The sequence below is a fragment of the Flavobacterium sp. DG1-102-2 genome (assembly GCF_033042555.1).
Taxonomy (GTDB): domain Bacteria; phylum Bacteroidota; class Bacteroidia; order Flavobacteriales; family Flavobacteriaceae; genus Flavobacterium.
In genome coordinates this window covers 1-57,671 of record NZ_JAWLIK010000003.1, presented here as the reverse complement: position 1 = coordinate 57,671, position 57,671 = coordinate 1, and the positions used below count along the sequence as shown (strand labels likewise).

The 57,671-nt window shown below is 41.9% G+C and carries 33 protein-coding genes (1 of these 33 running past the window's edge); 14 read left to right on the top strand and 19 right to left on the bottom strand.

Annotated elements, in window-relative coordinates; genetic code table 11:
• The 12 genes from R1T16_RS05475 to R1T16_RS05420 all read right to left on the bottom strand — a co-directional run.
• Positions 1 to 1,138 carry the start of a bifunctional aconitate hydratase 2/2-methylisocitrate dehydratase gene (locus R1T16_RS05475; protein WP_317500080.1) on the bottom strand. 1,643 nt of this gene lie to the left of the window's left edge, so the window shows 1,138 of its 2,781 coding nt (coding positions 1-1,138); its start codon is at positions 1,136 to 1,138; the stop codon falls past the left edge of the window.
• 285 nt (positions 1,139 to 1,423) lie between these two features.
• Entirely contained in the window at positions 1,424 to 1,795 is a 372-nt protein-coding gene (locus R1T16_RS05470; protein WP_317500079.1) for a hypothetical protein, read from the bottom strand.
• Positions 1,796 to 1,917: 122 nt separating this feature from the next.
• Positions 1,918 to 2,298: a hypothetical protein gene (locus R1T16_RS05465; RefSeq protein WP_317500078.1), complete on the bottom strand. Its 381-nt coding sequence runs from the start codon at positions 2,296 to 2,298 to the stop codon at positions 1,918 to 1,920.
• 110 nt (positions 2,299 to 2,408) lie between these two features.
• The gene (locus R1T16_RS05460; RefSeq protein WP_317500077.1) at positions 2,409 to 3,362 is read right to left on the bottom strand and encodes a MoxR family ATPase; all 954 of its coding nucleotides are present in this window, start codon (positions 3,360 to 3,362) and stop codon (positions 2,409 to 2,411) included.
• Positions 3,363 to 3,469: 107 nt separating this feature from the next.
• Positions 3,470 to 4,879 (bottom strand): peptidylprolyl isomerase, encoded by a 1,410-nt coding sequence (locus R1T16_RS05455; protein WP_317500076.1) that lies wholly within the window; start codon positions 4,877 to 4,879, stop codon positions 3,470 to 3,472.
• A complete protein-coding gene (locus tag R1T16_RS05450; protein ID WP_317500075.1) occupies positions 4,863 to 5,711 on the bottom strand; it encodes a peptidylprolyl isomerase in 849 nt (282 codons plus the stop codon). The genes R1T16_RS05455 and R1T16_RS05450 overlap by 17 nt, the downstream gene beginning before the upstream one ends.
• Complete coding sequence (locus tag R1T16_RS05445) at positions 5,711 to 7,684, bottom strand: peptidylprolyl isomerase (protein WP_317500074.1); 1,974 nt, start codon at positions 7,682 to 7,684, stop codon at positions 5,711 to 5,713. The genes R1T16_RS05450 and R1T16_RS05445 overlap by 1 nt, the downstream gene beginning before the upstream one ends.
• Positions 7,685 to 7,948: 264 nt before the next feature.
• Entirely contained in the window at positions 7,949 to 9,889 is a 1,941-nt protein-coding gene (locus R1T16_RS05440) for an OmpA family protein (RefSeq protein ID WP_317500073.1), read from the bottom strand.
• A gap of 12 nt (positions 9,890 to 9,901) precedes the next feature.
• Positions 9,902 to 10,831: a type IX secretion system membrane protein PorP/SprF gene (locus R1T16_RS05435; protein WP_317500072.1), complete on the bottom strand. Its 930-nt coding sequence runs from the start codon at positions 10,829 to 10,831 to the stop codon at positions 9,902 to 9,904.
• 66 nt (positions 10,832 to 10,897) lie between these two features.
• Complete coding sequence (locus R1T16_RS05430; protein WP_317500071.1) at positions 10,898 to 18,781, bottom strand: gliding motility-associated C-terminal domain-containing protein; 7,884 nt, start codon at positions 18,779 to 18,781, stop codon at positions 10,898 to 10,900.
• Between the two features lie 60 nt (positions 18,782 to 18,841).
• Entirely contained in the window at positions 18,842 to 21,235 is a 2,394-nt protein-coding gene (locus R1T16_RS05425; RefSeq protein WP_317500070.1) for a hypothetical protein, read from the bottom strand.
• 270 nt (positions 21,236 to 21,505) lie between these two features.
• Entirely contained in the window at positions 21,506 to 23,194 is a 1,689-nt protein-coding gene (locus R1T16_RS05420; protein ID WP_317500069.1) for a hypothetical protein, read from the bottom strand.
• Positions 23,195 to 23,390: 196 nt separating this feature from the next.
• Between R1T16_RS05420 and R1T16_RS05415 the strand changes: the two genes are divergently transcribed.
• The 5 genes from R1T16_RS05415 to R1T16_RS05395 all read left to right on the top strand — a co-directional run bounded on the left by R1T16_RS05415 (position 23,391) and on the right by R1T16_RS05395 (position 29,301).
• Positions 23,391 to 24,980: a peptide chain release factor 3 gene (locus R1T16_RS05415; RefSeq protein WP_317500068.1), complete on the top strand. Its 1,590-nt coding sequence runs from the start codon at positions 23,391 to 23,393 to the stop codon at positions 24,978 to 24,980.
• A 295-nt stretch (positions 24,981 to 25,275) separates the two neighbouring features.
• A complete protein-coding gene (locus tag R1T16_RS05410; protein ID WP_317500067.1) occupies positions 25,276 to 26,997 on the top strand; it encodes a hypothetical protein in 1,722 nt (573 codons plus the stop codon).
• Positions 26,990 to 27,655, top strand: a complete 666-nt coding sequence (locus R1T16_RS05405; protein WP_317500066.1) for a response regulator — start codon at positions 26,990 to 26,992, stop codon at positions 27,653 to 27,655. Before R1T16_RS05410 ends, R1T16_RS05405 begins: the two co-directional genes overlap by 8 nt.
• A gap of 410 nt (positions 27,656 to 28,065) precedes the next feature.
• Entirely contained in the window at positions 28,066 to 28,539 is a 474-nt protein-coding gene (locus R1T16_RS05400; protein WP_317500065.1) for a hypothetical protein, read from the top strand.
• A 288-nt stretch (positions 28,540 to 28,827) separates the two neighbouring features.
• Positions 28,828 to 29,301, top strand: coding sequence for a hypothetical protein (locus R1T16_RS05395; protein ID WP_317500064.1), 474 nt, complete (start codon positions 28,828 to 28,830; stop codon positions 29,299 to 29,301).
• Positions 29,302 to 29,364: 63 nt separating this feature from the next.
• Here the strand turns inward: R1T16_RS05395 and R1T16_RS05390 are convergent, their stop codons facing one another.
• Positions 29,365 to 30,915 (bottom strand): alpha-amylase family glycosyl hydrolase, encoded by a 1,551-nt coding sequence (locus R1T16_RS05390; protein WP_317500063.1) that lies wholly within the window; start codon positions 30,913 to 30,915, stop codon positions 29,365 to 29,367.
• 122 nt (positions 30,916 to 31,037) lie between these two features.
• On the opposite strand from R1T16_RS05390, the gene udk reads away from it, so the two are divergent.
• Entirely contained in the window at positions 31,038 to 31,646 is a 609-nt protein-coding gene (gene udk, locus R1T16_RS05385; protein WP_317500062.1) for a uridine kinase, read from the top strand.
• A gap of 47 nt (positions 31,647 to 31,693) precedes the next feature.
• Here udk and R1T16_RS18395 read toward each other — a convergent pair whose 3' ends face one another.
• Positions 31,694 to 31,945 (bottom strand): four helix bundle protein, encoded by a 252-nt coding sequence (locus R1T16_RS18395; RefSeq protein ID WP_411162021.1) that lies wholly within the window; start codon positions 31,943 to 31,945, stop codon positions 31,694 to 31,696.
• A gap of 283 nt (positions 31,946 to 32,228) precedes the next feature.
• Here R1T16_RS18395 and R1T16_RS05380 point away from each other — a divergent pair, with 283 nt between their 5' ends.
• The 8 genes from R1T16_RS05380 to R1T16_RS05345 all read left to right on the top strand — a co-directional run bounded on the left by R1T16_RS05380 (position 32,229) and on the right by R1T16_RS05345 (position 40,375).
• Positions 32,229 to 32,579, top strand: a complete 351-nt coding sequence (locus R1T16_RS05380) for an FtsB family cell division protein (protein ID WP_317500061.1) — start codon at positions 32,229 to 32,231, stop codon at positions 32,577 to 32,579.
• 11 nt (positions 32,580 to 32,590) lie between these two features.
• Positions 32,591 to 33,970, top strand: coding sequence for a methylmalonyl-CoA mutase subunit beta (locus tag R1T16_RS05375; protein WP_317500060.1), 1,380 nt, complete (start codon positions 32,591 to 32,593; stop codon positions 33,968 to 33,970).
• Between the two features lie 10 nt (positions 33,971 to 33,980).
• Positions 33,981 to 36,116, top strand: coding sequence for a methylmalonyl-CoA mutase (scpA, locus tag R1T16_RS05370; protein ID WP_317500059.1), 2,136 nt, complete (start codon positions 33,981 to 33,983; stop codon positions 36,114 to 36,116).
• Between the two features lie 48 nt (positions 36,117 to 36,164).
• Positions 36,165 to 36,782, top strand: coding sequence for a M949_RS01915 family surface polysaccharide biosynthesis protein (locus tag R1T16_RS05365; protein WP_317500058.1), 618 nt, complete (start codon positions 36,165 to 36,167; stop codon positions 36,780 to 36,782).
• Between the two features lie 66 nt (positions 36,783 to 36,848).
• Complete coding sequence (locus R1T16_RS05360; RefSeq protein WP_317500057.1) at positions 36,849 to 38,096, top strand: hypothetical protein; 1,248 nt, start codon at positions 36,849 to 36,851, stop codon at positions 38,094 to 38,096.
• A gap of 60 nt (positions 38,097 to 38,156) precedes the next feature.
• Positions 38,157 to 38,792: a carbonic anhydrase gene (locus R1T16_RS05355; RefSeq protein ID WP_317500056.1), complete on the top strand. Its 636-nt coding sequence runs from the start codon at positions 38,157 to 38,159 to the stop codon at positions 38,790 to 38,792.
• A 123-nt stretch (positions 38,793 to 38,915) separates the two neighbouring features.
• Entirely contained in the window at positions 38,916 to 39,653 is a 738-nt protein-coding gene (locus R1T16_RS05350; RefSeq protein WP_317500055.1) for a DNA-formamidopyrimidine glycosylase family protein, read from the top strand.
• The gene (locus tag R1T16_RS05345) at positions 39,650 to 40,375 is read left to right on the top strand and encodes a DUF72 domain-containing protein (RefSeq protein WP_317500054.1); all 726 of its coding nucleotides are present in this window, start codon (positions 39,650 to 39,652) and stop codon (positions 40,373 to 40,375) included. Before R1T16_RS05350 ends, R1T16_RS05345 begins: the two co-directional genes overlap by 4 nt.
• 40 nt (positions 40,376 to 40,415) lie before the next feature.
• On the opposite strand, the gene R1T16_RS05340 is transcribed toward R1T16_RS05345, so the two are convergent.
• The 5 genes from R1T16_RS05340 to R1T16_RS05320 form a co-directional block, all read right to left on the bottom strand.
• A complete protein-coding gene (locus R1T16_RS05340; RefSeq protein ID WP_317500053.1) occupies positions 40,416 to 42,452 on the bottom strand; it encodes an OmpA family protein in 2,037 nt (678 codons plus the stop codon).
• An 8-nt stretch (positions 42,453 to 42,460) separates the two neighbouring features.
• The gene (locus R1T16_RS05335) at positions 42,461 to 43,384 is read right to left on the bottom strand and encodes a type IX secretion system membrane protein PorP/SprF (protein WP_317500052.1); all 924 of its coding nucleotides are present in this window, start codon (positions 43,382 to 43,384) and stop codon (positions 42,461 to 42,463) included.
• Between the two features lie 14 nt (positions 43,385 to 43,398).
• Positions 43,399 to 44,691 carry a gliding motility-associated C-terminal domain-containing protein gene (locus R1T16_RS05330; RefSeq protein WP_317500051.1) on the bottom strand — a complete coding sequence of 431 codons (1,293 nt, stop codon included), beginning with the start codon at positions 44,689 to 44,691 and terminating at the stop codon, positions 43,399 to 43,401.
• A gap of 35 nt (positions 44,692 to 44,726) precedes the next feature.
• Positions 44,727 to 52,706, bottom strand: coding sequence for a hypothetical protein (locus R1T16_RS05325; RefSeq protein ID WP_317500050.1), 7,980 nt, complete (start codon positions 52,704 to 52,706; stop codon positions 44,727 to 44,729).
• Positions 52,707 to 52,796: 90 nt separating this feature from the next.
• Positions 52,797 to 57,671, bottom strand: a 4,875-nt coding sequence (locus R1T16_RS05320; RefSeq protein ID WP_317500049.1) for a hypothetical protein, incomplete at its 5' end; no start/stop codon positions are given.

The window sequence follows — 57,671 nt, the reverse complement described above, 5'->3', positions numbered from 1 at the left end:
GTATTTTTTTACCAAATACAACCGCATAAGAACCACCGGCTTTAATAAATTCTAACTTTTGCGGCGTGAACGATTTAGAAAGGTCAATCAGTTCCTGGTCGCCGTTATATAATTTTTTCTTCTTTGTATTTATAGTCAAAACTGTTCCGGTAGCAACAGAATAAACTTCTTCCAAAACAGGTTCTCCTTTTTCATTACGAACAAGGTTGCCATCGGCATCCTGTTTTTTAACCCAGTTTTTAAGGTCTACACCTATACCGCCTGTAACGTCAACAGTTGTTAGGAAAATAGGAGAAATACCATTTGTTCCACCTACAATCGGCGCGATATTTACAAATGGAATGTAAGGACTTGCCTGCTTACCTGTCCAAAGTGCTACGTTGTTTACACCAGACATACGGGATGAACCCACGCCCATTGTGCCTTTTTCGGCAATCAGCATTATACTTGCATCAGGAAACTGGACCTGAAAATCTTTAATTTCCTGCTGCTGTTGCGGTGTCATCATACACAAGCCGTGCAATTCACGGTCAGAGCGCGAGTGCGCCTGATTACCCGGCGAAAGCAAATCGGTAGAGATATCACCTTCTGCAGCAATGTATGTAACCACTTTTATTTCTTCGGGCACATCTGGAAGCTGTGTAAAAAACTCAGCCTGCGCATAGCTTTCTAAAATTTCTTTAGCTATTTTATTTCCGCTTTCATACGCTGTTTTTAAACGATCTGTGTCTGCTTCATAAAGGAAAACCTGTGTTTTTAATACTCTTGCCGCATCACTTGCTATAGTCAAATCATCACCAAGCGCTAAATCAAGCAGCACCTCGATTGATTTCCCTCCTTTCATGTGTGACAATAATTCAAAGGCAAATGCAGGTAAAATTTCATTAACCACTGCTTTACCAAGAATAATTTCCTTTAAAAACTCTGCTTTCACAGCCGCAGCCGGAGTTGTACCCGGCAGCGTATTATAAATAAAGAATTTTACAGAATCTGCTCTGTGCGGATTATCTGTATCTTTTATCTGAGCAATTATCGCACTTATTAATTCTGCTCCGTCAATTGGTTTTGGGTGAAGTCCTAAGGCTTTTCTTTCTTCAATTTCTTTGATGTAATCTATATAAATATTATCAAAAGCCATATTTTAAATGTTTATTTTCGTTTATAAAAAAGTCTGTAAATTTACTCATTCCTAAATGAATTAAAAAATTTTTACCTATTCTTTAATTTCAAAGAATTATTATTTATAAACATTCTATTTTACTGAAGAAACATCAATAAATTTAAGGTTTACTACCATTCCTTAACGAATTGACAATATTTTAATTTTAAATTGCAGATTTGAAAACATTCTACTTAAAAAACAAACAAAGCCTTACGCAAACATTTGCGTAAGGCTTTTATTTTTTAATATTTTCTACAACTTTTATAAGGCTGTGGTGATAGTATTTTCAGTTCTATCAGCCTCCGAAACAGCAAATTTATATACCATTGCTGCGGCCATAACTATCGCAATACCAAAAATCCCGCCTGCTGTGACAAGATATTCCACCAGCTTACCGCCTGATCTGTTGTAATCTGAAATCACTGCTAGTATCATATATGATGAAAATGCGCCCAGTACTATACCCGCAATGAGTCCGGGAATACGTTTTTGATAGATGATCTGCAATACTATAATTAGGAATGCAGCTATCGCATAATAATTAACATGGCCTCCGCCAAGGTTATCAATAATCCAGTATACGGAAAGAAGCCCGAAGAAAATTTCTGGAATACGGTTAGTAATTCGTTTCATAATGTATTGGTTTGGTTTACATTATAAAACTAATAAATATCTCTTTTAGTATTGTTACCAAAAAAATATGCCTGTAATAATTTACAGGCATAACTAATGTTTTAATGTGAATTTTGAGGCTGCTAAAAAGTTATCGTAAGCACACTTTCGTCGTAACGAACTTTTGATGTGACATACTTGTAAACCATTACAGATGCCATTACTAAGGCCATGCCATACAAAACAGTACTAAATACTACCGATTGCGTAAACACTTCTGCTTCTGATCCATGGAAATAACCGGAAATAACCGATATGAGTCTGTAAACGGAAAATGAACCTAACCCCAAACCATACACTAGTCCTGCCAGGCGGTTTTTATAAAAAAACTGCAAGAACAGTAACCATGTAATAAGCAGAGCGAAATAATTTACACTTCCCAATGTAAAATATCGTTCAGCAATCCAGAACAAACCCATTCCCATGAAAAAAAGCTCGGGGAGGGCGCCAAATGTTTTTTTCATATTTATTATAGTTGTACTTTAAATATACTACAATTATATGATTGTTTTATTGCATAAACAAATAAAAAAGAAACATTTTACTAACATTGCGATAAAATCAAAAAGTTATCTTAAAATAGCTTCCTTATTATCATTTCCTCAGTAATTCCTTCGGCATCAGCCTTATAATTCTTAATTATCCTATGACGGAGTATACCAGTGGCTACTGCCTGAACATCTTCAATATCAGGAGAAAACTTACCATTTAGCGCGGCATGCGTCTTGGCTGCAAGAATAAGGTTTTGCGAAGCCCTGGGCCCTGCACCCCAGTCAAGATAAGTGTTTACAAATTCGCTTGCCAGCTTATTGCCCGGCCTTGTTTTTCCTACAAGCCCTACAGCATACTCTACCACATTGTCTGCAACGGGTATCCTGCGGATAAGGTGCTGGAATTCTAGTATTTCATCGGCTGTAAACAGCGGGTTTATCGTTACTTTAGCATCAGACGTTGTGCTTTTTACCACCTGAACCTCTTCTTCAAACGTTGGGTACTCCAATTTTATAGCAAACATAAAACGGTCCAGCTGTGCTTCCGGCAGCGGATAGGTCCCCTCCTGCTCAATAGGGTTTTGGGTAGCCAATACAAAGTACGGCAGCGAAAGCTTATGATGATGCCCCGCGATAGTAACCGCTTTTTCCTGCATCGCTTCAAGAAGCGCAGCCTGTGTTTTAGGAGGTGTACGGTTAATCTCATCGGCAAGGATAATATTTGAGAATATTGGGCCTTTTATAAATTTGAACTGGCGGTTCTCATCCAGTATTTCGCTACCTAATATATCACTTGGCATCAAATCGGGTGTAAACTGTATACGTTTAAAATCAAGCCCCAATGCCTGCGATATTGTATTCACCATAAGCGTCTTTGCTAATCCAGGCACACCTACAAGAAGTGCGTGCCCACCTGCAAAAATACTTAGCACTATCTGTGCTACCACCTCATCCTGACCTACGATTATTTTTGCTATCTCCTGCTTTAATTCTTTCTGTCTCTGAACTAAGTTTTGTATGGCTGCTACGTCTGACATATCGTTAATTGGTTGTTGTATTAAAAAATAAGCCACGCAATAGGCGTGGCTTCAAACTTATAAATATTTTTACTCTTTACCTAAAGTTTAGAGACAATAACCTATAATTATTTTACCCATTGGTTGGCAAACTTACACGTGCGGTATTCTCCGTTAACCTTAACATAAGTATCTTTTATTTTCTTACCGCTCCACTTAGCGATTTCTTTGATCTGTTTTTCTTTAATGGCAAGATCCTTAATTTTAGTATAATCTTTTGCATAATCTGCCGGGTGCTCATCAAAACGGTCGGTAACCTTCATGATCTTAAAGATAACATCGTTACGCTGCCCCACAGATTTTATCGGCTGAGACACCTGGTCATCTTTAAGGTCTACAATATCATTGTAGATTTCAGACGGTAATTTAGTAAGTTCAAAACGGTTAGTAAACGTTTTTGGATTTATAAGAAGCCCTCCATTATTACGTGTTTCTTTTTCGTCCGATTCTGATTTTGCTGCATCCGCAAATGTAATCTGGCCGCTTACTATCTTTTCCCTAATATTAATTGCTTTCTCTTTAGCTTTCTGGATATCTTCAGGGCTTGGTTTTGGCGACATCAATATATGCCTCACATCAAGCTGCTGGCCCCTTATCTTTTCTATATAGATAAGGTGAAAACCAAATTCGGTTTCAACAGGCTCAGATATCTCCCCTTCAGGAAGGCTGAATGCTGCCTCTTTAAACTCTTTAACAAACTGCGTCTTCCTGTCCATCTTAAGGAAACCACCACTCTGTCCGGATGCCCTGTCTTCAGAATAAAGCACCGCCTTACTGTAAAAACTGGCGCCATCCTGTATCTCTTTCTTGATCTGCTTCAGCTTATCTATTACCTTTTGTTTTTCTGCCTGGGTAACCTGGGGCTTTATCACAATTTGTGCTACTTCAAGCTCCGCACCAAATACCGGACGGTCTTCAGGCTTAAAGCTGTTGTAAAATTGTTTTACCTCTTCGGGAGTGATCTCTACAGCATCAATGATTTTTTTCTGCATACGTTCTGTAAGCTCCTGGTTTTTTATCATTTCAAAAAGCTCAGTCTTAAAATTTTCAAGGCTTTTCTTTTTAAAATAAGCAACCATCTTGTCTTCGCTGCCTATTTGCTCTACAAAGTAATCAATCTGCCTGTTCATCTTTTCGTTAACATCGGCGTCGCTTACTATAATACTATCCTGTATTGCATGGTGTGCATACAGTTTATCTTCCATAAGCTTACCTAAAAGCTCACATCTCGTAATTTCTTTAATCGGAACATTTTGCGCCTGAAGCTCCCTGTACATAAGGTCTATATCAGAATCCAGCACAACAAAATCTCCCACAACCGCAACAACACCATCTATCTTCGTCCTGCCGGTAAACTTTGGTGCCGGCTTAACACTGTCCTTCTTAATTTCGGGAATAATCTCTTGTGCAAAAGCCATATTCATACCTGCAAAAACTATGGCCAAAAACAGGGCAAGCCTGCTATTTATAAACTTCATATGTATTGTTTTTAATCGCGTCATCCGTAATTTCTTTTTGAAACTTCTTTATTAACTCCAGTTTCCTATTATTTATTATCAATTGCTGTAAAGTAGGCTTAATATATTCAAAAGGCGAGATCTGGTTCTTCTCCAGCACGCGGCTTACTTTTACTATATATACGTCGGTAGAGTCAGGATATTGATACGCCATGCTTCCGCTTACATACTTATCCCTGTTCTCAGGAGTAATAAACGGCAGCTTGGAATATATCTGGTTCATATCCACCCATGTAGTATCGTTAAAGGCATAACTTTTAAACTGTATAGCCATATCATTAAGAGCCTTGATATCTTTTTTATTACCACTCAAAAACCTGCTTTTTACAAGAGCAAGCTTAGGGTGGTCTTTGGCTACCCTTACATATTTTAGCCGTACAAGTGCACCTGTAGTCTTGAAATTTTCTTTATTGGCCTTGTAGTAAGATGCCAGTTCTTCGTTTGTAACCACAGTATCTACACTGCGCTTAACCACCTCTTCAAGATAGGCCCCCGTATACAGGTCTATCTCATACTGGCGTATCAGCTTTGCATATTCTGCCTGCTTGTCTTTACTAAGGTTAACCTGTGCTGCATTATACAATAGCTTTTGCGAAGCCCAGCGGTCTATAAAATTATTAACAATAGCAATACTGTCCTCTTTAGAAGTGCCCTCTGGAACAATACCCTTAAGTTCAGATATATCAAGGTACTCCTCATCTACGCGTGCCACGGCATGGGGCTTTTGTTCCTTCTTAAGATTACAGGAACAAACACATAGTACCAATAAGAACTGTACTGCTTTTTTTATCATTACTGATTAAGCTGTTTCTTAACTTTTGCAAAAACATCTTTGTTTACCTGTACATTAAATTCTTTTTCAAGATCGCTTATCCAGGTACTTTCAAGTTGCTGCTGATAGTCGTTTATAACACGCCCTTTGCTTTCTTCAAGCGATTTAGGACCTGCCGGTGTAACCTTATTAGTCTTGATAACATAGTAGTATCCGCCATCTTTTATAACGTCAGATATTCCTGTTTTCCATTCGTTAACTTTAGGAAGCCCATCGCTGTCTTTTTCAAAAACACCTTTTTTCTCAAGGACCTCTATTTTGCCATCTTTGTTAAGTTCAGCCTTAATATAATCGGCACCTTTGCCTTTCTTAAGGTATTTTTTTGCCTTCTTGATGATATCTTCCTTAGTAGACGAATAGATCTCTGCATCTACCCTCTCTTTCCATTGGTATTTGCTTATGTTGGCTTTATAATATCCGTCAAGGGCAACTGTATCATTTTTAGCTTTTTCCCAAATTTCCTTTTCCATAAGGTCAAACAGTAGAAGGCCGTCACGGTATTCTGTCATAACCATGCCAAATTCAGGGAATTCATCTTCAAGATTATCGTTATAATAGGCATTAAGCTTTGCATTAGAATACTCATTATATAACAACTCAACCTGCTTAGAAAGCGGTTTTACTATAAGCCCTGCTTTTTGCTGCATCTCTACATACGACAGAAAATCTTTAGCCGAATATTTCTTGTCTTTATTAATGGTAAAAAGTGTCTGGGTATAGGTATCTATGTTAGCCGGCAATATCCACCCCTGTGTGTAGATCTTGTCATTAAGCGCTTTTAAAACCTTAGCGTAGGTTGCAGCATCTTTCTTAACAACGTATTTCTTTTTAAGTTTTTCGGTAAGCGAATGCTCTATCAGTTTAGAACGCTCATCTTTTCGTATCCTGTTTTCAAATTCAGGCTTAACCTCATCATACGATTTTATGCCGTTCTTTTCTATAAGCTTGGCAATATGCCATCCGTATTGTGTTTCAAACGGAGCCGAGATATCGCCCGGATTCTTAAGTGCAAATGCCTGGTCTTCAAAAACAGTAGAGCTTAGCTCGCCCGAGTTAAAGCGGTTTAGCTTACCACCACCTGCAGATGTAGATTTGTCCTGAGAGAACTGTTTTGCAAGTGCTGCAAAATCTTCTCCCTGTTTTAATTTTTTATAGATATCCTCAATAGTAGATTTTGCTTTTGCAGCCTCTTCAGGATTGTCTTTTTTAGGCTTCATGATCATGATATGAGCCACTGTAACATCGCCGCGGTTGTCCCTTATATCTGTAACCTTAATTACATGGTAGCCAAAACGGCTTCTAACTATTTTAGATATCTGTCCTACCGGAGTATTGTATGCGCCGCTCTCAAACGGGTATACCATCCTGAAAACGGTAAAATAACCCAGGTCACCCTGATTTTCTTTCGCCGACGGATCCTGAGAATATTGTTGTGCCAATTTTCCAAAGTCTTCACCTGCAAGTGCTTTTTTCCTTGCTTCGGCGGCTTTGTTATACGCCTTAAGTGTATCGGCAGGAGCTGCATTCTCATCTACAGTTATAAGTATGTGAGATGCCTTAAGTTCTTTTTTAGAACGGGCATACGCCTCATCTGTAAGCTCTTTTGTAACCTTAGTGTCTGTAAGGTAGTTTTTAGCCAGCTGGGTACGGTATGTTTTAAGTTCGCTTTGGTATTTCCTATTGTTCTGAAGTCCCAATTTATTGGCCTTACTCACTTTTAGCTTGTAGCCAATGAACAGGTTAAGGTAGTTGTCAAGATCTTTTTGAGAATCGTCTTTTACAAGATCAAGGTTTTTTTTGTAAACCCTTATAAATTCATCTGTATAATATGGTGTGCCATCTACGGTAAACAGCACTTCTTTTTTTACTTCCTGAGAAAAGGACATTGCCGAAACAAACAGGCAAAGACCTAAAAGAACCTTTTTGAATTTCATTATAAAACGTAATTTATGTGCTTTAATCGGTTAAGTAAACGCAGGGAATCTTAAAAAAGTATGACTCCTCATTTTTTGCGACCAACAAAAGTAACAATTCAGAAAGATTATACAAGGATATATTTAATTTATGTATGCACAGAGTAGCAAAGCAGCTGTCTTCTTTTATGTTTTCACAGCGATTGGCGGGATACAAAAAAAGTAGGGAGGCACTCCCCTTCAGAATGCCTCCCCGGTAAAAAAAACTGGTAATCCAAAAAACTATTATTTTTTTACAATGATAAAGTCAGATCGCCTGTTGAGTGCATGCTCTGCATCAGTACATTTCACTCCATTTTTACATTTATTTCTAAGCCTGGTCTCACCATAACCTTTAACACTCTCTATTCTTGAAGCGTCTATGCCCCTTGCCACAATATAATCGTGGGTAGCATTTGCCCTGTTTTGCGATAGCTTAAGGTTATAATCGTCTTTACCTCGTGAGTCAGTATGCGATTCTATCTTGATAACAATAGCAGGGAAGTTTTTCATGACATACACTACCTTGTCAAGCTCTGTTGCAGCCTGCTCAGTAATGGCATATTTATCATAATCAAAATAAATAGGATTAATGTCTACTTTCTCTACGTTATCTTCTTTCTTGATAAGGTCGGCATAGTTGTTAAGCTCAAAGTCAACATTTTTGGTCTCCTCACCATTTTTCTTGTTGATATCAAGTTCCTTATCGGCTTTGGTATGGTTCTCCTTAGATGCCTCTACCTTTATCTTACTGCCGCAGGGCACTTCAACCTTATACGTACCGTCTTCTTTAGTTTTTGCCGATGCAATCACATCGCCAAACTTATCCAGCACCTTTACATCGGCAAGGTTAATTGCCATTTTGTATTTGGCATTGGTAACCTTACCAGATACCCACTGGCTGCAAGGCGGTTCCTGTCTTGTAAAATAATAGATATCATCATCTCCCCTGCCTCCCGGCCTGCACGAAGACAGGTAGCCGTATTTTTTCTCCTTATCTATAATAAAGGAGAAATCGTCACGGCCGCTGTTTACCGGCGCACCCAGGTTTTTAGGTTCAGAAAACTGGAAATCCTTTATTCTTCGGCTCTCAAAAACATCAAGCCCGCCCATTCCGTAATGCCCGTCTGAAGCAAAATACAGTATGGAATCGTTTACAAAAGGAAACATTTCTTTACCGGTAGTATTAATCGTTGGCCCCAGGTTTTGGGGTGTACCCACTTTCCCGTCGCCAAAAACCTCAGCTACATAAATATCGGTTTCACCAAGGCCGCCCGGCATGTCTGACACAAAGTACAGCCATTTACCGTCTGACGATAATGCAGGATGCCCTACAGAATATTCTTTGCTGTTAAACGGCAGCTTCTCTACGTTAGTCAGCTTATCGCCGTCCAGGTTTCCTTTAATGATCTCAAAGTTATTAGTCCCCTCTTTAGCATTGTTAAGCCTGTCGTTTTTCTTTACCACATTGGCGCTGTAAAACATCATCTTATTGTCAGGGCTAAAGGTAACAGTAGCATTGTGATACTGCGTCTGCTCGCCCGATATAAACTTTTTATCATTAAACAAGGATCCGTCAGATGCGTTTCTGTCGGCAACAAAGAGCTCAAGGAAAGGCTGGTCTGTCCAGCTGTAGGTCTTTCCCCCCACTTTTGTAGTATCCTTGCTTGAGGAATACACTACCTGATTGCCGTAAAATGCCGCCCCAAAGTCTGACTTATCCGTGTTAATGGCAAGATTCGTCAGTTTATAGTTAGGCGGAGCAGCATTAAGGCTGTCCAGGTATTTCTTTTGGCTTATCAGCCTTGTAATAGCTGCCTGGTCACCTTTTGCATCGAGCCTCTTTTTTGTAAGGTCATACGCTTTTTGGTGGTTGCCCTCAGCTTTAAGCGACTGGATATAGCGGTTAAAATATTTGTCGTCCATCTCTCCGGCCGTAAAGCCGTCAAGTTTAGAATACCATCGCAGCGCACTTGCCGTGTTACCGGTATAGTAATAGGCATCGCCTGCATTCTTTATCGTTTCTATACCCGGTTCTTTTGCATCGGCCAGGTATTTTTCATACTCTTTAGCCGCATCTACATAAGCATACTCGGCAAACAGCCTGTCGGCTTTCCTCAGTTTAGACTGAGAGAATCCTGCGGTAGCGCATAATAACAGGCTGAGTAAAAATATTTTTCTCTTCATGATGTGTATATTTTAGAAAAACCTTGGCGATTTGATTCGGGTAGCTTTTGGTACAAGCTGAAATCTCAGGATAATTTCGTGAGAACCGTCGTTGTACTTGTTAAGCTCTGTTACAGAATAGTCATACGAGTAGCCTATAAAGAAATTTCTTCCGGCCTGAAAGCCTATCAGCGCGCTTACAGAGTCGTCAAAACGATACGCAGCGCCCAGGGTTACAGTTTCCTGCAACAGGAAGTTAGCCGAAATATCTGCTGTTATAGGTGCTCCCGATACTATTTTTGCCATAAAGGCAGGCTTGAATTTTAAATTATCCGAAAGGTTAAAAACATAACCCCCGATAACATAATAATGAAGCCTGTCTGAAACCGCAGCTTCCTGCACATCATCATAATAATCTGACCGTATAAAATTAGGTACAGATACTCCTGCATACCATTTATCTGTATAATAATATACCCCTGCACCTACCGATGGCGATAACTTATTATTGATATTGGTATTAAGAAGCGGGTCGCCTCCCTGATAGTAAGTACCCTTAGACCAGTCTATATTCAATATCTTGGCACCGGCTTTTAAACCAAATGCTATCTTAGAATTAAAACTTACCGGAATGGTATACGAAAAGTTACCGTCAAGATATACCTCGTTAGACGGACCTATCTTATCGTTTACGGCACTAAATCCAAGTCCTATCTGGTCGTTTACCGGCCCATGCACGGTAAGTGCCTGTGTTTCGGGTGCTCCGTCTATGCCTACCCACTGCGAGCGGTGCTGCAGCGTGGCCTCAAGGAATCCCGGAGATCCTGTGTAACCCGGGTTTACAGTAAGTGTATTATACATATACTGTGTGTACTGAGGTTCCTGTTGTGCCTTAGCGCTTATGGCAGTAAGGACGATACATATCAGGAAATATCTATTTAGAATTTTTGAAGTGATTTTCATACTAAAATATATTTTTGTTGATAATTATGGGGCAGCAGCATGCCGCTGCCCCGTTTATCATCTTAGTTATCTCGCAATATATACCCATCCAGTTTTCTTCGTGCCATCTACTTCAAGCACATAGAAGTAAGTACCTGCCGGCAGCATCTCATCCCTTCTTACAACACCGTCTACATTAGCGGTACCGTCAAAGTCGTTAGCATATGCTGCTTTTTTGTACACAAGCGATCCGTACCTGTTGTATATCTCCAGTTTGTTGTTAGCAAAAGACTCTATACAATCTATCCTAAAGGTATCGTTTATACCGTCTCCATTAGGCGTAAACTCGCTGTATATGTCAAGGCACGAAGGCTCTATTGTTACACTGGCCGAATTGTTGCTCAGTACCCTGTCTGCAGGACTTGAACTTAGTATGGTTACTATATTCTCATAATTTCCTCCAAACAGTACTTTTGCCTCAAGCGTAAGGACTGCATCGGCCTGTGCAAGCAGTTCAGGTATGTTCCAAACTCCTGTTACAACATCATAAGAACCCTGGCTTACCAGCACGTTAACAAACTCGTATCCGCTAGGAAGTACTTCGCTCACAATCACATCAGTAAACGAACTTTGTCCGTCATTACTTACCGTCACGGTAAAAATAACATTTTCATTGATATTTGGACCAGTTATGTTAACAGTTTTCGTAATTGTAATGTCAGAGCAGCTTTCTATAGTGATATCGAGGTCGGCAGACGATATACCTGAACAACCATTAACATCTGTATAAGAAACACTTACAAACCCTTCTCCTACTTCAGCCCAGCTTACAGTCACCGTGTTATCAGTTGGCGTTCCGCCTGCTGTAACCGTTCCGCCTATAACATCCCAGATATAATCTGAATTGCCGGCCTCTGTGGTATAAACCACGGACTGCCCAAAGCAAACTGATGCCGCTCCTGTGAGCGTTGCCGCTGTACCCTGATTAACAACCACTGTTATTGCAAGCCTTACAAGACTTTCGCAGCCATCTACCGTTACAGATGCGTAGTATGTACCATTTACAAGCGGCGTATTTGATGCCAATGGCACACCCCCTGTTGCTGTACTGTACCATACAACACCCGGCTCGTTAACCTGGATGTTTGCTACCGTAGGATTTTCTGACGAACAGAATTCCTGCGTTGCATCTCCCGTTGTAGGAGTAGCGCCGCTGTTTACCGTTACAGTTATGGCAAGCCTCACTGTACTGTCGCAGCCCGTTACAGGGTCAGTGTACGATGCGTAATATGTCGTACCGCTTACAAGTGCAGTGTTAGACGCTATCACAGTTCCACCTGTTGCAGATGTATAATACACCACTCCGGTTTCATTAACCTGTATAGAAGCTACAGTCGGGTTGTTTACCGCACAGAAGTCCTGTGTAGTATCGGTAGTCGTTGGTGTAATACCATTGCTTACCGTTACCGTTACCGCAAGGCGTACAGAACTTTGACAGCCTCCCGGTGTAGTCAGCGAGCCGTAGTATGTAACTCCGGACACTAATGCATCTGTAGCTGCTACCGCTGTACCGCCTGTTGGAGTAGTGTACCAAACCACGCCAGGCTCATTTACCTGGATGTTTGCAACCGTTGGGTTATTTATAGAACAGAAATCCTGTGTCGTATCGCCTGTTGTAGGCGTTGCACCGTCCTGAACAGTTACTGTTACAGCAAGCCTTACTGCACTAGGACATCCGTTTGTATTAGTAACACTTGCATAGTATATCGTGTTGTTTACAAGCGGCGTTGCCGATGGTATCAACGTACCTCCCGTAGGGGCATCATACCATACTATACCTGTGCCTACAACCTGTATGCTTGCAACCGTAGGGTTTGTATCTGCACAGAATGTTTGCGAATTACTAACCGTTCCCGGAGTCGTACCGTTATCTATAGTTACCTGTATTGCCAGCCTTACATTGCTCGCACAGCCCGTTGCAGGATCTGTAAGCGATGCATAGTAAGTCGTGCCGTTTACAAGCGCGGTAGTATTAGCTATCGCAGTACCTCCCGTTGCCGAAGCAAAGAAAGTAACACCACTCTCGTTTACCTGTATATTAGCTACCGTAGGCGCATCTGCACCACAGAATGACTGCGCAGCATTGTTTGTTGTTGGTGTAGCACCATTACTCACAGTTACTGTTACAGCAACCCTTACTGCACTTGTACAGTTCCCTACTGTTAAACTACCGTAGTATGTTGCTCCGTTTACAAGGGCAGTTTCCGGCGCTACAGCCGTGCCGCCTGTTGCAGCCGTGTACCAAACTACTCCTGTCTCATTTGTCTGGATGTTTGCTACTGTAGGTGCATTTACCGTACAGAAATCCTGAGTAGTATCGGTAGTTGTAGGCGTAGGCGCATCGGTTACTGTTACGGTTACTGCAAGGCGCACTGCACTTTCGCATCCTGACATTGTATCTGTAAGCGATGCATAGTAGGTTGCTCCTGATGTTAGTGCGGCAGTCGCCGGAATTACTGTTCCGCCTGTTGCAGCCGTGTACCAAACTACTCCTGTTTCATTAACCTGAAGGTTAACTATCGTAGGGTTTGCTGTTAAACAAAAATCCTGTGTAGTATCTCCTGTAGTTGGTGTTGGCGCATTGCCCACCGTTACGGTAATGGCAAGCCTTACTGAGCTTTGGCATCCTGCAGCATTTGTTAATGCTCCGTAGTATACCGTACCGTTTACAAGGGCAGTAGTAGGCGCAAGAGCCGTACCGCCTGTTGCAGTGGTGTACCACGTTACTCCTGCTTCATTGGTCAGGATGCTGGCTACTGTAGGATTTGTTACCAAACAGAAGTCTTGTGTAGCATCGGTTGTAGTTGGCGTAGGGGCATCGGTTACTGTTACTGTTACCGCAAGGCGCACTGCGCTTTCACACACACCGTTTACAAGTACGCCATAGTAGGTAGCACCGTTTACTAAAGCAAATGTTGCAGGAAGCGCTGTTCCACCCGTAGGGTTTCCGTACCATACAACTCCTGTTTCATTTGTCTGGATATTAGCCAGCGTAGGCGCATTGCTCACACAGAAATCCTGTGTAATATCATTTGTTGTAGGTGTCGGTGCATCGCCTACAGTTACTGTAACTGCAAGCCTTACTGCACTTATACATCCTGAAATATTATCTGTTAACGATGCATAGTAAGTTGTTCCTGATGCAAGAGCGGTTGTGTTTGGCACTATTGTTCCGCCTGTTGCGGCAGTATACCATACCACTCCTGTTTCATTTACCTGAATATTAGCTACAGTAGGCGCTGTTATCAAACAGAAATCCTGGGTAGTATTGTTAGTTGTTGGCGTTGGTGCATTACCCACGGTTACTGTAACCGCAAGTCGCACGGCACTTGGGCATCCTGATGCACCGTCAACAAGTGCTCCATAATACGTAGCACCGTTTACAAGCGCTGTTGTATTAGCCACCGGAGTTCCTCCTGTAGCAGCCGTATACCATAGTACACCTGTTTCGTTTACCTGTATGTTTGCTACCGTAGGATTTGTAAGCAGACAGAAATCCTGTGTCGTATCTGTGGTAGTAGGTGTTGGGGCATTGCCCACTGTTACCGTTACCGCAAGGCGCACTGCACTTGGACATCCCGAAGCTGCGTCTATCAATCCTCCATAGTATATAGTATTATTTACAAGCGCGGTAGTATTAGGAATCACTGTTCCTCCCGTTGCCGCTGTGTACCAAACCACACCTGCTTCATTTACCTGTATGCTGGCAACTGTTGGGCTGTCTGCAACACAAAACGTTTGTGTAGTATTAGCTGTTGTAGGCGTAGGTGCATTGGTAACATTTACCGTTACCGCAAGCCTTACTGAGCTTTGGCATCCTGTAACTGCATCTGTAAGCACACCATAGTAAGTTGTGCCGGATACTAAAGGAGTACCCGCAGCAACCACAACACCTCCTGTAGGAGCAGAGTACCATATTACACCCGGCTCATTTACCTGAATGTTTGCCACTGTAGGCGCATTTACCACACAGAAGAACTGGTTACTATTTAATGTTGTAGGTGTAAGCTCATCGTCTACCGTTACAGTTACTGCAAGGCGTGTTGCGCTCTGGCATCCGCTAATGGTAAGGCTTCCGTAGTAAGTAAGTCCGCTTACAAGCGATTCTGCATTAGGTATTACATTACCTCCTGTTGCAGCGTCATACCACACCACTCCGGCTTCGTTTACCTGAATGCTGGCTACTGTAGGGTTGTTTGCTCGGCAAAAATCCTGCGTAGTATCATTCGATGTAGGTGTAGGCGCATTGGTAACCGTTACAGTTACCGCCAGCCTTACTGAGCTTGCGCAGCCATTAGCAGCCGTTAGCGAGCCGTAATAAGTGGCCCCGCTTACAAGCGCTGTTCCTGCTGGCACTACAGCACCTTGTGTTGCAGCGTCATACCATGTAACACCCGGCTCATTTGCCTGAAGGTTTGCCACAGTTGGGTTATTAGACAAACAGAATGTTTGTGCCGCGTTAAGCGTTGTAGGCGTAGGCGCGTCATTAACTATTACTGCTATTTCCAGCCTTACCGGGCTTTCGCAAAGGTCAGCTGTCCTTACCTGCGCTGCATAGTAAGTAGTACCATTTACAAGAGCAGTAGTAAGCGGCAGTGCTGTTCCGCCTGTAGCGGCAGCATACCAGTTTATATTTGTTTCATTAACCTGAAGGTTTGCCAGTGTAGGCAAGTCTACCCTACAAAATACCTGAGAAGGGTTTGTAGTTGTAGGTGTCGCCACAGGATTAATTAAACATGGATCACATATTGTACCTGCATTATTATAGTTTGCCAGATAATTGTTATCAAGAACAAACACATTTGCAAGGTAGTTATTAAAGTCTCCGTTTGCCATTCCTGCATCTGTAGACTGAGGGTCTGTAGCGTTGTTAAACAACCTTACACCTTCTATACAGCATTGTCCGTTAGGAAGTACAAAGGTAAACAGCAGCAGCTCCTGACCTGCCTGGAAGTTCACGGCAGAACCATTTGTTACAATAGCATGGAAATCGTTCAGCGGCTGTGCTCCCGGAGCATAAACCATTGAGTTATCTGTCCATATTCCTCCGTTTACTGTAGTCACCGCCAGCGCCACATTGTTTAACGCAGCCGGCAGTACTACCGATACCTGGCTACCACCTGCAAAGAAGTAGTTTCCTGCGGTAAAGTTTGGCCTTGCATATACCTCATAGGTACAGGTAGCAGAGTTAAACTTAACAGTAGTTTCTATCGTTGGTGCTGCATTACAGTTAGGGTTACCGGCATTAGGGTCGCAGGCATTAAGCGGATTCGTTCCGTTTGTTACCTCTGTACCGTCGTTTATACCGTCACCATCTGTATCTGCAAGGGTAGGGTTTGTACCTATTGCAGCTTCCTGCGAATTAGTAAGTCCGTCATTGTCCTGGTCGCATGAAGGCGAAGATGGGTTTGGCGAACACGCATTAAGCGGATCACTGCCGGCTGTTACCTCAGCACCGTCATTAACGCCATCACCATCGGTATCAGGATTTACAGGGTTTGTACCCAGCGTTGCTTCCTGTGTATTGCTCAGGCCATCATTATCCTGGTCGCACGCAGGCGAATTTATATTAGGGCTGCACGCACTAAGCGGATCACTGCCGTTAGTAACCTCAGCACCATCATTTATACCGTCACCATCAGTATCAGCAACGGTAGGGTTTGTACCCAGTGTTGCTTCCTGACCGTTAGTAAGGCCGTCGTTATCCTGGTCGCAGGCACCTGATGCTGCATTAGGGCTGCATGGATCAAGCGGATTGCTTAAGCCTATCACCTCTGCACCATCGTTTATACCGTCACCGTCTGTATCAGCAACCGTAGGGTTAGTACCCAGTATAGCTTCCTGTGCATTGGTAAGGCCGTCATTGTCCTGGTCGCAGGTAGCAAAGATGCCATTAGGGCTGCATGCGCTAAGCGGATCGCTGCCGTTTGCCACCTCTGTACCATCATTTATACCATCCTGGTCTGTATCGGCTACAGCAGGGTTTGTGCCAATGGCTGCCTCCTGCTGGTTAGTAAGCCCGTCGTTATCAAGGTCACATGAAGGCGAAGTTGGGTTTGGCGAACACGCATTAAGCGGATCGGTGCCATTGTCTACCTCGTTTCCATCGCTTATTCCGTCACCGTCAGTATCAGGATTGGCCGGGTCTGTACCGTTAGCAGCCTCCTCAACACTTGTAAGTCCGTCGCCATCAGCATCACAATTAGGATGTCCCGGATTAGGGCTGCACGCACTTAATGGATCGCTTGGAATTGCTCCGTTTACCTCAACACCATCGTCTATACCGTCCTGGTCTGTATCGGCAAGGGAAGGATTTGTACCAATTAGGGCTTCCTGCTGATTGGTAAGTCCGTCACCGTCCTTATCACATAGTGCAGAATTATTGTTAGGCACACACGGATCGTTATCGTCAGGATCTGAAGCCGCCGGCGTACCGTCGTTATCATTATCTGTAGGGCATCCTGCTGTTGGCACAGGGCTGCATGGATTTAAAGGATCGCTTGGCGGTATGTTGTTTACCTCTGTACCATCGTTTATACCATCGCCGTCTGTATCAGGGTTAGCAGGATTAGTCCCTAAGGCAGCTTCCTGGGTATTTGTAAGCCCGTCACTATCCTGGTCACAAGGCCCGGCGTTAGCGTTTGGGCTGCATGGGTTTAATGGGTCACTCGGCGTAGTACCGTTAACCTCGGCACCATCAGTTATACCGTCACCGTCTGTATCAGGGTTTGTTGGGTTAGTACCCGCAGTAATTTCCTGCGCATTGGTAAGGCCGTCCCCGTCCTGGTCGCAGGTAGCAAAGTTAGCGTTAGGGCTGCATGGACTAAGCGGATTGCTTCCTGCTGTAACCTCAGCGCCATCATTAAAGCCATCGCCATCTGTATCGGCAACTGTAGGATTTGTACCTATTGCAGCTTCCTGCGCATTAGTAAGACCGTCGTTATCCTGGTCGCACGCAGGCGATGTCGGACTCGGGCTGCACGCATTAAGCGGATCGCTTGCAGGCGTATTATTTACCTCGGCACCATCATTTATACCGTCGCCATCTGTGTCTGCAATAATAGGGTTTGTACCTGCAGCAATCTCCTGCGCATTGGTAAGCCCATCATTATCCTGGTCGCACAGCGGCGAGTTAACGTTTGGGCTGCACGGGTTTAAAGGGTTGCTGCCATTGGTTACCTCGTTTCCATCGGTAAAGCCATCGCCGTCTGTATCTGCAACTGTAGGGTTTGTGCCCAGTGTTGCCTCCTGTGCATTAGTAAGGCCGTCATTGTCCTGGTCGCAGGTAGCAAAATTGGCGTTAGGCACACAAGGATTGTTATCATCAGGATCTGTACCGGCAGACACACCGTCGCCGTCGTTATCTACAACGGCACAGCTTGTACCGGTATTGGCATAGTTAGTACCGTAAAAATCGGTAAGGGTAAATACATTACTAAGGTAGTTCCTAAAATCGGCACCGCTCATTCCTGCCGCGGCCGATTGCGGATCTGTAGTATTGTTGAATAATCGCACACCGTTAAGACAGCCTTCTGCAACAGTAAACCTGAACAGCAGCAATTCTGTATTGGCTGTAAAGTTTACCTGAGAGCCGTTTGTGGCAATACCGTGAAAATCGTGCACTGCATCGGCAGCAGGTGCATATACCTGTGAGTTGTCTACCCACGGGCCGCCATTAACCGACGTTACCGAAACTGCTGCGTTGCTCGCCGCTACCGGAAGCACTACCGTGATCTGGCTTCCTCCCCCAAAGTAGAAGTTGTTTTGGGTAAAGGTGGGCCTGGCATATACTTCGTATGCGTTGCTTGCCGTAACATATTTCAGGGTAATGTCAATTTGCTGCGAAAAGAGGTACTGGACAGGCATGAACAGCCCGGCCAATAATAGTATCTTGAGTATAAAACTTTTCATACGCTAATTGTATATGGTTTAAAAAAAGGATTGATGTAAAATGGGGTTTATGCCTGCATTTTACTGTGGCAGCTGCTCAAACATTCCGTTATAGTTTGCCAGAACATTTGTGTTTAGCGGATAGGTAACAATAATATTAAGCATAAGCTGCCTGTCATTGTTAGCGCCGTCATACAGCACCTTTCCATCCATGTTCACATCTCCGGAGAAATAACCGTTAGCATTTGCGTAGTTTAGGATCTGCGACGCATTGCCCGGAAATGAAAGCACCTGAGATGCATTCACCTGCCTGTCGTTAGACGAACCATCGTATTTTACCTGGGTGTCGTAGTTTGCATTACCAGAATATAATGCCCTTATACCTCCTACTGTTGCCATTGCCTCCTGGCCGTCAAAGCCCGGTAGTACAAAAAGGTCTGTATTGGTAAGCGTGGTAAAATTAAGTGCTGCGGCCCCGTTAGTAACGGTAACCGGCTGGTTGTATAAAGCACCAAAGTGGTTCCTGTGTTTTATGGATACCCTAAAGGTTGAAGGAAGACTAAGTACAAGCGGACCTCCGTTTGCAGCTACGATATCACCATCCCTTTGTATAAGTGCAGCAGCTGTTCTTATAACCGTATTTTGGCTGGCAGCATCCCTGAACTCTACAAAAACCCAGTCTACAATAGCATCGCCTGTGCCGGCATTCGCCTGAAGCACTGCTGTAGTTGTGGTTTCTGTACCGCCACCGCCTACATGTGCAAAGCGTGCTCCAAGCACATTGCTGTAGGGCTGCGTTAACGGTATTGCGCCCGCTTCGCGAAGGTTATCGCGCATCAATCCTCCCGTTGCGTTAAATAACGCACCCTGAAGCATTGCTTTTAGAGTTACTGTTACATCGCAGTTTGCTGCAAGTGTTACAGTAATGGCAAGGCGGGTTGTACTCTGGCAGCCTGTAACAGGATCTGTGAGTGTAGCGTAGTATGTAGTATTATTTGTAAGCAGTGTTGCAGGTGGTATTACCGTACCCGCTGTAGCTGCGGTGTAGAATGTTACCCCTGTTTCGTTTACCTGAAGGTTTGCCACTGTAGCACCTCCAAAACCGCAAAACGACTGCGAGGCATTATTTGTTGTAGGTGTAGGTACAGGTGTAACCGTTACAGGAACTGCAACACGCGAAGATTCTTCAGGACAGCCAATTTTTGCTGCTGCCACATAAAAAGTTGTTGTTGCTGTAAGTAAAGGTGTTACAAAAGGCAGGCCAGATGCAACAGTTGTAGGTGTTCCTCCTGTAGCAGTTGTATACCAGCGCAGCTCATTACCTGCTGCTGTAGTAGCTACTAAAGATGCTGTGCTGTTTACACAGGCAAAGTAATTTCCTGATGCAGGTGGTGTTACCACAGGCGGCGCTACCGTTCTTGTAACCCCAAAAAAGTCAAGATTTTGCGCTACCGATGCTCCTACAAGCGAGCTGAACTGAACCGTTATCCTGTCTATAGGTGCGCCCGGATTTACAGGTACCGTAGTAATCGTACCGCCCTGAAAATTTAAAAGGTTAAGCGCAAGCAGCGTAGAGAGCGTTTGGTTAGAAACTTCTGTTCCGCCGTTTGAGGTAATTACCCTCACGTTGTTTATAAGGTCAAGATTTAGCAGTGTGCCTGTTGTCCTCAAACGCACGCCAAACTGGTCTGTAGCGCCCGAGAGGCCTTCAAAGTAAACCGTCTGGCTTACTGTTGCACCCACGCCAAGTATACCAAGACTCAGTACTGAGAAATTGGTCGTGTTGGCATCAATGGCAAACTGAGGGTTTTGCACCCCTGCCGAGCCTAACTGAAGCGCATCCAGCGTTATACCAGATCCTGTAAAGTTTGTAAATGCCGGAGCACCGCAATTTGCAGGTGCCGATACATAATACGTTTCAAAAACATTAACGATTTTCTGGTTGCCTAAGCCTACTAAGCTTGCACCTACACGGCTGGTAAGCCTTATCCTGTTGTACTGAACAGCAGGAGTAATTGCAATAAGCGTTTCGCCGGCTGCATTGGTTACAATTCGCAGCCTTTCGCCCGAAAAGTTTGCAACATTGTTACTGTTGCCCGTAAGCACAACAGAAGCACCATTTCTTGCATCAACAGTAAATTCCTGATTACCTATCAGCACTGCACCAAGCACTGTAGAGAGTAACCCCCCAAGGTTACCGCCCAATAGTGCAGGCAATAGGTTATCTTCTGTTGTAATTTTCACATAACTCGTAGTGTTCGCAGGAACCATGGCCGGATAGTTAAGCTCAAGATAACCCGAGTAAGCACCTAAGCCGAGAGCCAAACCTGAATTTGCCCTGACCTGAGCAGCGGTAGCCATATTCTGATCATATGACTGTGTAACGTTGTCTGTCTCTAATGAAGTAGCAGACGAAGCATAAACTCTCGTTTGCGCAGATCCCCTGTAAGGATTAAGGAAAAGCGCTCCTGCCATAAGCAGAAAGAGAATTTGGATTTTGGGAGTAGTTTTTAATACCATAAACGTAAAGATTAATTAAATAATTCATTGGTTCACGGGATGAAATTACCTCGCCACCTCCAAAACACCTTTTATAATTGCGAATTTCGCATAAGTATCGACAAAATACATTATTTAATCGATGTATGACGCACATAAATTCTTACTAAATTTTTAATTAAAATTTAACGATTGTTTAGCTATTTTTTGTTAAATTAATGAGGATAATTTTAACCTAATTTAGGCTTAAGCCCCGTTTTTAATCCGTTGCCTTACCATTGGGTTACTCATCACAACGCAGTTCCTTGTCGAAACCTTAACAGCACTTGTAGGAACAGACTCACACGCGATCCCATTTGCCGTTCGAATGGTAATCCTCCTGAAAAAGGTTGCCTGAGTGAGCATAGGAGGCTGATATGAAACTGTATTTGAAGATGCAACTTGTATCCAGTTAGCCTGATCTGTAGATGACTCCCATCTGTAACTTATATCGACTCCGCTTTCCACTGATGATGAGGTTAATAACGTTGGCAGCCTTGTGAGGCAAACGGTCTGCATCCCTTCAATCGTACCCGATGATGGCTTACCAACGACCATTGCCGTGGCCGACTCCAAAAGGCTTGCACACCCTCCTGCTATTTTTTGAACATAATAAGTGGCAGATGCATTTAAAGCTGGAGTTGCAAAAGCCTGCCCCGATATAGTTGTTGCCAAAAGATTTGTTGCCGCAGGCGAATCATACCATTTAAACTGTGCTCCTGACGTTACTGAAGTTGCTGTAAGCGACGCTGCACTGCCCGAACAAACCGGTGCAGCAGCATTCACTAAAGGCAGACCGGGTGTTTTTGTAGCTCCATAAAAATCGAGGCTCTGCAATATACTTACTGCCGTATTGAGCCTAAGCGTAATCCTGTCTACAGGCAGGCCGGGAGTCATGTACAGGGTAGTTATCTGTCCGCCCGTTATGGTAAGCAGGTTTAGGGCAATAAGTTCTGACAGAGTTTTTGTCTGCACCGCCGTTCCACCGTTAGAGGCTATAACGCTTACGTTACTGGCAATACCTGCCGTAAGCAGTGCGTGTGTTGTTTTGATCTTTATTGCAAAACGGTCTTCGGCATCTGAGAGGCCTTCATAATATACCGTCTGCTCTATGCTTGAACCTAAAGCCAGCAGCCCCATGCTCAGTACCGAAAAATCGGTAGTGCTCGTGGTAAGCACATTTTGGGCATTGGTAACTCCGGTAGAGGCCAAACTTATTATTCCTGCCGCCGAAAAAGATGTATAAGCCGGTTCACCGCAATGTATAGTTCCTGTTACATAATACGCATCATACACGCTAAGTGTTCTTGTGGCTCCAAGCCCCAAAAGGGCGTTACCCACTTTGTTTGTTATCTTAATACGGTTATAAGCCTGATCCGGCATTATCCTGATAAAGTATTCTCCCGCGCTATTTTGAACGATCCGTAGCTTATCTGTACCAAACTGCGATGCCGTGGTGCTGCTTCCGCTTAACAAGGGTGTGCCCAAATTTAGCCTTGCTTCTACCACAAACTCCTGGTTGCCTGTAAGCACTGCGCCAAGCACATTAGAGAGAAGAGTGCCAAGGCTTCCGCCGAGCAATGACCCTAAGAGATTGTCCTCGGTGGTTATCTTAACATAGGTTGGTGTATTGGCTGCAAGCTGCGTTGCAAATTCTAGTTCTATAGATGCATCATGGCCTGCAAACACGAGCGTATTTGATTTTGCAACAAGATCTGCCTTTGTAGCCAGCAGTCCGTCGTGCCCTAATCCGGCAGCGGTTACATGGTCACTATTTACCAGCGTCATGGCATAAACTTTAGACTGGGCATTGACATTGCTAAAAAGAAACACAAAAAATACCACGCAGCAAATGCGAAGGATATTTCTTATATATGTTTTTCTTGTTTTAACCAATTGATCTTTAGATTATCGTACCCCGTAAAGAGCAGTGTAGGATAAAACTAACATTTGCCATGCGCGCGCGAAAAGACTTTAGCAAAAGGCTCGATGTAAACAACATTTTTATCTATGAAATGAACATCTTATCTTTGCACCCGTTAAAGAGGAAAAACCTACTTTTGCATAATTATAAGAAACAGAGGCAAAGAGCATGAATTTTAATAAAGAGATCGAGAGAAGACGCACATTTGGTATTATTTCCCACCCCGATGCCGGTAAAACGACACTGACTGAAAAACTTCTTCTTTTTGGGGGTGCTATCCAGGAAGCGGGTGCGGTAAAAAGCAACAAGATTAAAAAAGGTGCTACGAGTGACTTTATGGAAATTGAAAGACAGAGGGGAATCTCTGTTGCTACATCTGTTCTTGCTTTTAATTATCAGGACAAAAAAATAAACATTCTGGATACGCCCGGCCACAAGGATTTTGCTGAAGATACCTTTAGGACCCTTACAGCCGTAGATAGCGTTATTGTTGTTATTGACGTTGCAAAAGGGGTTGAGGAACAAACCGAAAAGCTGGTTGAGGTATGCCGTATGCGTAACATACCTATGCTCGTTTTTATAAACAAACTTGACCGTGAGGGTAAAGATGCCTTTGACCTTATGGATGAGGTGGAGCAAAAGCTTGGCCTTAGCGTTACCCCTTTAAGTTTCCCTATTGGTATGGGGTACGATTTTCAGGGGATCTATAACATCTGGGAAAAGAACATCAACCTTTTTAGCGGCGACAGCCGTAAGAATATAGAAGAGACTATTGCCTTTAGCGATATAAACAGTCCTGAGCTTGAAAAGATCATTGGCCAGAAACCGGCCGATCAGCTTAGGGAAGAGCTTGAGCTTATAAGCGAGGTTTACCCGGCGTTTAACAGGGAGGCTTACCTTCAGGGTAAACAGCAGCCTGTATTCTTTGGTTCTGCATTAAACAACTTTGGGGTTAGGGAACTTCTTGACTGCTTTATTGAGATTGCACCGTCACCAAGGCCAAAAGATTCTGACACAAGGGAAGTAGAACCTACCGAAAATAAATTTGCAGGATTTGTATTTAAGATCCATGCTAACATGGACCCTAAACACCGTGACAGGATCGCTTTCGTAAAGATCGTTTCGGGGGTTTTTGAAAGGAACAAGCCGTACCTTCATGTACGCCTTGGTAAAAACCTTAAATTTTCGAGCCCTAACGCTTTCTTTGCAGAAAAGAAAGAAATTGTGGATATCTCCTACCCCGGTGATATCGTGGGCCTTCATGATACCGGTAACTTTAAGATAGGCGACACGCTTACCGAAGGCGAACTTATGAGCTTTAAAGGGATACCGAGCTTCTCACCTGAGCATTTCCGTTACATTAACAACGCTGACCCCCTTAAGGCAAAACAGCTTGAAAAAGGTATTGACCAGCTGATGGACGAAGGTGTAGCACAGCTGTTTACACTGGAAATGAACAACCGTAAGGTTATTGGTACTGTAGGTGCACTTCAGTATGAGGTTATACAGTACAGGCTGGAGCATGAATATGGTGCAAAATGTTCGTATGAGAACTTCCCTGCGTTTAAAGCATGCTGGGTGAAACCTGACGATGCCAAGAATGAGGAATTTGCCGAATTTAAAAGGATCAAGCAGAAGTTTTTAGCAAAAGACAAATACGGACAGCTTGTATTCCTTGCCGATTCTGATTTTTCAATATCAATGACACAGTCTAAATATCCATCTGTAAAATTATTCTTTACATCAGAATTTGACTAATGGTCATTTTGACCTCTTTTTTTACCTTTTATAGATTCTTTAGCAAAAAGAAGCAAAAAAGTAAGTAAATTTAAGCAGAAATTACTACGTCTTTTACTATTTGATAGTATCGTAGTGTATGTTTATATACTTAGGCTGCGTTGCTATTAAATACCTACCGCTTTTCTTACTCATTAGCGGAGGATCAGTTTATTATAGGATAATTTATATTATCTGCCAGTATTTGTACCTAGCTGCGTTGCGGCCTGAGCATAGTATTGCATAAACTTTTTTAATAGGTTTCGTAATTAAAGGAATGAAAAATAAATTTTTAATATTGTTTGTATTGCTATTACTGCTTTGCTTTGCCAATTCCTGCAAAGACAACACGGCGCCTGTACAAAAAATATCAAATCAAAATGATATAAAAAGCCTTAACGATCTTGCTTTTTACTATGAAAACAAACATGTCTGGGACAGTGCATTTTATTACCAAAATGCCTCCAGGGTTATTTATTTAGAACACAACTATCATAAACAGGCGGCTATAAAACTATTGGCAATGGCCAATATACAACTCGTTGCAGGAGATTACACCGGAGCAGAAAATACAACAAAAGAGGCACTGCCCCTGCTTGCTGATGATACAGTCCTGTTACGCAAATCGTATCTGCTCCTGGCAGGAACTTCAAAGCATCTTTTTAACCACAGCATCGCCATTAATTATTACAATAAAGCATACAGCATTACAAAAAACACCGCTCAGCAACTGGACATTAAGCACCATATAGGGTGTAATTATATTAAAAAGGGCGAATATGAAAATGCCACAGCGGTACTTAAAGCAGCATTGGCTTCTCCACACGCTGCAAAAACACCATCTGTAAAGGCTAGCCTTCTTGACCACCTGGGGTATACTTACTTTAAGCAGGACAATAAAGAGGGGATTAACGAAATGCAGGAGGCATTAAAAATTCGCCGCGAAGCCAATGATCTTGAGGGGCAGTTTTCAAGCTTTATACACGTATCCGAATTTTACAGCGATAAAAGCAGCAAAGAGGCCAGCAATTTTGCGAAACAGGCACACGGTATCGCTGCACAACTCAATAACCCGGAATTTTCATTAAATGCGCTAACCCGGCTTATAAACTCCACACAGGGTAACGAGCTTAAGGAGTATTTAAGCGAGTATATGAATACAGAGTCGGAACTAAGAAAGTCCAGGCTCAATGTAAAAGGAAAATTTGATAAGATACTCATAGAATCGAGAAAACAGGAAGCTGAAGCATTACGGAGGAGTAATGAAAAAGAACGACAGCTTATGATGCAGATAAGCAACGGCCATAACAAATTATTACTGCTTTCGCTGATCTTTACGATATTTTCTTCACTGCTTGTGTATTACCTCATACGGATGAGACATAAACGCGAACGCCTGATGGAGGGTTATATCACCGAAACACGCCTCGCTAAAAAAATACATGACGAAATTGGCAATGAGATCTACGGCACCATCAATTACCTTTCTGCTAATAGCGATATAGAACCTGAAAAAAAGGAAAACATCATTGCAAAACTGGATGATATTTACCTGATGACCAAGAATATTTCGCGCGAAACAAATAGTATTGAAACCGGCTATCAATATCCCGAACATTTAAAATTGATGCTGAGTTCCTACTCCGGCAGTGATGTAAATATAATTGTGAAAGGCATTACAGATATTGACTGGAATGTAATTGATGCTACTAAAAAAATTGCCACTTACCGCTCGATACAGGAGTTAATGGTCAATATGAGAAAACACAGCCGGGCTACTATCGTGGCTATAACCTTTAGTCTCACCGGAAAAAAAATAGAGATAAGCTATAGCGATAATGGCCTTGGCGTATCTGCCGAAAAAATTATATACAAAAATGGGCTCCTTAACATCGAAGAACGCATAAAAGCTATAAATGGCGATGTAAACATAGACACCGCTGCAGAAAAGGGATTCCATATTACATTAACCTATCCGGCACTGAAGACTTATGTATAAAAAAACCTTAATCGCAGAAGATCTGGACAGTATAAGCCTGGGCATAACCACACTACTGGATCAGCATTTCAGAGTAAAAACAGAAAGCAGCAAATACTGCGACGATGCTTACCAGAAAATAAAAAAAGCAATCCAGGATAAAGCCCCCTTTGACCTCCTGATAACAGATCTCTCGTTTAAGCAGGACGAAAGAGACACTGTACTTACATCTGGCGAGACGCTTATTATGCAGCTGCGAAATGAAAACATTGCTATCCCTATAATAGTTTACTCGGTAGACGACAACCCCTATCTGATACGCGACTTGTTTAATAAAGGCAGTATTAACGCGTTTGTAGTTAAAGGCCGCGATGGCAATACTGAATTGCTTGAAGCCCTGCAGTCACTTAGTGAAGGCGGCATTTATATATCTCCGCAGTTTTCAAATGTACTGAAGGACAAACCTGTACTGGAACTGGATAAATATGATATTGAGATATTAAAATTATTATCCGAAGGTAACACGCAGGAAGACATAAGTGTAGTATTTAAACGAAAGGGATATCCGTCACCCAGCACGAGTAGCATTGAAAAAAAGATAAACAAATTAAAGTTTATGCTTAAGGTTCAAAACAGTATTCATCTTATCGCAGTAGCCAAAGATATGCGCCTGATTTAAACGCGTAAGAATACACTTAAATTTAAACTGCTATGCGTGCATTTCATCGATTTTAACATTTTTTTAACATTTGTTTACGGTTTTCCGTAAGTGTTTTATCGACGCCTGTCGTAACTTTATCCTTATAAGGAAACATTTTAGGAAAAATAAGGCAAAAATCATTTATAACATAAATTTACAAACATGTTAAATGTTTCTTAATGAAACATTTGAAAAAATCAAACTATAACGTTATATTTAAAACATTATAATCTGATTTCATAAAAATCATATATTAATTTTCATCGCTTACTATTAAAGACAAATATTAACCTTGCTAAAAACATTTTAATGCCTATGAAATAATACCTACAACACCTCCATATCCAACCAAACTAAACATTAAACAAACCTAAAACCTTGAACACGCTATGAAATATATAATTATCAAAGGAGCGCGGAGTTCCGGCAAAGCCGAGACTATAAATGCAGTTTGCAAAAAACTTAAACCGGAGGCAATCAAAAAAGTATACTTTTCTGAATCAGGAAGGGTGACACTTGAGAATGTGGCACCTGCTGCCGGCATAGAAGACGGTACTTATATAGTAACAGTGCGCAAAAAAAACATCCTGATGGTATCAGGCGCGCCTACTGAGCAAAAGAAAAAAATAACCAATATAATGGAATCAGTATTTAAGCTTAACCTTAAACCTGATTTTGCTATCGTGGCAATGCGCGGATTGGAAAAACTAAAAGATTTTTCTACTTCTCAGGAATTGGAAAAATTTGGAAAATGCATTTACGAAACAAAAATATGGCGGATACCATCCTACACCTTCCACACTACAGAAGAATGGAATAAACGGATATCCTATATTACAGCAATTACCCTCCACAATCTATAAAATTCTACAAGCCTAAATATTTCATCAGAGGCTCCTTTGAGCCTTTGATGAAAACATAAAACACTCATAAACATATAGATAAAAACCAAATAAGGTTATTAATCGTATATATACATTAGTTACACATCCTGCTTTCAACCGGCAGGAAGAATCCAATAACAACCACCACAAAACCAAAATCAATTATTAACTTAAATCTTCCCGAAAAAGCCTATGACAAAAGCATAACATTAAATTCCCGTACTTCAAAATCCACACCTGCTATTACTAATCAAAAAAAGCGCGACCATGAAGTATATAATTATAAAGGGAGCAAAAAGTTCTGGCAAGGCAGAGACCATTAGCGAAATATGCCAGCGGTTAAAACCTGAGGCTGTGAAGAGAGTATATTTTTCAGAATCGGGATCGGTAGCAGTAGAAAACTATCCTCCGGCAAAGAAAAATCCTGAAGGCACTTATATAGTAACCGTTAGAAAGAAAAACATACTTATAGTGTCAGGCTCGCCAACAGAACAAAAGAAAAGAATAACATCTATAGTAGAATCTGTTTTCAAGCTGAATTTTAAACCCGAATTTGCCATCATAGCAATGTGCGGGCTTGAAAAATTAAAAGACTTTTCTACTTCAAGAGAGATGGAAAAATTCGGCAAATGTATCTATGAAACCAAGATATGGAGGATACCCTCCTACAATTACCACATGACAGAAGAGTGGAATAAACGTATTTCATATATAACAGCCATAACATTACATAACCTCTGACGATAGAGAATGCAAAAAAATACCTCCGCAATGCGGAGGTATTTTTATAGTATAGCGTTGCTATTATGGTGTAAATCGCCACACCTGGACAGCATAAGGTGTCATTGTGATATCCCTGCTTTCTATCTTAAAAGCTACATTTGGCGTACCTAAAATAAGCCTGGCCCTCGTTGTGTCGAGTTGACTGTCGTTAAAGCTAACCACCTGATTGGCTCCCGAAAGGTTAATTACAACCAATGCCTGTTCATACATCGCTGTTTCTTTATTGATGTATGTTCGCATAAACGAAACGATATTATCGTTAGTATTTGTAATCTCTCTATAATTCCCTAAGGCTAACGCTGGCTGCATTCTCTTTATCTTACCAAGCTGCCGGTAATATTTAAGCAGTGAATTAGCATCTTTCTCCCCTTCTTCGGCAGATATTCCATCATTTGGTTTAAGCTCTGTTTTATCCCACCATGCACCGGAATCTTTATACCACGCAGCTAATCCTTTGCCCTGAGCTCCGGCAAACCAGTCATAAGCTTCCCTAAGCGGAATCTTATCGCCATCTTTACCCGTTTGTAATGGCTGGCCTTTCATACCAAGTTCCTGGCCATAGTAAACTGACGGCACGCCGCCAAGCAAAAAGTTTAATCCTGCGGCAGCTCTTAGCTTTCCTGCATTCATACCTTCTAACGATGCCACACGCGGTGTGTTTTCGTTTTCTATGAATACAACCGGATACTTATCTGCCGGATTTTTTACAAAAATACTGTCGGCAGCAGCAACGATCTTCTTTTTATCAAAAGACAATATACTCTCTCTTAACTTGTAGGACATAACCCTGTCGGTATTAGCCTTGGTATAAAAAGCAATACCAAAATTTTTAGTGTCGGCAGCTTCGGTAAGCAGCATTATTTTGGGGTTTACCTTTTTAAGATTCTCAAACAATGGAGCGTAAAAGCCTTTAAGCAGGTTTCCTGTTTTACCCGAACTATCAATCTTATCCTGCACATCTACTAACCTGAATCCATCTACACCATCATTAAAGTTTCCGTTTTTATCAGGGTCGGCCCAATACTGAAGCGCTTTAGTGTAATACGCTGCAACCCCGGCATTTTTAAGATTTACAGCCACAAGAGTTTCTTTAGCACCGTTATATGTAACAATCTCAGGCAGGGCGAAGGGTTTTTGATTGTTTGCATCTGTATAATAAATGTAGCTCTTGTATGCCGATTTTGTATTTTTAAACGAATCGGTGTACCAAAGGTGTTTTGTACTTACATATTGAAGGTCTATCTCCTGGTACAGCTTCATTTTTCGAAGATGAATGTTTTGGATTAAGTCGCGGTATTCCTTAAACGCACCATACTTTGGGTCTGTTTTTTCTATATCTGAAGCATACAGGTTATGATAAAAATCAGATTGGTAAACAGGGCTTAACGAAATAGTGGTTACCCCCATTTCCTGAAGGTAATCAAGCTTTTGCTGAATGCCCTTAAGATCGCCGTGGCCATCGCCATTACTGTCAAAAAAACTACGTACAAATACATGGTACATTACTTCCTGCTGGGCAGAAGCTGTGGTGAAACATAGCAAACAAAAAACAAAAGCTAGCAATCGTATCATAGGGATATTAGTTTGTTTCAAATATAAGTGATTTCTATTAGGATTTATCGTTATGATAACAGCGTAATAGCCTTTTTCCCCAGTATTTATTTTTACTTTTACACAAAATTAAACCTGCACACATGCTCATAATAGGAATAGCCGGAGGCACCGGAAGCGGAAAAACTACTGTAGTACAACAAATTATGAACGAGCTTCCGTCAGAAGAAGTGGGAATTATCTCCCAGGATTCGTATTACAGGCAGACATCCGGATTAACCTATGAAGACAGGGCAAAAATTAATTTTGACCACCCTAATGCCATCGATTTTGAATTGCTTACCGCCCATCTGGCCGAACTAAAGGCAGGAAACAACGTTGAGCAGCCGGTATATTCGTTCATAACACATAACAGGACCAGCGATACGGTTATTACGCATCCGCGAAAGGTAATGATAGTAGAAGGCATACTTATCCTGTCTGATGCTAAACTAAGGGATATGTTTGACATCAAGATATTTGTATATGCAGATCCTGATGAAAGGCTTATACGCCGTTTAAAGCGCGACATTGCCGAGCGCGGCCGTGATATGGAAGAAGTGCTGAACCGCTACCAGAATACGCTTAAACCTATGCATGAGCAGTTTATAGAGCCTACTAAAGCCCATGCAGATATCATTATTCCGCACGACAGGTATAATACTGTAGCTATTGATGTTGTAAGGGCAGTGATACATCAAAAATTGATCTAAAAGAAATTCCAAAAAATAAATTTCAAATACCAAATGGAAAAATTGAATTACAAGCTTTGAAGATTTTGTTGCGATTTTTCCAATATAGAGGAAAGGATTTTTTTTAACTCATCTGCTTCTTTTATCAAAGATGTAATATCAATTTGAAAATCAGGATTGCAGTCATTTATTAGGTTAAGCCAGTATGCCGATTCTTTCGCTTCTTTACGGCATATTTTTATCCTGTAACAAAAATCTTTTTTGCTCAAAGACTCATTAGCTTCAATATAATTTGCACCTACTGAGCCCGATGACCGAATAAGCTGTTTTCCATCCTCAATTATCTGAATTGTTTTTGGTAGTTTTTTTCATCAGCCATCTACAGTTACGCGCAAATAAAAATGTTCGCTTTTCTAAATCATATAACTTCTCTGCCATTTTTTAAAATAGATATTGTCTCTGAAAGCTAAAGTTATAGAATTTGCAGATTGAATTTTACGATTTATTTTGGAATTTATCGTTTGTGTTTTGCGATTTGTCATTTGGGGTTTAAAGTTTGTATTTTGGGATTTGTTATTTGGTATTTTGATGTAATTTAGCGGCATGAATTTTTTCAAAAAAATAACCTCCCGCTACCCTATCCTTAAGATATTAGGAAACAGGTATGTATTGGTCATTATTTTTGTGGCGGTATGGCTTACATTTCTTGACAACTACTCTTATTTTGAAAACCGCATACTCGATAAAAAAATAGAGGAACTGGAGGCCAACAAACGTTATTACCTACAGGAAATACACAAAGACAGCACAAGTATAAGGCAGTTGAGCAATCCTGACCAGACGGAAAAATATGCGCGTGAGAAGTACTACATGAAACGCGAAAATGAAGATATTTATATCATAGAATTTGAAGACAGCGTGCCTAAAGACGAAGAAGGCACAAAATCTCTTTAATATATCCCTGCATGAGCGACAACTTATTTAATGAATTTGATCCTGTATCTTCCAAGCAATGGAAACAGCAGATACAATATGAGCTTAAAGGCGCAGACTATAATGAAACCCTTGTTTGGGAAAGCCCTGAGGGTATAAAAGTGAAGCCTTTTTATCATATAGACGAATTTAAAAAAGGGCTTGCCGCCGGCGGTAAAGCTGCCGAGTTTACCATTTGCCAGAATATTTTTGTGCACGATGTAGAGAAATCGGCGGGAAGGGCTATATCTACCCTTAAGCGTGGTGCCGAAAGCCTTAGATTTACCATTGAAAGCGATAAGACAGATGTTGCAGCCTTACTATCAAAAGTGCCGAATGCTACGTCAGTGTATTTTTATTTCACGTTCTTATCAATCGATTTCGTAAAACAGCTGGATGCTATTGCCAAAGAACGAAATGCCAGCTTTTATGTTCAGCTTGACCCTATCGGACAGCTGGCCAAAGATGGTAACTGGCACACCAATCTTGAAACCGACATTGAAAATTTAAATACGATTGCCATTGCCTGCCCTAATCTTCATTTTTTAAGTGTAGATGGCAGCCTGTACCAAAATGCAGGGGCAAATATTGTACAGCAGATTGCTTACACCCTAGCGCATGCCAACGAATATTTTAACCGTGTAGCCACGATCAATAAGCCTGTGGTGCTTCAGGTGGCTGTAGGCACTAATTACTTTTTTGAAATTGCCAAGCTGCGTGCAATGAGAACACTTTTTAACCTCATCGCAACAGAATACGACCATACTTTTGACTGCCATATTATTGCAACACCTACAAAGCGCAACAAAACATTATACGACTATAATGTAAATATGCTGCGTACCACTACCGAATGCATGAGTGCCATATTAGGCGGGGCAAATACTGTTGCCAACCTTGCCTATGATGCCTTATACCATAAAGACAATGAGTTTGGTGACCGAATTGCCCGTAACCAGCTGTTAGTATTAAAACACGAAAGTTACTTCGACAAGGTTAACAATCCCGCAGACGGTGCATATTATATCGAAGAGCTTACCCATCAGCTCGCCGAAAAAGCCCTGGAGCTTTTTAAAGACATTGAAGCTAACGGTGGTTTTGTTACGCAATTAAAGGAAGGAACTATCCAAAGGAAGATAAACGAAAGCGCCGCTAAAGAGCAGGAACTGTTTGATACCGGAAAAGAAATACTATTGGGCACTAATAAATACCCTAATAAGAATGACCGCATGAGCCATGACCTGGAATTGTATCCTTTTGTAAAGATCAACCCAAGAAAAACGCTCGTTTCGGCAATTATTGAAAAAAGGCTGGCCGAAAAGATAGAACAGGAACGCCTGGAGAGTGAAAAAGCCGGTAGTCAACAGGATTAGAAGTTAAACAATGAGAAAAAACATCCAACATATAAAACTGAAACCTTTGGCCGATGCTGAAGCGGTAAACACACAGCAAAGCAGCTTTGTAACCGCCGAAGGTATTGAAGTTAAAGAAAACTATACCGAAAAGGATATCGAAAACCTGGAGCATGTTGAATTTGGCGCGGGGTTTGCACCTAACCTACGCGGACCCTACGCTACCATGTATGTGCGCCGTCCATGGACAGTGCGCCAGTATGCGGGATTCTCTACAGCCGAGGAAAGTAACGCCTTTTACCGACGCAATCTTGCTGCCGGCCAAAAAGGGCTTTCGGTGGCGTTTGATCTTGCCACACACCGCGGTTACGACAGTGACCACGAACGTGTAGTGGGCGATGTGGGTAAAGCCGGTGTTGCCATAGACAGCGTTGAGGACATGAAGGTGCTGTTTGACCAGATTCCGTTAAATGAAATGTCGGTATCAATGACCATGAATGGTGCAGTACTGCCTATTATGGCCTTCTACATCGTGGCAGCGGAAGAACAGGGCGTTGCGCCTGAACTGCTTTCGGGTACGATACAAAATGATATCCTTAAGGAATTTATGGTACGCAACACGTACATCTACCCTCCCGCCCCATCGATGAAGATCATTGCCGATATCTTTGAATACACAAGCCGCAAGATGCCAAAGTTCAACTCTATCAGTATATCGGGCTACCACATGCAGGAAGCCGGAGCCACTGCCGATATTGAACTTGCTTATACCCTTGCCGATGGTTTGGAATACATCCGTACCGGACTTGCCGCCGGCATGAAAATAGATGAATTTGCACCGCGCCTTTCGTTCTTCTGGGCTATTGGCATGAACCATTTCATGGAAATCGCCAAGATGCGCGCAGGCCGTATGCTATGGGCTAAACTATTGAAACAGTTTGAGCCTAAAGACGATAAGTCCCTTGCACTGCGTACCCATTGCCAGACCAGCGGGTGGAGCCTTACTGAGCAGGATCCGTTTAACAATGTGGCGCGTACCGCTATTGAAGCTGCCGCAGCTGCCTTTGGCGGAACACAGTCATTACACACTAACGCATTAGACGAGGCTATTGCGCTGCCAACCGATTTCTCGGCACGTATAGCCCGTAACACACAAATATTCCTTCAGGAAGAAACAAAGATTACTAAAACAGTAGACCCATGGGCAGGAAGCTATTATGTAGAAAGCCTTACCGACGAGATCGCCAAGAAAGCATGGGCGCTTATTGAAGAGGTAGAAGAACTTGGCGGTATGACAAAGGCTATTGAAGCCGGCATACCTAAACTTCGCATTGAAGAAGCCGCAGCACGCAAACAGGCGCGTATAGACAGCAGCCAGGATATCATTGTGGGCGTAAACAAATACCGTTTAGAGAAAGAAGATCCGCTGCACATCCTGGATGTAGACAACCAGATGGTGCGACGTCAGCAGATTGAACGCCTTGATCGCATTAAAGCCACACGCGATAGCCAAAAAGTGGCAGATTGCCTTGCAAAGCTTACCCAATCGGCTACAACAGGCGAAGGGAATTTACTGGAACTGGCTGTAGACGCGGCACGCAACAGGGCTACACTGGGCGAGATAAGCGATGCACTTGAATCCATATTCGGACGATATAAAGCACAAATTAAATCATTTAGCGGAGTGTACAGCAAAGAGATTAAAAACGACGAGAGCTTTGAAAAAGCAAAACAGCTGGCAGACCGGTTTGCTAAGCTGGAAGGCCGCCGACCAAGGATAATGATTGCCAAGATGGGCCAGGACGGGCACGACCGCGGCGCTAAAGTGGTGGCTACAGGTTATGCCGACGTAGGTTTTGATGTAGACATCGGCCCGTTATTCCAAACACCGGCTGAGGCTGCAAAACAAGCTGTTGAGAACGACGTTCACATCCTGGGCGTATCTTCTTTAGCCGCAGGGCATAAAACGCTTGTGCCGCAGGTTATTAAAGAACTGAAAAAATACGGCCGAGAAGATATTATGGTTATCGTAGGCGGCGTTATACCGGCACAGGATTATCAATACCTTTTTGATAGTGGTGCAGTAGCTGTCTTTGGCCCCGGCACGAAAATAAGCGAAGCCGCGATCAAAATACTTGAGGTACTTATAGAAGGATTTGAAGAATAAAAGAAACACCTGATAATGTTTATCAGGTGTTTCTTCTTATATTTAAGTATGAAAAAATCACTTTTCTTCTTTTTGTTATCTATCCAATGCTTTTCTCAGATAAAGACAATTGCTGTAAAAGCCGGAGATATCCCTAGATCAATATCATATACTGGGAATATCATTAAGGCATTGCGTTATACTGATAAGCTTGGCGATAACCTGCTTATAACTACAGAAACCGGTGTTAAAGATGACCCCTACCAGCAAGACGGACAGAACACCGACAGTGCAGAACTGTTTGCATATCACTATACCCTAAAAAACGGCACATGGACACTAAACTGGAAGATATACGACTTTGTGAAGGAATGCCCCGTTAATGTTGTTGCGCAATACATTAAAAATGCTATTACGATAACAGATATTGATAACGATAAGACTGCAGAAGTATGGCTTACCTATCTGCTTGCATGCCATGGCGATGTAAGTCCGTGCGATATGAAGGTCATCATGTATGAGAATGGTAAAAAATATGCCATGCGCGGCGAGAACAGGATTCAGGCGGGAGAGAATTTTTATATGGGAGGCGAATACAAATTTGACAAAGTCTTTAACGAAGGTCCCAAACAGTTTAGGGGCTATGCTGAAAAACTCTGGAATAAATATAAAAATCCACGGCCATAATAAAGTGTCCCAATTTTACAATCCTATCATTCTAAAACTATAGAAATTTGGAGAAAAGCTATAACCATGAATGCCAATACACTTTTACGCGTTTTTCTTCTGTCAGTTTTAATTCCGCTTCTATCTCATTCACAAGACAATAAAGAGGAATACCTCAAAAATAATTCGTCAGTTTTAAATTCATCCTATACTTTTCCACAGCAAAGTTTTAATATAATTGGCTTTGGTGCCTACCACGGCAGTGCAAAAACCGAAGATGCCGAATTACTGCTTTTGCAATCGGTCATAAAGAATAATCAGACTGCGTATTATTTCCCTGAAACAGATATCAGCATTGCCCATTATTTTGATGAATACCTAAAATCAGGCGACGAAGAATTGCTCAGAAGCCTGGTAGAAACCTATGGAGCCCGTGTTCCGCAGGAAAGGACTATTGAAGTTTTTACTAAATGGAAAAAGCTGAAAGCAATAAATGACAAGCTGCCTAAAAATAAAAAGATAACCGTTTTAGGCGCCGATCCCATCGTTACTTACCATTTTACATACAGGCACCTGCTTTCGCTCATAAAAAACAGCAGTAAACGGACAATACTAAAAGAACTTCAAAATACAGTTGAAAAAGACACCACCGACTTCTCCCCTTACTATGACAGTTACGCAAAAGGACAGTTGAAAAAGTTTGTTGCCGATTATGAGGCCAACAAAAAAATCTACCTCCCATTACTTGAAGATACCGTCCTGTTTGATCATCTAATTGCAACGATAAAAGTAAGTTTTGGAGATTATAAACGTGAAAAAGAGATGTTCAACAATTATGCTGCTCTCGCTAAGATGTACAGTCTGAAAGATAAAGTCCAGTTTTTCAGGCTAGGTTTTGGACATCTGCTAAAATCAAAAGAAGGAAGTTATGAAAGCTTCTTTTCTATGCTGTCTGCCAATGTATATTCGAAAGATAAGATCATTTCGGTTATCGGTTATCTTACTAAGTCGGAAGTTATTTGGGAAGATAAATACAAGGATGGTGAATATATATCATCTATAAATATGGGCGATGAAGGCATAGGCGACAGCCCAAATGAATATTTTAGAGGCATCGACAAGCTGAAAAAAACCAAGGTAGCCGACCTTACCATTTTCCGCCTAAATGCAAAAAGCAGTCCGTACAGTCTAATGGGCAGTGACCTTATTGAAGTTATTGAAACTCCGCAGAAAAGAAAGGTAGATTATAGTGTTAATGCTACTACCGATTTTGTAGATTATGCCATTTTAATAAGCAATTCTCCTGCATCAAAATCTATTTACAGCAAGCCTTAAACTTTATTTAGAGTTATTTTAAGGATTAATTCTTATTTTTGAGTTACAAAACTCACTACTATGGATATTAAACAGATCTTTAAAAACAACGAAGCATGGATTTCAAAACACAGGGAATCTAACGATCATTATTTTGAAAAATTATCAGAAGGCCAGGCTCCTTCAATACTTTACATAGGATGTTCAGACAGCCGTGTTACCGCAGAAGAAATTATGGGCCTTCAGCCTGGTGATGTTTTTGTACACCGTAACATTGCTAACCTGGTTCCTAATACAGATTTGAGTGCCATGTCGGTTATTAATTATGCGGTTAGCGTACTGAAAGTTGACCATGTGGTAGTTTGCGGCCACTATGGATGTGGTGGTATAAAGGCTGCTATGGAATCGTCTGACCTTGGTATACTTAACCCCTGGCTGCGTAACATACGTGATGTATACCGTATACACCGTGCCGAACTTGATGCTATAACTGATGAGCACCAACGCTACCAGCGTCTTGCGGAACTTAACGTACAGGAGCAGTGTATCAACACTATTAAGACAGCCGAAGTACAGCGTGCTATTTCCGAAAGGCAGCTTACCGTACACGGATGGATATTTGATATAAGCACCGGTACCCTGAAAGATCTTAATATAGACTTTGTAGGGATCATGAAAGATTTCGTTCAGATCTACACAATAGGATACAAACAATAAAAGACAACCCGCTAAAAAATTTTAGCGGGTTATTTTTTTACCTAAAGCACAACTTCGTTAAACTTCTCCAAACCAAAAATGGGTTCTGTAAATTACATCGTAACTTTAGGTAAAATATAACCCATGCCCGAAGGACCATCTATAATTATTGCAAAAGAAGATATCGCCGGGTTTGCCGGCAAAAAGGTAATTGATGCCTCAGGCCTCGCAAAAATTGATTTTGACAGGCTGGAAAATAAAGTGATTACCGATATCAGGTCATGGGGCAAACACCTGCTTATCTGCTTTGATGATTTTACTATTCGTATTCACTTTATGCTGTTTGGCAGTTACCTGATTAACGAACGCAAAGCTACAAACACCAATCCCAGCCTACGCCTAACCTTTGACGATAGTGAGCTTAATTTTCATACCAGTTCTGTAAAGTTATTAGAAGGAGATATTGACACCCACTATGCATGGGATGAAGACATCATGAACGATGCATGGGATGCTGAAAAAGCAGTCGATAAAATTAAAAAAGTTCCCGATAAGCTAGTATGCGATGCTTTACTGGAACAGGATATTTTTGCCGGAGTTGGCAACATTATTAAAAATGAAGTTCTATACCGTGTACGTATACATCCCGAATCTAAGGTAGGCAAACTGTCTAATGCAAAAACCCATGAGCTGATTGAAGAAGCGCGCAATTACAGCTTTGATTTCCTGAAATGGAAAAAAGCTGGCGTACTGAAAAAGAACTGGCTGGCGCACACCAAAAAAATATGCAAAAGATGCGACCTGCCTATCATTAAAGAATATACAGGTGTAAAAAAACGCAGGAGCTTTTACTGTACAAACTGCCAGGTGCTTCACTCATGAAAAATAAAATACACATAGGGCTATCGGCTTTTAATAACAGCTATTGGAAGGGCATTTTCTATCCGGAAGACCTCCCCGCCTCAAAACGTTTCGACTACTATTGCCAACACTTTTCTACCTATGAGATCAACGCTACTTTTTATAAATTCCCAACAGATAAAAGCATGAAGGCATGGTACGACAAAAGTCCGGATGGCTTTCTCTTTTCGGTAAAAACACCAAAGACCATAACGCACCTAAAGAAATTTATTGATGCACAATCTGAAATTAATGAATTCTATAAAATTTGTAGTGATAACCTAAGAGAAAAACTTGGATTTGTACTCTTTCAGCTGCCGCCAAGTTTTAACTACACCCCTGAACGGCTTACCCTGATTATTGAAAGCCTGGACATGAACTTTAAAAACGTTGTGGAATTTAGAAACGAAAGCTGGTGGATACCCGAAGTTTTTGAAGCTTTTACCATACAAGGCATCATATTTTGCAGCGTAAGTTACCCTAAGCTTTCATCGGATATTGTAAACACGACACATTCGGTGTATGTCAGGCTGCACGGTGTGCCAAAATTATTCTATTCGGCATACAGCGATGAAGAATTAGAGGTAATGTTTAAAGCTATTACTGAAGACACGTCTATTAAAGATGCTTACATCTATTTTAATAATACAGCCGGCAAGGAAGGTATCATCAACGCATTACGGCTAAAAGAGCTGACTTTATAAACAAACAAAGCCATCTTATACAGATGGCTTTGCCGTTATCTTAAAGATCTGTGATTATAAATTCACTTCTCCTATTCTGCTGATGCTCTTTCTCAGTACATTTAACCCAGTCGGCACATTTATTCAAGAGCTGGCTTTCACCATATCCTTTTGCCGTAAGGCGTTTAGAGTCGACACCTTTTTTAATCAGGTACGCCATGATTGCCCTTGCCCTGTTTTCAGACAACAGCTGATTTTGTCTTTCCGGCCCTCTCGAATCAGTATGCGACCTGATATCAATCCTTACAGAGGTGTGATCTTTCATAAAGATAACGACCTTATCAAGCTGTTTTGCTGCATCGGGGCGTATATTATATCTTCCTGTATCAAAATAAATATGTTCTATCCTGAATTTTTTCGCTAGGTCAAGCCCTATTACAGGTACTGCATTTGCATATAAATTCTCAGGTTCAACTTCAACCGGTTTCTCTGGTTTTGCTAATAGTACAGGCAATACCACATCGCCTTCGGCTTGTGTAATGGCTACTGGTAAATCCTGCGGTATGTAATCGGCAAATGCGACCTTAACGGTATATGCCCTTTCGCAGTCAACACCAAAATAATATACTCCGGAATTGTCTGTAGTAAGTTCCTCCATAAGGTTCTCATCAGAATCATACAGTGAAACTTTTACACCTTCAAGTACTTTTTTAGTGGCCTTATCTGAAACTATACCTGAGATAAACTGCCTGCATGTAAAATCTAATGCAATGTATTCTGTAAGGCTGTATATATCATCATATCCAATTCCACTTGTCCTGTTTGAGGTAAAAAAGCCTGTACGGGTTTCTTCGTTTATGATAAATGCAAAATCATCAAAGTGGCTGTTTATTGGCTGGCCTACATTTATCGCCTTTACAAACGTACCGTCGGGTTGCAGCTTTGCTACAAAAACATCAAGGCCGCCAAGACCGGGATGCCCGTCTGAAGCGAAGTATAATTTATCTACAGTTACAAACGGAAAAGTTTCCCTTGATTCTGTATTTATACCCGGACCTAGATTTTCGGGAGCTCCATAGGTACCATCTTCATTAATGCTTACGCTGTAAATGTCAGACAGACCGTAACCACCCGGCATGTCAGATGCAAAATATAAAGTCTGTCCGTCGGGGCTCAGGCATGGATGGGCAGTATTATAGCTATTGCTTGTAAACGGCAGTTCTTTTATATTCTTCCATTTATCGCCATCGGCCTCCGCCCTGTATATTTTTAAAAGTATATGGTCTTTATCATCTTTTTGAGTCTTACCGTCGCTAAAATTATTTCGGGTAAAATACATTACCTGCTTATCTTTAGTAAAGGCAGGCGTAGACTCATGGAACTTAGACTGTACCCTTTGCGAAAATTTAACCGGTTTTACAAGATCGCCCTTTGATGTAATTTCAGAGACATATAGCGCTGTAAACGATTTCTTAGTCCAGCGGTCTTTACGCTCGGTTACTCCAAGGCTGTCCCTGTTAGATGCAAATACAACCATGTTATCGCCATAAAAAGCAGGGCCATAATCTGACACGGTTGTGCTTGCACCCGTATTTTTCACTTTATACCTTCCCGAATTACTTTCGATGGCATTAAGGTAGTTTTTATTTTTTTCGAATAACTCTGCTCTTTGGTCATCCCCTTTTATCTGAGCATATTGCTCTAAAAGCTGATTGGCATCATCATACTTACCCACTGTTTTTAACGATTGGGCCAATTTATAATAATAGTCAGGCTCAATTATTTCTTTTTTAAGCTTAAAAAGTTCCCTGTACCATCGTACTGCCTGGTCTGCTTCATTTTTTGCATAATAAGCATCGCCAAGTTTTTTATACAGAGAAGCCGTCCTGTATCCCCTCTCTTCAAGTTTAAGGTATACTTTTATGGCCTCATCATAATTGTATCTGTCAGTCAGGTTTTCGGCTTTTTCCATTTTAGCCTCGCCATTCTTAACCTTTTCCTGTTTTGCTTTTTCTTTCTTACTTAATTTCTGTGCCGTCATTTCAGAAGGCATAGCAAACATAAATATGAAAAATGCGATGTAGTATATTTTTTTCATAATGCCTCTTAGAAGAATCGCGGATTCATAACCTTTTCATATTTTCTGAACAGCTCAAAACGGAGGAATATCTCGTGCGAACCAGAGTTGTAGTTTGCCAGTTTTGTTGTTTCTGTATCATAAGTATATCCTATGAATAGGCCATCCGTAACCTGAAACCCCGCAAGCGCACTCACAGCTGCATCCCAGCGGTAAGCTATACCAAGGGTAAACCTGTCGTTGTATAAAACGTTTGCCGTAAGGTCTAATTGTACAGGCGCTCCTTCTACAATTTTTGCAAGGGCAGCCGGTTTTAACTTCCAGTTGTAGGCGAGGTCAAAGACATGACCCGCCATAGCATAAACGTGAAAACTTTCTCTGGCAACAGAAATATCATTATCCTGGTAATGCTGTGTTTCAAGTATATTAGGAACCGATAGCCCCAAATACGTTTTATCAGAATACATATAGGCACCTGCACCTACATTTGGAGTAAGCTTGTTTACTATATTATTCTGGAATCGCGGATCGTTAGGATCGTAAATGTTAAGCTTTGTAAAATCTACATTGAATAATTGCAGAGATCCCTTAAGGCCTAATGCCAGTTTATAGTCGTCGTTTACTTTTATGGTATACGAGAAATCTCCGGAGATAAGGTTTGTATCTGTAGGGCCAATCTTGTCGTTAACAAATGTAAAACCAAGGCCTACGTTTCTGCCCACAGGAGCATTTACCGAAGCTGCATTTGTTACCGGGGCACCATCCAGTCCTACCCATTGTGCACGGTGAAGTCCAAAAATAGTTGTTACACCCCTGGATCCTGCATAGGCGGGGTTTATATTAACGGGGTTGTACATATACTGCGTATATTGGGGGTCCTGCTGAGCCCATAGCGCACTTTGGCTAAATAAAAGGCTTAGTAAAGCTATACACTTTAAATGTTGTATTCTCATTATTTTTTTTAATATTAGTCTGATCCCAGGTATAGGTATCCTGCTTTTTTAATTTCTCTGGCAGGTATACCGGGTTTTTCATATACGTACTCAATGATGTAGAAATAAGTCCCCGTTGGCAAAATTTTAGTATCGGTTACCGTTGCACGACCATCAGAAAAACCTTTAAAGACATTTCCTACCGTGTCATAATGAGCGGTTTCATACACCTTGACTCCCCATCGGTTATAAATCTGAACCGTGTTGTTAGGAAAGTCTTTAAGGTGGTCAATTACAAAGTAATCATTCTTACCGTCCCCATCCGGCGTTACACCATTATAGATAACAATATCTCCCGGCAGCAAAAGATCGTCTTTAATTCTTGCCAGCGTAAAGATACCATAACCTTTTACCGGTGCAACAGTTGTTACTGTTCCTGTACCTGAAGTTACAGGTGCAGCGATACCGCCTTCATCTACCCATAAGTTTTGCGTCTCATCCCATCGTACTATATGAATTTCCCCCAAAGGCTCAGCAAATATCTCAGGCGGCGTTGTAGCAGCATCCCAACTCAGTGTAAGCATGGCATTAGCCTCTCCCCCTTCTTTCTCAATCTTCCAGTACTCTTTGTTATCAATAACATCAATAACACCAGTCCTGCTTGCGTGAGGATAATCCTCGTTAGAATTTTTCAGATAATATTTGCCCTTAAATGCACTTCCGGCTTCCTGCGTAGCAGAAATAGCAGCATACCTATAGTAACGGGCTTTGGTAATAGTATCCTGATCACCTAAAGGATAGATAAAATCAGTACTTCCATTTTTAACCACAAATCCGTCTACGTGACTTTCATTGTCCACATTGCTGTGGGTTGCACTATTTTCAAATACAATGATTCCCCCGAATACATCATCCTTGACTACTCCTTTAACGAAATCTGCATTACCGCTAACCGAAATATCCCCAAATAAACGGATAGCAGCTTCTGTAGCTGTGTTGTTTGGATTATTGAACAGTACATTATAAAAATCTGCAGGTATGCTGCCGGTAATATTCTGCTGCGTTTTACCTTCAAAACGGCTGTACCCGTTTCCTGCATCAAATGTTGTTATTCCGTCATTATTAAAATTACCTCGAAATATTACTTCCCCGTTGTTTTTATATTCTCCGGTATCCTGATTGTCAAAGTCAGACATAATGGTCATTAGCGTACCCGGCGTAACATGAAGCTCTCCCTGGTTTACCGTCTGGCCGGCATTGCCTGTGTTCTGGGCAAACATAGCTGCCGAAAACATTGCAAACACCATAATTGTTATACTCCTTTTCATTTTATTCTTTTTAAATAAGGCCTCAAACCGCATTATTAGTTTTTAACTCTCTGGTAGATCATTGGGTTTGTGATCACCTTACAATTTTTTGTTGTTACCGCCACTACTGGTGTCGTGCCAGATTCGCAGTTTGCCGTATTTCCGTTTGCCGTGTAAGCATCCAGCGTTGTACGTCTGTAATATCTTGCACTGTGCAGTACAGGCGGCTGATAAGTAACGCCTGTTTCACCCGGTATAACTGCCCATCCTGTAGAGCCGTTTAATGAAACTTCCCATCTGTATGTTATCGTTCCAGATCCTGTTCCCGCACCTGTTGTTGCAGAGCCTAAAACTGCCGGTGTTGTATCCATACAAATATTTTGTGCAGCTCCTATGCTTCCTGCAGTTGTTTGTGCAGCCACAGAAATTGTTATTGTGTTAGAATATGCCACACAAGAACCTGCCGTAGGTATTGTTACCCTTCTGTAATATGTAGTTACAGTTAATGCGCTCGTTGGTGTATAGCCCGCTCCGTTTGATGTTCCCGAAGCTGTTGCCCATGGGCCTGCTGTATTAGTAGCTGCCTCCCATCTATACGTAAAACCACCAGAGCCGGTTCCTGCTGTAGAGTTATTTAACGCAGCAGGGGTTGTATTGTAACAAATCGTCTGGTTAGCCATGACAGATCCACCTGTTGGTGCTGTAACCACTGCAACGGTTATTGTATTAGAATATCCCTCACAGCTGCCTGATATCGTTGCACGCCTGTATGATGTCGTCATTGCTAATGCACCAGAGAATGTATAATTTGCCGTCGTTACCGTCGTAGCATTCCATGTAGTTCCCCCGTTAGTTGACGTATCCCATCTATAGTTAGTAGTAGCACCTGCTGTACCCGTAAGCGTTGCAGGAGTGTTTCCGCTACATACAGTTTGATCTGCACTAATCGTGCCAGCCGAAGGCAGTGGCGTTACTGTTATCGTTATTGTATTAGAATAAGCTTCCCCAGAACAAGATGCAGATATAGTTACTCTCCTGAAATAGGTTGTTGCAGGTAAAACACCAGGAGAATAAGTTGCTCCGTTATTTGTTCCTATAGCAGTAGCCCACGGACCTGATGCATTTGAGGCTGTCTCCCAACGGTAATTTGTAGACGATCCGGCAACAGATGATGTTAAAGTCGCCGCTGTTGATCCGCTACAAACAGTTTGATCAGCTGCAATAGTACCGCCGGTTGGCGCAGCAGAAACTGTAATTGTTACAGTATTGCTGTACACTTCACCATAACATGGACTTGATGTTAAGCCTCGTCTATAATATGTTGTTGCAGCTAAAGCAGCAGAGAATGTAAAATTCTGTGTGGTAACACCTGTATAAGTCCAGGTCGTTCCATCAGTAGAACTATACCAACGGAATGTTCCTGTTCCTCCGCCAGCCCAGCCAGAATCGCCGGTTATAGTAGCGGGAATACTGCCCGCGCATATCGACTGGTCTGCAGAAATACCTCCCGGGTTAGGATATACATTAACACTTATAAACACAACATTAGATGGCGCTGAAGGGCATGATCCATTCATATTAAGCCTCCTGTAATACCTGGAAGATCCAAGTGCACCCGGCTGATAGGTTGCAGAAGTTGCACCTGTTAAGTTTGCCCAATAGCTGTTATCATACGATTCCTGCCATTGGTAACTTGTGCCTCCCGCGCCTGGTGTTACAGATGTTAATAACGCAGGAACAGCATTTCCACAAACATTTTGGTTTGAACCAATACTACCCGGAGTAGGTATTGCCGGTACCGTCATAGTAATTACGTTAGAAGGTACTGTACCTGTACAGTATGTACTTGCTAAATTTGACACACCAAATCTGCGGTAATATGTTGTTACAGTTATAGGAGCAGTAGGCTGATAAACACTATTTTGTGCTCCTGCAATATCTGTCCACGTCATATTATCTGTAGAAACCTGCCATAAATAACGGTTGGCATTTGTACCATTCGTAATATTGATGGTTTGCGGAGGCACATTGCCGCTACAAACTGTCTGGTCGTTACCTATAGTACCACCCGTTGCAACAGTTGCAACATTTATAGCTATTTGTGGACCCCAACCTGAACGACATGCTGTAGTACCATAATTTCCTACGATAAGCCTTCTGTATAAGATGTTTTGCGTCATAGCCCCTGTTGGGGTATAGTTAGCGCCTGTAGCGCCAGCTATATCAGCACTCCAGTTTGCTCCATTATCTGTAGAAGACTGCCATACATAACTTATTGTACCGGGAGCAGGAACCGAACCTGCATCCTGAGAAGTTATAGGATCGGCCGTTGCTCCATAACATATATACTGGTTACTTGACGAAAGGCTTCCCGGGCTGTTAACCTGTCCGGCAACCGTAACCGAAATAGTATTTGTAAATCCTGACTGGCAGTTTGTACCGTTACTGTTAGAATTTGTCAGCCTCTTATAATATCTTGTACCTGTAAGGGTGCTCGGTTCCTGATATGTCTCTGCCGTGGCTCCCCCAATAGGATTAAAATTAGTGTTATCTGTAGACATATACCATTGGTATGTCATAGTACCCGGACCTGTACCTGCTCCACCCGTTGCTGATGTTAGCAATGCCGGTTGAGTGCCAAAACAAATAGTTTGGTTTGCAGCGATACTACCCGGCTGTGGTGCAGATACAGTAACCACAACAGTTGCCGAAGGCATTTCACACACAGTATTCCCAGGCGTGCGGGTTGTCACGGCAACCCTGCGGTAATAAGTAGTTGTACTTACACCAGTTGTAAATGTATAGCTTGCACCATTTGTAGTTCCAGTAGGTATTACAGCCCATCCGGTATTACCGCCGGCAGAATATTCCCATCTGTAAGCCATTGCAGTCGTGGGAAGTGCGTTACTTACAGATGCATCTGAAGCATTGGTCAACGGACTTGGCGTAGCGCCAGCACATATCGACTGATTACTGGCCGGTGTTAATGTACCCGGATTAATCTGTCCCTGTACACTTATGGTAACCGTATTTGAAGCCCCGGCTGAACAAATTAATGTACCGCTGGTAGCTGTAGCAACACGCCTGTAATACGTCGTTGCTGTAAGTGCTCCCGGAGTATAACTCTCGGTAGTTACCCCTGTAGAAGACCATGGGCCGCCTGTATTAGAAGCTGACTCCCATAAATATGTAATAGTACCTGTACCTGTTGCAGGGCTGCCCGAAACAGTTGTAATGGTTTGGGGTGCGGTATTGTAACAAATAGTTTGGCTTACACCAATAGTACCTGGTGTTGCCGCAGGTAAAACTGTTATTAGCACTTCTGCAAAAGCCTCACACGTTACACTGTTTGCAGTATTTATTGTATAACGACGGTAACGAATTGTTGATGTAAGATTACCCGGAGTATAACTAGCTGTGGTCTGTCCAATAGGCGAAAAACTTCCTCCTGTAGCTCCCGCAGCAGATTCCCATCTGTATGTTACACCTCCTGCGTTAGAAGAACCATTTGACGTCCCACCTAAAGTTCCCGGAGATGTATTATTACAAATTGTTGTATCAGGGCCAATAGTTCCCGGATTAATAGTGGTAACATCAACATGAATATCTCCAGAACTCTTAGAACCACACTGGTTAAAAGCTAAACGCTGAAAATAGGTTGTAGCCGTTAACGGAAAAGTCGTGTAAGTGGCAGAATTGGCTCCAGGAATATCAACCCAGTTAAAAGGGCTGCCGGTCGTAGAGTACTGCCATTGATAGCTGGTGAAATTTCCTCCACTTAAATTATTGTTAAGAAGAACAGTTGTGCCAGAACATGCTCTTGAGGCACTGGCACTAATAGTACCTGCAGTTAGAAAAGGAGGTAATGAAACCGTTACAATGTTTGAAGGCCCCGCAGTACAATCAACACCATTTTGTGTAGAAATAGTATAGCGACGATAACTCGCATTTGTTGTAAAAGGATTTATAGTAAGTGTAGGTCCCGTTTCTCCAGTTATAACAGTATATGTTCCTCCGGGATTACCAGCAGTTTCCCAACGATACGTGATAGATCCTGAGCCTGTACCTGAAACGTCTGATGCAATAGTAACACTGGTTCCCGGACAACCGATAGCTGGTCCCGATATAGAGCCCACTCCTACATTATCCTGCACTGTTATCATGATTGGTGTAGGGGCAGGCGATTCGCATGCGTTACCATTTATCGTAGAGATAACAATACGACGGAAATATCTTGTTGCAGTAAGCGCCGGCGACGTATAACTTACCCCGTTAGATGTTCCTGCTGCTGTTGTAAAAGGCCCTGCTGCATTTGCCGAAGATTCCCAACGATAGGTAATCGTAGTGCCTGTAGCAGGTGTAACTGCAGAACCCACTATTTGTCCCGGTGCAGTGTTATAACATATTGTCGTTGCAGCAGGCGGTGTCATTGTACCTGCACTTATAGCAGGCTGAAAAGAGACATATACTACATTACTGTATAGAGAACCACACGCTGTTGTAGTCGTTCTACGGCGATAGTAGCCTGTAACAGTTGGGGTGTAATTCTGCTGGCTGGTCGCAGCGGCATTACCCACAGCATTAGACCAACCTGTAGCAGTTGTTGGATTAGCGCCTGTAGCCGATACCTCCCACTGATATGTAAATGCATCTACACTCGATGCGGCTGTACCCGTAATAGGCGATGCAGCGCCACCGTTACATATATTTTGCGCGCCCGTAATTGTGCCCGCATCGGTTTGCGGTTTAACAATTATAGTAACAACGTTAGAAGGGTCAGATTCACAAGTCAATAACGGAGTAATACTTGTACTAATATTTATACGCCTGTAACGTTTTGAAGTAGTTAAGGGCCCTGGTGAGTAGTTTGCACCATTAGATGTTCCCGGCGCAGTACTCCATGAACCTCCAGATGTACCTTCAGCTACTTCCCAACGATATTGTATACCATTACCGTTTGCACTAGCAGTTAATTGAGCCGGCGCAGTATTGTAACAAATTGTCTGCGTTGTACCTATAGTACCCGGTGTTGGGGTAAGTACAGTTACATCTCTTGTTCTTCTGTTTGACGTATTACAGCCATTGCTTATCCTACGGCTAAATCTAGTTGTTACTGTTAAAGGAGTAGTAGGTGTATATGAGCTGCTAGCCGGATTTGCATCCTGAATCAAGGTATATGTAGCACCTCCGTCTGTTGAATATTCCCAAATATAATATCCTGGATCTCCGGCATCTGTATTAGAAAGCGTACCGGGAACTGTATTACTACATACTGTAGTAGGCGTAGTAGTAAAATTACCACGATCAGGTGTATTATTTGTATTATTAGGACCTACATAAGCCACCACAACATTACTGGGATTACTACATGTATTTCCAGAAACCGTATATCTTATAACACGGCGAAAATAACGTGTTGCCGATAAACTTGGGCTATCGTATGTAGCACTAGTAGTACCACCTCCAGATATATCTGTCCAGTTAGTTGTTCCATCATTAGATATCTGCCATTTATAAGTATAGGCAATACCATCAATTGTACCTGTAGTGCCACCAGTAATATTGGTAAATGCATTAGGGTCAAAAGTAGTACAACCCGATTGTGAATTCCCTATAAGACCCGGTGTAGGAATAAATACTTTTACAAAATTACCCGGACCTGTACATGTCTTACCGTTTGCAGTTAGTGTAACAAGTCTCCTGAAATATGTTGTTTCTGTTAGTGCAACAGATATATAATTTTGACCTGTAGCTCCTGATATTGTTGTAAACGTACCTCCTTCGGTTGCACTTTGCCACGCATACGTTGCTCCGGTTACAGCTGTACCACTTACCAAGACGGTGCTTCCAGGACATGTAGCTGGAGATACTACAGATATTGAGCCTGTAGATGATGGTCCAACAATTACTGTAATTGGTGTTTTCGGACCTTCACAATCTCCATTTACCTGGCTAACATAATACGTATAGGTTCCTGAAGCACCTGTGTAAGGTTTAATTGGAAATTCAGAAGAAAATCCATTAGCCGTCATATACCATCTAAGGGTATTAGAACCTGTAGCTGTTGCAGTAAGTAACGGTGCATCTTCATCAACACAATAGTTCAATGTACCAGGAGGAACTGTAGGTGCAGCAGGTTTAATATACATATTAATGCTGGCGTTATTGTTAGCCTGGTTATCCGTTGTCTCTATAGACTGGCCATAGTTATAATCGGTAAATAACAGTGCTGTGGTAGTATCAACATAGCTTGTTGTACCCGTAGATGGTTGTACAGTATACGTTACCGGATATGGATAGGTACTTCCTGAACCTAATGTTTGTGCTGAACCATCTGCCGCTGTTCCACGCGCAATATATCCAATTGTTGTATACCCATTAGAAGGTGTATTATTCAGTATGATCTTAGACCATCGTGCAGTAACATCACTATTTACAGGATCAGCCTGTGAACCTGCAAAACCACCCGGTGTAGAACTGTCATCATAAGTATACCCGGGAGGTACCACATTATAAAAAGCGACCCTGGTACCGTTTATTCCTAATCTTCTGTAAGAAGTTGCTACAGCACCATTATTAGAAACGTATACTGTAAATTTAGGTATAGCAGGTGAAGTAATACATTGCTCAGTTACCATCTTTGTAAGCAAAAGGTCAACATTTTCGGCAGTTACCGGTGTCCTTACTATAGATGTATTATTATTTAAGTCTTCATCTAATGGTGGTATTGCAGAAGCCGTATTTTGAAGTATACTGCCATCAGGAAGTGTATATAGCCTTCCCACAATTGTAATATAGGCAGTTGTGTTTGCAGCCAATACCAATGTACCGCTAATTTCATTAGTGGTTAGCGATGCGACGTTAGGCATTGCAGCAGTTACAAATCCAGATGTAGTAATGGATGTTATATCAAATCCAGATGTTCCTTCAGGTATAAGATTTCCATACGAATCAGTTATCCTGTCTGTAAATTCAATTTGAGGTATCTCAAAATTAGTATCATTAGTTACCTCAATAGTATAGGTAATAGTACTGTTTGCCGCATTATTTGTTCTTAATATATCTTTATCTGCTCTTTTAACAATACGAAGGTTACCCGGTGTTGTAACAAGAAGGTTCCTTATTTCATGATAGTTAACACCACCACCGGTAGATGCCGCAAAGCCAAGCTTTAATAAGCCGGGAGGTACATCTGTTGTAGTATAATCTGTAACATAAACAAAAGCACCTGTTGGGCTTGTTTTCCATCTAACGATAACATTATAGTATATACCTGCTGCGTCAAGACGTGTTATCTCTAACTGAACCCTTCTGTAAAACTGAGCGTCGGTAGGTCTCGTTGTTGTTACCGTATTATAATCGAGCGCATTTTGCGTTGCCACCCCTGTTGTAGTAGTAACATCTCCATAAGAAAAAGTTACTCCTGAATCTGCTGTAGTTATAGTTTTACCTGCCAAAAACCTGTTTGTAGTACTTGTACTTGCTGTTGTAGGCCCTCTAAGAGCAACAGCATTAGGTCTGTAACCGGGACCACCTATCCTGCCCTCGGTAGGATTTGAAAAGTTACCGTAAGCATCAAGGCCAACACCTACATAACCACCGGCAAGACCCGACCCCCCAATTGGAGCATAACCTAAAGATCCTCCATAACCGCCAAGAGCAAATGTAGAAGATGCATCGTATAAAAACACACCAATACCATCGGCACCGTTGTAAGAATCATTAGTGTTCCTCCACATTTTATATTCAAAGTCAACCAAAACACCAAGTGTAGATGGAAACGACTTATTAACATAAGCATAGCCTTTTTGATTCGATGTAGAATTTGTCAATCGTAACCACCCCGCATTTACAGGGTCATTAACCCCTGATGTAAGGTAAGCTGTTCCTTCTGTACCTCCGCCACCTCCGATAATAATATCGGGATTACCACTGCCCCTAAAATTTTCGGTAATAGCAAACTGTGCAAAAGCAGTCGTATTGCCAAGAGCCAAAAATAAGCCAAGCAGTAAAAGTGCTCTGTACAGAAAATTCATATTATATGTAAGTATATTTTTTACCATAATAAATTTGTAAATCGGTATTACAGGGTATCGCAAAGATACCCTTATAAATAACCAATTAAATTATTTTACCACAAAAAGGATATTCATGAAAGAGGCTTCAGTTCCAGGGCCTATTATAGTATATGTAAGCACACCCGATGCACTAAGCGAAACGCCAGAAAAAACAGTAGTATCATAATAAAGGATGTGATACTCAAGCTCATTTGCATTTTGATAGTAAGGGATTGCTGCAGCACCAGGGCTTGATACAAGCGTTGGGTTACCTGCACCTGTAAATTGGTTTACGTATTCCTGATACAGGTTCTTTGTAAATGTACCGTTTACAGATGTATCAAAAACTACAGATGGCATATAGAATACCTTAGACATTGATGCATTAACAGTCTTAAGAACTCCCTGAGAATCTGCCACAACAACCTTATCTTTTGCTGCACCGGCAGTAGTTGGTAAACTCCTTACCCTAACATTACCGCCTTTAACATCCAGTTTATCGGTAGTATTAGGAACATCTCCAGCCACTAAACCAATACCTACATTACCTGCCTGGTAAATATTTTGTGTATTAGCATTTGCCTGGGTAGTACCTCCCTGCACCTGCCAAGGTTCTATAGCCAAGGTAGATTTATCTGCCCATGTTACAGTTCCTGTGCTTCCGCTTGTAAGTACTTTATCGTTACCCGGAGTTGCCATATCTATGGCAGCTATAGTACCATCTTTAATATCTTCTGATAAAATTGACTCGTTAACTATTTTAGAAGAGTTCACTGAGTTGTCTGCAAGTTTTACTGTAGTAACACCGCCATCTGCTATGTCAAGCTTACCTGTAGATGTATTTTTTACAAGGCCGACACCGGCTACATCTGCATTTATTTTAGTCGCTGTAATACCACCGGTAGCAACGCTTACATTGGCATCTTTTAATAATGCACCTGCGCCTGTACCGCCTATCGCTATAGATGTATCTCCTGCAGAAAGGGTTTTACCAGATGTTATACCGTCAACATTTACATCAAGTGCTCCTGTAGATGTGTTTTTTATTAATCCGACACCGGCAACATTTGAATTAATTTTTGAATTTGTTACAGCTCCCGCTTTGATATCAACCACTACATCTTTTAAAAGTGCTGTAGCTCCGTTTCCACTGATAGAAAGGTCTGTTGATGTTAATGGCTGGCCATTGGTCACATTAGCCGCAGTTGCAGTAGGAGCAGCGTATGTTACACCTCCTGTAAGTGAGTTAACGGTAGCTACAAAACCAACTGCAAATCCTGATGCATCAAGTTTAGCCGCCGTTACATTTTTATCTGCAATGTCAACCGTCTTAACCTCACCATCTTTAATATCTTCTGATAAAATTGACTCATTTACAATTTTAGACGAGTTTACAGAGTTTGCATCAAGATCTGCAAGTTTTACTTCGCCATTTTTAATTTTGTCAGATGTAATTCCATCTGCCGCAACTGCAACAGAAACCGGTTTTAATACCGTTCCTACTCCATTTGTTGCACCGCCAATTGTAACCGAAGTGTCTCCTGCGCTCATGGTAGCTCCGACTATGCTTCCTGATGGTATAGCATTGCTATATGTAACGTTACCATTAATATCTGCAACTGCAATCCTGTCTGCTGCACCAGTACCGGCATCAAGCTTAGTTGCTGTTACATTTTTATCTGCAAGGTCTGCTGTCTTAACCTCACCATCTTTTATATCTTCTGAAAGTATTGACTCATTTACAATTTTAGAAGAGTTTACAGAGTTTGCATCAAGATCAGCAAGTTTTACTTCGCCATTTTTTATATCTTCAGATAAAATCGATTCGTTTGCGATTTTAACTGAGGTTATTCCATTGTCTGCAACACTTATCTGTGCATTTTTTAATAAAGCACTATCTCCGCTCGCTACCAATATTGATATCGGTGTTTCTCCTGTTGGAGAAGAAAGTGTTCCTTTATCAGCAAGGTTTGCTGTGCTTACAGACTGATACGTTACAGTCCCCGTAGAAGTAACGGTTGCTACTTTACCTACATCGGTGGCATCAGCAGTTAACTTTGTCGCAGGAACAGAACCTGTAGCTAAATCTTCTGCTATAATTGTTCCGTTGGCTATTTTTGCCGTTGTAACAGCATTATTAGCAATACCTAGGGTTACGTCTTTAAACGCTGCATCAGTACCACCGCTTACAGTTATCTCCGTACCTCCTGTAACATCTCCACCACCGAAGTTTACATCTGTAGTATCACCGTTTGTAAATGTGTATACTCCTGTTGTAGAATTATAAGTGATATCTGATTTGTTAACTTTTACCTTCACACCGTTTGGCCTGACTAGGGTTACTTTGCCATCAGCCTCATCTATTAAGGTAATATTATTTAGCTGTGTGTTGCCAAAATTAACAATTTGGTCTATTGCTCCCTGAACTGTCGTAGCTGTAAGACCCGATGTCGTATTTACGTAACTAACGTCAGATGCCTTTACTGTTTCATAGGTTACTGTACCATTAGCGTGCGCTGTTGCAACTTTGTTGGCATCAGTCGTGCCATTAGCAGCTAGTTTAATTGCAGTAACAGAACCCGCAGCCAAATCTTCGGCTATAATTGTTCCGTTCACTATGTTTTCCGTCTGAACTGCGTTGTCTGCCAATTTTGCATTTGTTACTGCGTCATCAGCAAGTTTTGCTGTAGTCACTGCACCGTTTGCAAGTTTCCCAGTAGTGATACCACCGTCAGCAACCTTAAGGCTTGTCGCAACAAGAACCGAATTTGTACCACCTGAAGTAACTTCTATAGAAGGAACAGCATCTGTAGTCGTATTTGTATATGCTGTTAAGTCTTTTTTGTCAGCAAGGTTAGCTGTGCTTACATTTTCATATGTAACATTTCCATTTCCGTCTGCTGTCGCAACTTTACCATTGGTTGCTCCTGTTGAATTCAGTTTAATTGCTGTTACATTCTTATCTGCAATATCAGCAGTTTTAACCTCTCCGTCTTTTATGTCTTCCGATAAGATTGACTCGTTTACAATTTTTGAAGAGTCAACTGAGTTTGTATCAAGATCGGCAAGTTTTACTTCGCCGTTTTTAATTTTGTCAGATGTAATTCCGTCAGCCGCAACTGCAACAGAAACCGGTTTTAATACCGTTCCTACTCCATTTGTTGCACCGCCAATTGTAACAGAAGTATCTCCTGCACTCATGTTAGCTCCTGCTATGCTTCCTGATGGTATAGCATTGCTATATGTAACGTTACCGTTAATATCTGCAACAGCAATCCTATCCGCTGCACCCGTACCGGCATCAAGTTTAACAGCTGTTACATTTTTATCTGCAAGGTCCGCTGTTTTAACTTCGCCGTCTTTAATATCTTCTGAAAGTATTGACTCATTTGCAATTTTTGATGAATCTACCGCATTTGCACCAAGTTTAGTATTTGTAACTGCACCTGCATTAATATCTATTATAACATTTTTCAATAGCGCTGTAGCACCATTTGGGCTTATAGAAAGGTCTGTTGATGTTAGCGGTTGTCCGTTTGTAACATTTGCAGCACTAGCACTCGGCGTTTGATACGTTACAGTTCCTGTAGAAGTAACTGTTGCCACTTTACCTACATCGGTGGCATCAGCAGTTAATTTTGTCGCAGGAACAGAACCTGTAGCTAAATCTTCGGCTATAATTGTTCCGTTAGCTATATTCTCTGTCTGAACTGCGTTATCAGCAAGTTTTGCATTGGTTACTGCATCAGATCCTATCTTGTCTGTAGTTACAGCACCATCTTTTATATCAGATGTTTCAACTGCACCAGCAGCTATGTTTTCCGTCTGAACTGCGTTATCAGCAAGTTTTGCGTTCGTTACTGCGTCATCAGCAAGTTTTGCTGTAGTCACTGCACCGTTTGCAAGTTTTCCTGTAGTAATACCGCCTTCAGCGACTTTAAGGCTTGTTGCCACAAGAACAGAATTTGCACCACCTGTTGGAACTTCAATAGAAGGAACAACATCGGTAGTTGTATTAGTATATGCTGTTAAGTCTTTTTTATCAGCAAGGTTAGCTGTGCTTACTGGCTGGAATGTTACAACTCCATTACCATCTGTTGTGGCAACACTGTTAGCAGGTGCTGTTCCTCCAGTAAGTTTATCTGCCGTTACATTTTTATCAGCAATATCTGCCGTTTTAATTTCGCCGTCCTTAACATCAGCAGAAGTTATTGATTCGTTAATTATTTCAGCCGAACCAATAGCATTATCTGCCATTTTAGCATTAGTAATAGCATTGTCTTCTATACCAAGGGTTACATTCTTAAATACCGAGTCTACACCATTACCTACAGTAATCTCTGTACCTCCTGTAATATCGCCTGTCGCGATAGCAGCAGTATCAACCTGCAACGCTCCAGATGCATCCTGTGTTAAGCCTGTTCCCGCAACATTAGGGTTTATCATTGCAGCTGTTACACCATCAGTAGCAATTTCTAAAGCGCCTGAAGCTGCCTGAGAAAGGCCTGCTCCGGCAACATCTGCATTAATTTTAGCCGCTGTTACCGCATCATCTGCAATTTTAGACGTTATCACAGCGTTTGGTGCTAATTTGGCATCTGTTACTGCTTCCGGTTTAATGTTTACAGTCACTTCCTTAAGTAAAGCTGTTGCCCCTTCAGGAGCACTTACACTAAGATCGTCAGATAAAAGTGCTTTTCCGTTAGCAAGGTTATCTGCATTTAGCGGCTCATAAGTTACTACCCCGCCTGTACCTACAGTAGCCACATTGCCAGGAGTAGCACCTGTAGCGTCAAGCTTTATAGCCGTTACTGCATGGTCTTTTATGTCAGAAGTCTCAACTGCACCAGCAGCGATGTTTTCTGTTTGCACTGCGTTATCAGCCAATTTTGCATTGGTTACTGCATCGGGTCCTATCTTGTCTGTAGTTACAGCACCATCTTT

Coding starts and splice junctions, on each gene's coding strand:
- R1T16_RS05470 (WP_317500079.1), bottom strand. CDS start 1,795: ATGAAACGAATTACTAACCGTATTCCAGAAATTTTCTTCGGGCTTCTT.
- R1T16_RS05465 (WP_317500078.1), bottom strand. CDS start 2,298: ATGAAAAAAACATTTGGCGCCCTCCCCGAGCTTTTTTTCATGGGAATG.
- R1T16_RS05460 (WP_317500077.1), bottom strand. CDS start 3,362: ATGTCAGACGTAGCAGCCATACAAAACTTAGTTCAGAGACAGAAAGAA.
- R1T16_RS05455 (WP_317500076.1), bottom strand. CDS start 4,879: ATGAAGTTTATAAATAGCAGGCTTGCCCTGTTTTTGGCCATAGTTTTT.
- R1T16_RS05450 (WP_317500075.1), bottom strand. CDS start 5,711: ATGATAAAAAAAGCAGTACAGTTCTTATTGGTACTATGTGTTTGTTCC.
- R1T16_RS05445 (WP_317500074.1), bottom strand. CDS start 7,684: ATGAAATTCAAAAAGGTTCTTTTAGGTCTTTGCCTGTTTGTTTCGGCA.
- R1T16_RS05440 (WP_317500073.1), bottom strand. CDS start 9,889: ATGAAGAGAAAAATATTTTTACTCAGCCTGTTATTATGCGCTACCGCA.
- R1T16_RS05435 (WP_317500072.1), bottom strand. CDS start 10,831: ATGAAAATCACTTCAAAAATTCTAAATAGATATTTCCTGATATGTATC.
- R1T16_RS05430 (WP_317500071.1), bottom strand. CDS start 18,781: ATGAAAAGTTTTATACTCAAGATACTATTATTGGCCGGGCTGTTCATG.
- R1T16_RS05425 (WP_317500070.1), bottom strand. CDS start 21,235: ATGGCAGGAGCGCTTTTCCTTAATCCTTACAGGGGATCTGCGCAAACG.
- R1T16_RS05415 (WP_317500068.1), top strand. CDS start 23,391: ATGAATTTTAATAAAGAGATCGAGAGAAGACGCACATTTGGTATTATT.
- R1T16_RS05410 (WP_317500067.1), top strand. CDS start 25,276: ATGAAAAATAAATTTTTAATATTGTTTGTATTGCTATTACTGCTTTGC.
- R1T16_RS05405 (WP_317500066.1), top strand. CDS start 26,990: ATGTATAAAAAAACCTTAATCGCAGAAGATCTGGACAGTATAAGCCTG.
- R1T16_RS05400 (WP_317500065.1), top strand. CDS start 28,066: ATGAAATATATAATTATCAAAGGAGCGCGGAGTTCCGGCAAAGCCGAG.
- R1T16_RS05395 (WP_317500064.1), top strand. CDS start 28,828: ATGAAGTATATAATTATAAAGGGAGCAAAAAGTTCTGGCAAGGCAGAG.
- R1T16_RS05390 (WP_317500063.1), bottom strand. CDS start 30,915: ATGATACGATTGCTAGCTTTTGTTTTTTGTTTGCTATGTTTCACCACA.
- udk (WP_317500062.1), top strand. CDS start 31,038: ATGCTCATAATAGGAATAGCCGGAGGCACCGGAAGCGGAAAAACTACT.
- R1T16_RS05380 (WP_317500061.1), top strand. CDS start 32,229: ATGAATTTTTTCAAAAAAATAACCTCCCGCTACCCTATCCTTAAGATA.
- R1T16_RS05375 (WP_317500060.1), top strand. CDS start 32,591: ATGAGCGACAACTTATTTAATGAATTTGATCCTGTATCTTCCAAGCAA.
- scpA (WP_317500059.1), top strand. CDS start 33,981: ATGAGAAAAAACATCCAACATATAAAACTGAAACCTTTGGCCGATGCT.
- R1T16_RS05365 (WP_317500058.1), top strand. CDS start 36,165: ATGAAAAAATCACTTTTCTTCTTTTTGTTATCTATCCAATGCTTTTCT.
- R1T16_RS05360 (WP_317500057.1), top strand. CDS start 36,849: ATGAATGCCAATACACTTTTACGCGTTTTTCTTCTGTCAGTTTTAATT.
- R1T16_RS05355 (WP_317500056.1), top strand. CDS start 38,157: ATGGATATTAAACAGATCTTTAAAAACAACGAAGCATGGATTTCAAAA.
- R1T16_RS05350 (WP_317500055.1), top strand. CDS start 38,916: ATGCCCGAAGGACCATCTATAATTATTGCAAAAGAAGATATCGCCGGG.
- R1T16_RS05345 (WP_317500054.1), top strand. CDS start 39,650: ATGAAAAATAAAATACACATAGGGCTATCGGCTTTTAATAACAGCTAT.
- R1T16_RS05340 (WP_317500053.1), bottom strand. CDS start 42,452: ATGAAAAAAATATACTACATCGCATTTTTCATATTTATGTTTGCTATG.
- R1T16_RS05335 (WP_317500052.1), bottom strand. CDS start 43,384: ATGAGAATACAACATTTAAAGTGTATAGCTTTACTAAGCCTTTTATTT.
- R1T16_RS05330 (WP_317500051.1), bottom strand. CDS start 44,691: ATGAAAAGGAGTATAACAATTATGGTGTTTGCAATGTTTTCGGCAGCT.
- R1T16_RS05325 (WP_317500050.1), bottom strand. CDS start 52,706: ATGAATTTTCTGTACAGAGCACTTTTACTGCTTGGCTTATTTTTGGCT.